The sequence below is a fragment of the Acrocarpospora catenulata genome, assembly GCF_018476525.1.
Classification (GTDB): Bacteria; Actinomycetota; Actinomycetes; order Streptosporangiales; family Streptosporangiaceae; genus Acrocarpospora; species Acrocarpospora catenulata.
The window spans coordinates 1-57,671 of the sequence record NZ_JAHCST010000018.1 but is presented as its reverse complement, the minus strand read 5'-3'; the positions used below and the strand labels follow the sequence as shown (position 1 = coordinate 57,671).

Annotated in this window: 48 protein-coding genes and 1 tRNA gene; 24 read left to right on the top strand and 25 right to left on the bottom strand. The window is 69.5% G+C overall.

The genetic code is table 11. The features are described from left to right. Window positions 1-341: 341 nt before the first annotated feature. Together KIP79_RS20440 and KIP79_RS20435 are read left to right on the top strand one after the other, a co-directional pair. Window positions 342-1,685 (top strand): AAA family ATPase, encoded by a 1,344-nt coding sequence (locus tag KIP79_RS20440; protein WP_214106469.1) that lies wholly within the window; start codon window positions 342-344, stop codon window positions 1,683-1,685. Then, complete coding sequence (locus tag KIP79_RS20435; protein ID WP_214106468.1) at window positions 1,672-2,391, top strand: HNH endonuclease family protein; 720 nt, start codon at window positions 1,672-1,674, stop codon at window positions 2,389-2,391. The genes KIP79_RS20440 and KIP79_RS20435 overlap by 14 nt, the downstream gene beginning before the upstream one ends. Window positions 2,392-2,750: 359 nt before the next feature. Here KIP79_RS20435 and KIP79_RS20430 read toward each other — a convergent pair whose 3' ends face one another. The 5 genes from KIP79_RS20430 to arfA form a co-directional block, all read right to left on the bottom strand. Continuing rightward, the gene (locus tag KIP79_RS20430; protein ID WP_214106467.1) at window positions 2,751-3,974 is read right to left on the bottom strand and encodes a family 1 glycosylhydrolase; all 1,224 of its coding nucleotides are present in this window, start codon (window positions 3,972-3,974) and stop codon (window positions 2,751-2,753) included. A gap of 2 nt (window positions 3,975-3,976) precedes the next feature. Continuing rightward, window positions 3,977-4,813, bottom strand: coding sequence for a carbohydrate ABC transporter permease (locus tag KIP79_RS20425; RefSeq protein WP_214106466.1), 837 nt, complete (start codon window positions 4,811-4,813; stop codon window positions 3,977-3,979). Window positions 4,814-4,856: 43 nt separating this feature from the next. Next, window positions 4,857-5,783 (bottom strand): carbohydrate ABC transporter permease, encoded by a 927-nt coding sequence (locus KIP79_RS47140; protein WP_214106465.1) that lies wholly within the window; start codon window positions 5,781-5,783, stop codon window positions 4,857-4,859. Between the two features lie 17 nt (window positions 5,784-5,800). Then, window positions 5,801-7,120 (bottom strand): ABC transporter substrate-binding protein, encoded by a 1,320-nt coding sequence (locus tag KIP79_RS20415; RefSeq protein ID WP_214106464.1) that lies wholly within the window; start codon window positions 7,118-7,120, stop codon window positions 5,801-5,803. Between the two features lie 83 nt (window positions 7,121-7,203). Beyond that, window positions 7,204-8,706 carry an arabinosylfuranosidase ArfA gene (arfA, locus tag KIP79_RS20410; RefSeq protein WP_214106463.1) on the bottom strand — a complete coding sequence of 501 codons (1,503 nt, stop codon included), beginning with the start codon at window positions 8,704-8,706 and terminating at the stop codon, window positions 7,204-7,206. A gap of 114 nt (window positions 8,707-8,820) precedes the next feature. Here arfA and KIP79_RS20405 point away from each other — a divergent pair, with 114 nt between their 5' ends. After that, the gene (locus KIP79_RS20405; RefSeq protein WP_214106462.1) at window positions 8,821-9,909 is read left to right on the top strand and encodes a LacI family DNA-binding transcriptional regulator; all 1,089 of its coding nucleotides are present in this window, start codon (window positions 8,821-8,823) and stop codon (window positions 9,907-9,909) included. Between the two features lie 148 nt (window positions 9,910-10,057). On the opposite strand, the gene KIP79_RS20400 is transcribed toward KIP79_RS20405, so the two are convergent. The 6 genes from KIP79_RS20400 to KIP79_RS20375 form a co-directional block, all read right to left on the bottom strand. After that, window positions 10,058-10,315, bottom strand: coding sequence for a hypothetical protein (locus tag KIP79_RS20400; RefSeq protein WP_250213536.1), 258 nt, complete (start codon window positions 10,313-10,315; stop codon window positions 10,058-10,060). A gap of 79 nt (window positions 10,316-10,394) precedes the next feature. Further along, entirely contained in the window at window positions 10,395-11,072 is a 678-nt protein-coding gene (locus KIP79_RS20395; protein WP_214106460.1) for a uracil-DNA glycosylase, read from the bottom strand. Window positions 11,073-11,187: 115 nt separating this feature from the next. Next, the gene (locus KIP79_RS20390; RefSeq protein WP_214106459.1) at window positions 11,188-12,057 is read right to left on the bottom strand and encodes a carbohydrate ABC transporter permease; all 870 of its coding nucleotides are present in this window, start codon (window positions 12,055-12,057) and stop codon (window positions 11,188-11,190) included. Beyond that, window positions 12,054-13,355, bottom strand: a complete 1,302-nt coding sequence (locus tag KIP79_RS20385; protein WP_214106458.1) for an ABC transporter permease — start codon at window positions 13,353-13,355, stop codon at window positions 12,054-12,056. Before KIP79_RS20385 ends, KIP79_RS20390 begins: the two co-directional genes overlap by 4 nt. Window positions 13,356-13,357: 2 nt before the next feature. After that, on the bottom strand, window positions 13,358-14,671 hold the full coding sequence (locus KIP79_RS20380) for an ABC transporter substrate-binding protein (protein WP_214106457.1): 1,314 nt from the start codon (window positions 14,669-14,671) through the stop codon (window positions 13,358-13,360). Between the two features lie 2 nt (window positions 14,672-14,673). Next, window positions 14,674-15,915, bottom strand: a complete 1,242-nt coding sequence (locus KIP79_RS20375; RefSeq protein ID WP_308169809.1) for an ABC transporter substrate-binding protein — start codon at window positions 15,913-15,915, stop codon at window positions 14,674-14,676. A 109-nt stretch (window positions 15,916-16,024) separates the two neighbouring features. Between KIP79_RS20375 and KIP79_RS20370 the strand changes: the two genes are divergently transcribed. Genes KIP79_RS20370 through KIP79_RS20360 form a run of 3 tightly spaced genes read left to right on the top strand, consistent with a single transcriptional unit; the run spans window position 16,025 to window position 19,512 of the window. Continuing rightward, on the top strand, window positions 16,025-16,534 hold the full coding sequence (locus KIP79_RS20370) for a PadR family transcriptional regulator (protein WP_214106455.1): 510 nt from the start codon (window positions 16,025-16,027) through the stop codon (window positions 16,532-16,534). After that, a complete protein-coding gene (locus KIP79_RS20365) occupies window positions 16,531-17,265 on the top strand; it encodes an ABC transporter ATP-binding protein (protein WP_214106454.1) in 735 nt (244 codons plus the stop codon). Before KIP79_RS20370 ends, KIP79_RS20365 begins: the two co-directional genes overlap by 4 nt. A 3-nt stretch (window positions 17,266-17,268) precedes the next feature. Then, the gene (locus KIP79_RS20360) at window positions 17,269-19,512 is read left to right on the top strand and encodes an ABC transporter permease (protein WP_214106453.1); all 2,244 of its coding nucleotides are present in this window, start codon (window positions 17,269-17,271) and stop codon (window positions 19,510-19,512) included. Here the strand turns inward: KIP79_RS20360 and treS are convergent. Together treS and KIP79_RS20350 are read right to left on the bottom strand one after the other, a co-directional pair. Next, the gene (gene treS, locus KIP79_RS20355) at window positions 19,509-21,185 is read right to left on the bottom strand and encodes a maltose alpha-D-glucosyltransferase (RefSeq protein ID WP_214106452.1); all 1,677 of its coding nucleotides are present in this window, start codon (window positions 21,183-21,185) and stop codon (window positions 19,509-19,511) included. The genes KIP79_RS20360 and treS overlap by 4 nt on opposite strands. Window positions 21,186-21,337: 152 nt before the next feature. Further along, on the bottom strand, window positions 21,338-22,999 hold the full coding sequence (locus KIP79_RS20350) for an asparagine synthetase B family protein (protein ID WP_214106451.1): 1,662 nt from the start codon (window positions 22,997-22,999) through the stop codon (window positions 21,338-21,340). A gap of 158 nt (window positions 23,000-23,157) precedes the next feature. Between KIP79_RS20350 and KIP79_RS20345 the strand changes: the two genes are divergently transcribed. The 5 genes from KIP79_RS20345 (at window position 23,158) to KIP79_RS20325 (ending at window position 29,874) form a co-directional block, all read left to right on the top strand. Continuing rightward, window positions 23,158-25,152 carry a hypothetical protein gene (locus KIP79_RS20345; RefSeq protein WP_214106450.1) on the top strand — a complete coding sequence of 665 codons (1,995 nt, stop codon included), beginning with the start codon at window positions 23,158-23,160 and terminating at the stop codon, window positions 25,150-25,152. 437 nt (window positions 25,153-25,589) lie between these two features. After that, window positions 25,590-26,453: a methionyl-tRNA formyltransferase gene (locus tag KIP79_RS20340; RefSeq protein WP_214106449.1), complete on the top strand. Its 864-nt coding sequence runs from the start codon at window positions 25,590-25,592 to the stop codon at window positions 26,451-26,453. A gap of 124 nt (window positions 26,454-26,577) precedes the next feature. Then, window positions 26,578-26,847 (top strand): hypothetical protein, encoded by a 270-nt coding sequence (locus KIP79_RS20335; protein WP_214106448.1) that lies wholly within the window; start codon window positions 26,578-26,580, stop codon window positions 26,845-26,847. After that, entirely contained in the window at window positions 26,840-27,448 is a 609-nt protein-coding gene (locus tag KIP79_RS20330; RefSeq protein WP_214106447.1) for a DUF6879 family protein, read from the top strand. Before KIP79_RS20335 ends, KIP79_RS20330 begins: the two co-directional genes overlap by 8 nt. Beyond that, the gene (locus KIP79_RS20325) at window positions 27,448-29,874 is read left to right on the top strand and encodes an ATP-binding protein (RefSeq protein WP_250213534.1); all 2,427 of its coding nucleotides are present in this window, start codon (window positions 27,448-27,450) and stop codon (window positions 29,872-29,874) included. Before KIP79_RS20330 ends, KIP79_RS20325 begins: the two co-directional genes overlap by 1 nt. A 33-nt stretch (window positions 29,875-29,907) precedes the next feature. Here the strand turns inward: KIP79_RS20325 and KIP79_RS20320 are convergent, their stop codons facing one another. Next, on the bottom strand, window positions 29,908-30,471 hold the full coding sequence (locus KIP79_RS20320) for a dihydrofolate reductase family protein (RefSeq protein WP_214106446.1): 564 nt from the start codon (window positions 30,469-30,471) through the stop codon (window positions 29,908-29,910). A 144-nt stretch (window positions 30,472-30,615) separates the two neighbouring features. Here KIP79_RS20320 and KIP79_RS20315 point away from each other — a divergent pair. From KIP79_RS20315 to KIP79_RS20290, 6 genes are all read left to right on the top strand, one after another. Continuing rightward, window positions 30,616-30,688 (top strand) — tRNA-Cys (locus KIP79_RS20315). A 23-nt stretch (window positions 30,689-30,711) separates the two neighbouring features. After that, complete coding sequence (locus KIP79_RS20310) at window positions 30,712-32,088, top strand: SDR family NAD(P)-dependent oxidoreductase (protein ID WP_214106445.1); 1,377 nt, start codon at window positions 30,712-30,714, stop codon at window positions 32,086-32,088. A 2-nt stretch (window positions 32,089-32,090) separates the two neighbouring features. Further along, the gene (locus KIP79_RS20305) at window positions 32,091-33,215 is read left to right on the top strand and encodes a leucine-rich repeat domain-containing protein (protein WP_214106444.1); all 1,125 of its coding nucleotides are present in this window, start codon (window positions 32,091-32,093) and stop codon (window positions 33,213-33,215) included. Next, the gene (locus KIP79_RS20300; protein ID WP_214106443.1) at window positions 33,212-34,783 is read left to right on the top strand and encodes an ankyrin repeat domain-containing protein; all 1,572 of its coding nucleotides are present in this window, start codon (window positions 33,212-33,214) and stop codon (window positions 34,781-34,783) included. The genes KIP79_RS20305 and KIP79_RS20300 overlap by 4 nt, the downstream gene beginning before the upstream one ends. Continuing rightward, on the top strand, window positions 34,771-35,541 hold the full coding sequence (locus KIP79_RS20295) for a hypothetical protein (protein ID WP_214106442.1): 771 nt from the start codon (window positions 34,771-34,773) through the stop codon (window positions 35,539-35,541). Before KIP79_RS20300 ends, KIP79_RS20295 begins: the two co-directional genes overlap by 13 nt. Before the next feature lie 2 nt (window positions 35,542-35,543). After that, window positions 35,544-36,704, top strand: coding sequence for a vWA domain-containing protein (locus KIP79_RS20290; protein ID WP_308169808.1), 1,161 nt, complete (start codon window positions 35,544-35,546; stop codon window positions 36,702-36,704). An 8-nt stretch (window positions 36,705-36,712) separates the two neighbouring features. Here KIP79_RS20290 and KIP79_RS20285 read toward each other — a convergent pair whose 3' ends face one another. Next, window positions 36,713-37,921, bottom strand: a complete 1,209-nt coding sequence (locus KIP79_RS20285; RefSeq protein WP_214106441.1) for a cryptochrome/photolyase family protein — start codon at window positions 37,919-37,921, stop codon at window positions 36,713-36,715. Window positions 37,922-38,135: 214 nt separating this feature from the next. Here KIP79_RS20285 and KIP79_RS20280 point away from each other — a divergent pair, with 214 nt between their 5' ends. From KIP79_RS20280 to KIP79_RS20270, 4 genes are all read left to right on the top strand, one after another. Next, on the top strand, window positions 38,136-39,209 hold the full coding sequence (locus KIP79_RS20280; RefSeq protein WP_214106440.1) for a MerR family transcriptional regulator: 1,074 nt from the start codon (window positions 38,136-38,138) through the stop codon (window positions 39,207-39,209). Window positions 39,210-39,287: 78 nt separating this feature from the next. Then, window positions 39,288-39,800, top strand: coding sequence for an RNA polymerase sigma factor (locus KIP79_RS20275; RefSeq protein ID WP_214106439.1), 513 nt, complete (start codon window positions 39,288-39,290; stop codon window positions 39,798-39,800). Next, window positions 39,797-40,021, top strand: coding sequence for a 2-thiouracil desulfurase family protein (locus KIP79_RS49530; protein WP_308169807.1), 225 nt, complete (start codon window positions 39,797-39,799; stop codon window positions 40,019-40,021). The genes KIP79_RS20275 and KIP79_RS49530 overlap by 4 nt, the downstream gene beginning before the upstream one ends. Then, window positions 39,922-40,281 carry a DUF1722 domain-containing protein gene (locus KIP79_RS20270; RefSeq protein WP_308169817.1) on the top strand — a complete coding sequence of 120 codons (360 nt, stop codon included), beginning with the start codon at window positions 39,922-39,924 and terminating at the stop codon, window positions 40,279-40,281. Before KIP79_RS49530 ends, KIP79_RS20270 begins: the two co-directional genes overlap by 100 nt. Here the strand turns inward: KIP79_RS20270 and KIP79_RS20265 are convergent. The 4 genes from KIP79_RS20265 to glgX all read right to left on the bottom strand — a co-directional run bounded on the left by KIP79_RS20265 (window position 40,246) and on the right by glgX (window position 46,993). After that, window positions 40,246-40,779, bottom strand: a complete 534-nt coding sequence (locus KIP79_RS20265) for a lysoplasmalogenase (protein WP_214106438.1) — start codon at window positions 40,777-40,779, stop codon at window positions 40,246-40,248. The two genes, KIP79_RS20270 and KIP79_RS20265, sit on opposite strands and share 36 nt — an antisense overlap. Before the next feature lie 155 nt (window positions 40,780-40,934). Then, window positions 40,935-42,617, bottom strand: coding sequence for a malto-oligosyltrehalose trehalohydrolase (treZ, locus tag KIP79_RS20260; RefSeq protein WP_214106437.1), 1,683 nt, complete (start codon window positions 42,615-42,617; stop codon window positions 40,935-40,937). Between the two features lie 43 nt (window positions 42,618-42,660). Further along, window positions 42,661-44,856: a malto-oligosyltrehalose synthase gene (gene treY, locus KIP79_RS20255; RefSeq protein ID WP_214106436.1), complete on the bottom strand. Its 2,196-nt coding sequence runs from the start codon at window positions 44,854-44,856 to the stop codon at window positions 42,661-42,663. A 28-nt stretch (window positions 44,857-44,884) separates the two neighbouring features. Continuing rightward, window positions 44,885-46,993 (bottom strand): glycogen debranching protein GlgX, encoded by a 2,109-nt coding sequence (glgX, locus tag KIP79_RS20250; protein ID WP_214106563.1) that lies wholly within the window; start codon window positions 46,991-46,993, stop codon window positions 44,885-44,887. A 255-nt stretch (window positions 46,994-47,248) separates the two neighbouring features. Here glgX and KIP79_RS20245 point away from each other — a divergent pair, with 255 nt between their 5' ends. Further along, window positions 47,249-49,207 (top strand): hypothetical protein, encoded by a 1,959-nt coding sequence (locus tag KIP79_RS20245; protein WP_214106435.1) that lies wholly within the window; start codon window positions 47,249-47,251, stop codon window positions 49,205-49,207. Here KIP79_RS20245 and KIP79_RS20240 read toward each other — a convergent pair. Beyond that, window positions 49,194-49,664, bottom strand: a complete 471-nt coding sequence (locus tag KIP79_RS20240) for a hypothetical protein (protein WP_214106434.1) — start codon at window positions 49,662-49,664, stop codon at window positions 49,194-49,196. The genes KIP79_RS20245 and KIP79_RS20240 overlap by 14 nt on opposite strands. A gap of 89 nt (window positions 49,665-49,753) precedes the next feature. Here KIP79_RS20240 and KIP79_RS20235 point away from each other — a divergent pair, with 89 nt between their 5' ends. Continuing rightward, window positions 49,754-50,044: a hypothetical protein gene (locus tag KIP79_RS20235; RefSeq protein ID WP_214106433.1), complete on the top strand. Its 291-nt coding sequence runs from the start codon at window positions 49,754-49,756 to the stop codon at window positions 50,042-50,044. Window positions 50,045-50,082: 38 nt separating this feature from the next. Here the strand turns inward: KIP79_RS20235 and KIP79_RS48980 are convergent, their stop codons facing one another. The 4 genes from KIP79_RS48980 to KIP79_RS20215 are packed head-to-tail and all read right to left on the bottom strand — an operon-like array spanning window position 50,083 to window position 56,146. Further along, window positions 50,083-50,787: an oxygen-binding di-iron domain-containing protein gene (locus tag KIP79_RS48980; RefSeq protein WP_214106432.1), complete on the bottom strand. Its 705-nt coding sequence runs from the start codon at window positions 50,785-50,787 to the stop codon at window positions 50,083-50,085. Between the two features lie 59 nt (window positions 50,788-50,846). Further along, window positions 50,847-54,149 (bottom strand): ATP-binding protein, encoded by a 3,303-nt coding sequence (locus KIP79_RS20225; protein WP_214106431.1) that lies wholly within the window; start codon window positions 54,147-54,149, stop codon window positions 50,847-50,849. Window positions 54,150-54,169: 20 nt separating this feature from the next. Further along, window positions 54,170-55,462, bottom strand: a complete 1,293-nt coding sequence (locus KIP79_RS20220) for an ATP-binding protein (RefSeq protein ID WP_214106430.1) — start codon at window positions 55,460-55,462, stop codon at window positions 54,170-54,172. Between the two features lie 6 nt (window positions 55,463-55,468). Further along, window positions 55,469-56,146 carry a response regulator transcription factor gene (locus KIP79_RS20215; protein WP_214106429.1) on the bottom strand — a complete coding sequence of 226 codons (678 nt, stop codon included), beginning with the start codon at window positions 56,144-56,146 and terminating at the stop codon, window positions 55,469-55,471. Between the two features lie 50 nt (window positions 56,147-56,196). Here KIP79_RS20215 and KIP79_RS20210 point away from each other — a divergent pair, with 50 nt between their 5' ends. Then, window positions 56,197-56,778: a hypothetical protein gene (locus tag KIP79_RS20210; protein ID WP_214106428.1), complete on the top strand. Its 582-nt coding sequence runs from the start codon at window positions 56,197-56,199 to the stop codon at window positions 56,776-56,778. 11 nt (window positions 56,779-56,789) lie between these two features. On the opposite strand, the gene KIP79_RS20205 is transcribed toward KIP79_RS20210, so the two are convergent. After that, the gene (locus KIP79_RS20205; RefSeq protein ID WP_214106427.1) at window positions 56,790-57,449 is read right to left on the bottom strand and encodes a DUF305 domain-containing protein; all 660 of its coding nucleotides are present in this window, start codon (window positions 57,447-57,449) and stop codon (window positions 56,790-56,792) included. Window positions 57,450-57,671: the final 222 nt, after the last annotated feature.

The following is a 57,671-nucleotide window of genomic DNA, read 5'->3' as shown; positions in this document are numbered from 1 at the left end:
ACTCCTGCGCTGCCTCATCATCCCGGGCCATAATCTTGGCATTCCTGACGCTGGTCGCTGATGCGACCTCACCGCCAATATCTCGCAGTCCGATACCACCGGCGCTGGAAGGGCGTCACCGACGGATCACCGGCCAGTGCGGCCGTGACCTTCAACTGCCGTTATGAAGCCTTGGCATGGCATAGCCACGGCACCTCTTTGCAGCCCAACTGGCAGAGTACCCATGTGGGATGTCACGATGCTGTAGAGAAGTGCCGCCGCAGAGCTGCAACGATAAGGAGTGGATAGCCCTCCACACTGATCATGCGGCCCATAAAGTTATCTGAGAGTCAGGCAGCAAGATGCTGATCAGCGAGCTTGTACTTGAAAACATTAAAGGCTTCGGGGAGAAGGAGTCGGGGGTCTCTCTCAATTTTGTCCGAGAAGACGGAACCCTGCCACGCTGGATTGTGATTGCCGGCCGCAACGGAGCCGGAAAGTCTTCCTTTCTCCAGGCAATTGCCCTTGCGATTGCAGGTCCCTCAGTGGCTCGAACTCTGCGAGAGACCTACTCCGATTGGATTCGGAAAGGCGCAGCCGAAGGCCTGATAAAGGTTCTTCTGAAAGATTCAGATTTTGATTCGTTCGCACCTGAACGGCAGGCCGACTTCGATCCTTGGACAGGTCTGAAGTGGGTTCGTGAAGACGAGGGACCGGAGCCTTCGATCGAGATAGCGAAGGGTGGGGGTAAAGCATGGGATCCATTCCGCGGCCCCTGGTCCGCAAACCCTCAGGGCTGGTTTCTTGCCGGTTATGGACCATTTCGGCGCCTCTCACTTGCTCCCACGGAAGCTCAGCGGCTGATGATGACTCCCGGCAGGCCCGCAAGCCTCGCCAGTCTCTTCAGGGAAGAGGCGTCTCTTTCCGAGTCAGTTCTTTGGCTTCAGCAACTGTATCTGCGCAGACTTGAGGGCGCCGAGGACGCGGCAAAAGTCGAAAGAGCAGTTCTCAGACTACTGGCTGATGGACTTTTGCCGGAAGGCATGGCCGTCGAGCGGGTCACTTCGGATGGACTGTGGGTCAGGACTCCAGACGGCGTCAAACTTCCACTTCGATCGCTAAGTGATGGTTATCGTACGGTCGCAGCCTTGGTACTGGATCTAGTCAAGCAACTGTATTCGGTATATGGGGACCTGAAGGAGACGGGAGGGGACAAAGTAGCCTTCGGACACGAAGGGGTGGTCTTGATTGATGAGATCGACGTGCACCTCCATGTGTCGTGGCAGCAAAGAATAGGGTTCTGGCTCAAGGAGCACTTTCCGAACCTCCAATTCATTGTCAGTACTCACAGCCCTTTTATCTGCCAGGCTGCGGATGATCGAGGACTGGTTCGCCTGTCCGCTCCAGGTGAGGGCGAGGGAGCTCGCATCGTGGAGGGAGAGTTGTTCAATCGGGTGGTCAATGGAACTGCGGACGATGCCGTTCTCAGCGATCTTTTCGGGCTGGATACTCCTTACTCACAGCAGACTGTAGCCCTCCGGAACGAGGTGGCCACGCTGGAAAGGAAAGCGGCGGCTGAGCAGATTTCGCCATCCGAGCGTGACCGCCTGAAAGAGATCAGATCCAAACTGCCGAGAACTCTGTCGGCAGACGTTGCGGATGCCATTCACCAGCTTGCACTCAACATCGACGATGCAGAAGATTAACAGACTTCCGCTCAGCGCCAAGGCGGCGCGGCAACTTGCCGAGTTGACGCTGCGCGTGACGTCGGCCGATAACCCCAAGGCGGAAGCACAGAGGCTTTGGATAGGTCTGGCCAGAGGAATCAGGGGCGAGATCCAAAAGATCTTAGCCCAGATGAGCACCGGACTAGAACGGTGTATGTATTGCGAGGACAGCCAGGGAACAGATATCGAGCATTTTCGACCGAAATCAACCCACCCTGATCAAACCTTTATTTGGGCTAATTATTTGCTTGCCTGCGCTCGCTGCAACAGCAACTATAAACGCACTCGATTTCCCCTGGACATCGAAGGAAATCCATTGTTGATCGATCCGACGATTGACGATCCGGTCGATCATCTACTACTGACCCCCACGACGGGAATCTACATAGCTCTGGACGACAAGGGCACGACCACCATTGAAATATGCGGCCTCAATCGCGACGTATGCGCGCGGGGCAGGGTACATACGTGGACTACCATGGAGTGCCTTATCCCGCTATACTCTACGGCCCTTTCCAAAGGGCGTTTGAAGCAGGCCGAGAAAATCATGGACGTGTTGCGGGAGCATCCGTTCCAGTCGGTTCGCTCCAGGATGTCTCGGATCTTTCAAGAATCAGCTGATCCAGCGCTGTTGCTGTCTGAAGATGTCATCAACGCCTTCAAAGAGCATCCGGATCTCCTGTGAGATTGGCGTAATTCCGAGAACTCCACTGACGTCCTGGACGTCGAGAAAGCACCGCATCCATACACCGTTCTACCCAGCCCTGAGCACCCTCATGGGTTCCGAGAACAGTCAGCGGCAGCGTGACATGCGCGAATGCTCCGCCAACGGGAGGATTCGCCATTAGGAGATGTGCACCAGAGACACGTAATCGCTACATGGCCGGAGGAACTGCCCCGCCTCCCGCTTCCACGACTGCATGTACAAATTCCCACGGCAGCGAGCAACTGGGCTGCCACGTTGGGCAGTGTCGGACCAAACCGGGGGTTCGGCGAGAACCCGACCTATGGCCTCGGCACGTCGCAGCGAGGAGGGGCCGTTGATTAGGTCGAGGCATCACGCCGGGGATGAGCCAGGCGGCGGTACTCCTCGGCTGCTGGGGTGGGGACGCGTTGGAGGATTCCGGCGCCGTCGGGTTCCAGGTTGTAGAGGCCCATTTGGATGAGCCAGTGTTCTGCTGGCTCGGTGGACTGGCGGTAGAGCCAGTCGATCAGGGCGAACAGGGGCCACCAGGTGTAGCCGACGATGGGGAGGCCCTTCTCGCGGAGGCGGTGGATCAGGGCGACGCTGTCTCGGAGCCAGGTGATGCGCTCCTCTGGTGTGCCGGCTCTGCTGGTTTCGGTGAGGAAGAGGGGGCGGCCGTAGCGGGTGGCGAACTCGTGGAGTAGTTCTTCGAGGCCGGATGTGCCTGCTTCTACCGGGAGGGGGGTGGGTGAGCCGGGCTCGTAGCGGGTGGTGGTGAAGGCTGGGTAGTAGTTGACTCCGATTACGTCGGGGGTGACTGCGGAGTCGCGGAAGTGGGCGAGGTCGGTGTCGCTGACGCCGTGGGTGGACAGGTAGGCGCGGAGGGGGTGGGTGTCGTCGACCGCGCCGGTGACCAGGTCCATGATTAGGTAGCGGCGTTCGTTGATCAGGTTGAGGTCGAAGGGGAACCAGTCGCCCGCGTACCGGAAGCTTGCCTCGACGTGGACGAAGGTCGCCTCTGGCTGGATCTGGGCGATGCCGCGTTGGGTGGCCGTGATGCCGCGGGCGATGGTGGTGGCGAGTTTGACGAAGCCGTCGTGGCCGGTGAGGCGGGGTGGCCAGGTGCCCTGTTCGCCGCAGTAGATCGCGTTGATGGTGGGCTCGTTGAGGGGGGTCCAGATGTGCAGGCGGTCCCGGTAGCGGTCGGCGACGCGGGTGGCGTACTCGGCGACTCGGGCCGGATAGTCGGCGTTGAGGAACTGGTTGTCCAGCCAGGTCGGGGTGCCGTAGTGCATCAGGTCGACGACGCAGGTCAGGCCGAGTTCGGCGAGGCGGTCGACGACCTGGTCGAGCCAGTCCCAGCGGAAGGTGCCTGGCTCGGGTTCGACCCGGTACCAGGGGATGCCCCAGCGGATCAGCTCCGCGCCGGTGGCGGCGGCGAGGCCGAGGTCGGCGTGCCACTGGTGGTAGTGCTGGGTCAGCTCGTACTCGTCGAGCCGGCGGGCGCCGGGGTACTCCTGGGGGACGAAGGTGTCCTCGATCCCGACGGCGAACCGGAGCCGGCCGTCCTCGAACCACCGCATGTCTATTTGATTCCCGTCGTCGCGATGCCGGCCACGAACCGGCGCTGGATGATGATGAAGAAGACGACCACCGGCAGCAGGGTCAGCACGCTGGCGGCCATCAGCGGGCCGTACTCGACCACGTGCTGCCCCATGAAGAGGGCGAGCCCGGCGGGCAGCGTCTGCCGGGTGGAGTCCTGGCCGATGATCAGGGGCCAGAGCAGGTCGTTCCAGTTGTACATGAAGTGGAACAGGCCCAGGGTGAGCAGGGCGGGGACCGCGAGCGGCAGCACGATCCGCCAGTAGATCCGCAGCTCGGAGGCACCGTCGACGCGGGCGGCGTCCTCCAGGTCGCGCGGGATCGACAGCAGGAACTGGCGGAGGAAGAAGATGCCGAACGCGTTGGTGAGCCTCGGCACGATGAGCCCCTGGTAGGTGTTGATCCAGCCGAGGCCGGCCAGCAGGTCGTACAGCGGGATCAGGGTGACCTGGAAGGGCACCATGAGCAGGACCAGGATCAGGACGAAGACCACTCCCCTGCCGCGGAAGCGGAGCCGGGCCAGGGCGTAGGCGGTCATCGAGTCGAGCAGCAGCGAGCAGACGGTGACCGTGCCCGCGAAGATCACCGTGTTGACGAAGAGCCGGGTGAACGGCAGGCGCTCCCACACCGCGGCGTAGTTCTCCAGGGTGAAGGTGTCCGGCAGCAGCCGGGGCGGGAAGGAGACGATCTCCGCCTCGGGTTTGACCGAGGTGGCCACCATCCACACCAGCGGGAAGAGCATGGCCAGGCCGATCGCCAGCGCCGTCGCGGTGGACAGCACCCGCCAGGTCAGGCGGAGCCCACGGTTGTCACGGGGCATCAGCGGCTCGCCCCCCGCCACGTCAGGCGGCTGTCTTCCGGCATCAGTACGTCACCGCCCGCTTCCTGAAATATCCGAACTGCAGCATGCTGAGCACGAAGATCAGCGCCACCAGCGCCCAGGACACCGCGGCCGCGTAGCCGAACTGGAACTCCTTGAACCCGACCCGGTAGGTCATCATCACCAGGGTCTCGGTACGGAAGAACGGCCCGCCGCGGGTCATCACGAAGATCTGGTCGAACGCCTGGAGGGTGGCGATGGCCGCCATGATCACGATGAGCATGGTCTGGTTGGACAGCAGCGGCCAGGTGATGCGGCGGAACCGGGGCCAGGTGCCCGCCCCGTCGACCCGGGCCGCCTCGTAGAGCACAGCCGGGATCGACTGCAGTCCCGCCAGGTACATCACCATGTAGAAGCCGACGTTCTTCCAGACTCCCACGGCCATCACCGCGGGCATGGCCAGCGCCGGGTCGCGGAGCCAGCCTTGTTCGGAGACGATGCCGATCTCGGACAGCCAGTGGCTGAGCAGCCCGATGTTGGGGTCGAGCAGGAAGCTCCAGGCGATGGCCACGACGGCGAGCGAGATGACAACCGGGACGAAGACCGCGGTCCGCACGAACCCCCGCAGTGGCATCCGCCGGTTCAGCATGAGCGCGAGCCCGAGGGCCAGCCCCACCGAGACCGGCGTGGTCACCGCCGCGTAGTAGAGCGTGTTGACCAGGGCGTTGCCGAACGCCGGGTCGGACACCAGCCTGCCGTAGTTCTCCAGGCCGATCCAGCGGGCCGGTGAGAACACCTGGTAGTCGGTGAACGACAGGTACAGCGCCTGCAGCATCGGCCAGACCACGAACACCGCGAGCACGGCGAGGGTGGGCAGCATGAACAGCCATGCCGCCCTGGCCTGCCGTCGGCCGGCGAGTCCGGCGCGCCTGCCACGCGGTCGCCTCGCCGTGGGTACGGAGGTCGTCACGGTTGCCCTCTCCCGGTCTACTGGGCGCTGTCGAGTACGGCCTGGATCTCCTTGGCGGCCTGGCCGAAGACCTGTTCGAGGTCGCCCTGGCCGTTCAGCACCCGCTGGAGCGCGGGCTCGAAGATCGTCTCGTTGACCTTCTGGAACTCCTGCACGCCCGCCAGGTAGAACCGCGACTTGTCGGCGTCCTGCCCGAAGACGGCCGAGTAGGGGCTCTCCTTGAGGTCGTCGGCGGTCAGGTCGGTCCGGTTCGGCGGGAAGCCGGAGTTGACCGCCCAGTAGACCTGCGACTCCTTGTTGTTCCAGTAGGCGAAGAAGTCCTGCGCGGCCTGCTTCCTGGCGGCGTCGGCGCGGGCGCTGAGGGTAAAGGCCACGCTGGTGCCGAGGGTCACGTTGGCCTTCGGTCCGGCGGCCGGCATGGCGAGGCCGAAGTCGATGCCGGCCTCCTTGAAGCCGGTCGTCATCCACGGTCCGACGATCTCCATGGCCGCCTTCTTGCTCTGGAAGAGCTTGTCGGCGTCGGCGCCGCCCAGGCCGATCGGTGCGATCTTGTCCTTGGTGACCAGGTCCACCCAGTGCCGGGCGGCCTCGATGGTGGCCGGGTCGGCCAGGGTGGCGGTGCGCCCGTCCGCGGAGACGACGCCGCCGCCGTTCTGCCAGAACAGGATCGGCCACATCGGGACGGTGGCGTGGTCGGCGATGGCCAGGCCGTACTGTTCCGGCTTGCCGTCGCCGTCGGTGTCCTTGGTGAGCTTCTTGGCGTAGTCACCGAACTCCGCCCAGGTGGCCGGGGGCTTCTCCGGGTCGAGGCCGGCCTCGCGGAACATGTCCTTGTTCCAGTAGAGCTTCAGGGTGGTGAAGTTCATCGGGACGCCGTACTTCTTGCCCTTGAAGGAGGTGGCGTCCACGGCCGAGGCGACCAGCACGCCCGGGTCGATGGCCTGCGGGCCGTACATGTCGTCCAGCGGCTGGAAGACCGAGCGGGCCGCGTACTGCGGGATCTGCGCGGTGTCCATCGCGGTGATGTCGGGGCCGGTGCCGGAGCCCAGGCTGGGCAGCAGCTTGTCATAGAACACGTCCCAGGGCATGATCTCCATCTCGATCTTCACCTTGGTCTGCGACGCGTTGAACTTGGACACGATGGCCTCGACCGCGGGCCGGTCAGGACCGGTGAAGCCGTTCCAGAACTTGAGCGTGACCGGGGCGGCGGATCCGCCGGCACCGCCGGTCTCCGCTGGGGTGCCGCCACTGCCCTGTCCCTGGCCCGCGCAGGCCGTCGACATCAGGGCGATCGCGGCAGTCATCGTGACGAGCCGTACCCGGCTGCGCAATCTCATGAGAATCTCCTCTCCCCCCGATCTTCACTGGCCTTCTGGCCAGCCGTTCTTCCAGCCCCCGGTGGGTGCGGCGTCGCTTGAGGTTAGCCTCGGGTGAGCCGCACGACGTTGAACGAGACGGGCGGGAGCAGCGCGGACAGGCGGTCGCCGTGCAGCGCGGTCCCGGGCACCGGGTGCGGGGTGACCCGGTGCGGTGTCTCCTGGGTGTTGCGCGCGCCCGGGTCGGCGTCGGCGACCGCGACATGGCGGACGTCGGCGAACCCGGGCAGGCCGCGCAGGTCGGCATCGAGTGGAAGGGGGCGGTCGCCGCGGTTCACCGCGAAGACCGTCAGTTCGCCCTCGTCGTCGTCGTACGTGGCGGCCGCGGCCAGTACGGGGACCTCGCCGTACTGTTCGGTCGGGAAGCCGGGCGCGGTGACCTCGGTCCGCAGCACCCGGCCGCGCGCGTGGGCGGCGGTGAGCGCGAACGGGTGGAAGATCGTCTGCCGCCAGGCCGGGCCGCCCGGTTCGGTGCGGATGGGGGCGATGACGTTGGTCAGCTGGGCCTGGCAGGCGATGCCGACCCGGTCGGCGTGGTTGAGCAGGGTGATCAGCAGGCTGCCGACCACCGCCGCGGCGGCCACGTCGTACTCCTCCTCGATGAGCCGCGGCGCCTCGGCCCAGTCCAGGCTCGCCTCGCCGCCGAACAGGCTGTTCGACCAGACGTTCCACTCGTCGAAGGCCAGCCGCAGCCGCTTGCGGCTGCCCAGTTTGGCGGCGACGTGGTCGGCGGTGGCCAGCACCGCCGCGATGTGCGCGTCCATCTCGACGGCCGAGGCCAGGTAGCTGGCGCGGTCGCCGCCGGCTGGGTCGTAGTAGGCGTGTGCCGAGATGTAGTCCACGTGCTCCAGGCAGTGTTCCAGGACGGTCGCCTCCCAGGAGGCGAAGGTGGGCATCCGGCTGTTGGAGCTGCCGCAGGCGACCAGCTCCACCCGGGGGTCCACCCGCCGCATCGCCTTGGCCGTCTCGGCGGCCAGCCGGCCGTACTCCTCGGCGGTCTTGCCGCCGATCTGCCACGGTCCGTCCATCTCGTTGCCCAGGCACCACAGGCGGATGTCGTACGGCTCCCGCCTGCCGTGCTTGACGCGCAGGTCCGACCAGCGGCTGCCGACCGGGTGGTTGGCGTACTCCAGCAGGTCACAGGCCTCGCGCAGGCCCCGGGTGCCGAGATTCACGGCGAGCATCGGCTCGGCGGCGACCTCGGCGGACCAGGTCATGAACTCGTCCAGGCCGAACGCGTTGCTCTCGATCTGGCGCCAGGCCAGGTCGAGCCGGGCCGGGCGCTCGTCGGCGGGGCCGACGCCGTCCTCCCAGTGGTAGTTCGAGACGAAGTTGCCCCCCGGGTAGCGGACCACCGTCACGCCCATCTCGCGGACCAGGTCGACCACGTCGCGGCGCAGGCCGGTCTCGTCGGCGGCGGGGTGCCCCGGCTCGAACACGCCCGTGTAGACCGACCGGCCCATGTGCTCGACGAACGATCCGAACAGGCGCCGCTCGACCGGACCGATCGTGAAGGCCGGGTCGAGGGTGAGCTTGGCGGGCTCCACAGGCTGTCCTCCCTGCTGTGTTTCGTGCTGGTTACGAGATATACATCGTTGTATATAACGTTGTAAATGGGTCGTATGATTGATCTCGTGCCACAGTGGAGCGAAGGATCAGGCATGGGGGACCAGACGGGATCGACCTCGGCGACCGGCCCCGAGGAGCGGCACCGGGTCGGGCTGAAGGACGTGGCGCGCCTGGCCGGCGTCTCGGTGAAGACCGTCTCCAACGTGGTCAACGGCTACGTGCACGTCACCCCGCGCACCCGCGCCCGGGTCGAGCAGGCCATCAAGGAGCTCAACTACCGGCCCAACCTGTCCGCCCGCAACCTGCGCAGAGGCCGCTCCGGGATCATCGCCCTGGCCGTCCCCGAACTGGACATCCCCTACTTCGCCGAACTCGCCCGGCTGGTCGTGGACGCCGCGGAGAAACACGGCCTGACCGTGCTCATCGACCAGACCGGCGGCACCAGGGAACGCGAACAGCAGGTCGCCGAGGGCATCCGGGACCACATGATCGACGGCCTGATCTTCAGCCCGCTCGCGCTGACCGCCGACGATCTGAGCGCCCGTACCGACGACACCCCGATGGTCCTGCTCGGCGAGCGCATCCACCACGGCCCCGCCGACCACGTCGTGGTGCACAACGTGGCCGCGGCCAGGGAGGCCACCCTGCACCTGATCGGCCTCGGCCGCCGCAGGATCGCCGCGATCGGCGCCCAGGACTCCCCCGCCGCCGAAACCGCCCGGCTCCGCCTCACCGGCTACCACCAGGCCCTGGCCCAGGCCGGTCTGCCCGCCGACGAGCGTCTCATCGCCTCAGTCGAGGCCTACCACCGCGCCGACGGCGCCAGGGCGATGGCCCGCCTGCTGGACGCGAGTGACGCGGGCGACCCGCCCGACGCGGTCTTCTGCTTCAACGACCTACTCGCCCTCGGCGCCCTCCGCACCCTCCTGGAACGCGGCTACGCCGTGCCGGAGGAGGTCGCCCTGGCCGGCTTCGACGACATCGAGGACGGCCGCTACGGCACCCCCACCCTGACCACCATCTCCCCCGACAAGCAACAGCTCAGCATCCAGGCCGTCGACCTACTGGTGGAACGAATGTCAGGCGCGACCCTCGGCGCCACCCAGGAAATCTTCGTCGACCACCGCCTGGTAATCCGCGAAAGCACCGCCGGCCGAACAGTCCCCCTCCGCCACCGATAGAACCGGTAAAACCGGTTAATGACGCCCGTCGTTACGGCGGCCTCGCACGGCGGTGAGGAGCGCCGTGCGAGGCGCGGTGGAGTGGAGACGTCGGCGCCAGGGTAGGCGAAGCCGTAAAAAATAGAGCCGCTAAAAAATAGAAACGAACTCAGTCGTCGTGGTCGTCGTCTTCGTCTTCGAGCGTGCCGTCGGAGGGCTCGACGCCGAGCATGGCCTCCCGGGGTTCGACCTCTTCGATGTGGTCGACCAGGCTGAGGACATGATCGGGCTCGATGAGCCATTGAAGTGCGGCGGCGCCGGTTTCGTCGCCGTTGACGAGGTCGATTTGTTCCTGACGCTCGGCGGCGTCGAGATCGGCCTCGGGGTGGCTGATCTCCTTGAGCGCGGCCGCCTGGAGGGCGGCCACGTCCGTGACCTCAACTACAAGATCTACCGTCAACCGGAGATAGCGTCCGGTATCCGTTGCATCGCTCATGGTGGTGATCCTAGGGGAGCTTCCAGTCGACCGGAGATGCGCCCTGCTCGGCCAGCAGGGCGTTGGCGCGGCTGAACGGGCGGGAGCCGAAGAAGCCGCTCCGTGCCGACAGCGGGCTCGGGTGGGCGGACTCGATGCAGGGCACCTGGCCCAGCATCGGCCGCAGGTTGCGGGCGTCGCGGCCCCAGAGCACGGCGACCAGCGGGCCGCCGCGTTCGACGAGCGCGTGAATGGCCTGCTCGGTCACCTCCTCCCAGCCCTTGCCCCGGTGCGAGGCGGGCTTGCCGGGCATCACGGTGAGCACCCGGTTGAGCAGCAGCACCCCCTGCTGCGTCCACGGGGTGAGGTCGCCGTTGGACGGCATGGGCAGCCCCAGGTCCGTCGTCAGCTCCTGGTAGATGTTCCGCAGGCTGCCCGGCAGCGGGCGGACGTCGGGCGCCACCGAGAAGCTGAGGCCGACCGGATGCCCGGGTGTCGGATACGGGTCCTGACCCACGATGAGCACCCGTACGTCGGCCAGCGGCTGCTGGAACGCGCGGAGCACGTTCGCCCCGGCGGGCAGGTACTGCCGGCCGTCGGCGATCTCCTGCCGCAGGAAGTCCCCCATCGCGGCTATTCGCCCGGCTACGGGCTCCAGGGCTTTCGCCCAGTCTGCTTCCATGATCTCGTGTAACGGACGTGCGGTCATGGTCGCGGAGCTTATCCGCTTTCCCGCCCTGGTACGGCTCACGCGACCGAATTGACCCAGATGCCCCCGCTAATGAGCTGGGCCAGGGAAGGGCCGCGCGAGCCGTACCAGAGGGTTACTTGACCGAGCCCGCCAGCAGGCCTTGTACGAAGTACCGCTGGAAGGCGAAGAAGAGGATGAGCGGGATGATCAGCGACAGGAACGCCCCGGGGGCGAGGATGTCGACGTTCGTCCCAAACTGCCGCATCTGGGATTGCAGCGCCTTGGTCATCGGCTGGCTGCCCGTGTCAGCGAAGACCAGGGCCACCAGCAGGTCGTTCCAGACCCACAGGAACTGGAAGATGCCCAGCGACGCGATGGCCGGTTTGGCCAGCGGGAACACGATGGTGGCGAAGATCTTCCACTCCGGCGAGCCGTCCATCCTGGCCGCCTCCATCAGCTCCCTGGGGATGCCGGTGAAGAAGTTGCGGAGCAGGAAGATGGCGAACGGCAGGCCGAAGGCGACGTGGAAGAGCACGACGCCGGCGACCGAGCCGAAGATGCCCAGTGCGCCGTAGAGCTTGGCGATGGGGATGAGCGCGATCTGGACCGGCACCACCAGCAGCGCCACCACCACCAGGAACAGCGCGTCCCGACCGGGGAAGTCGATCCAGGCGAACGCGTACGCCGCCATGGCCCCGATCCCGATGACCAGCAGGGTGGCCGGGACCGTGATCAGGATCGTGTTCCAGAAGGAGGAGCTGAACCCGGAGGCCAGCAGGTTGCTGTAGTTGTCGAAGGTGATCTGAGCGGGTTTGCTGAAGAAGGTCCACCAGCCGGAGGAGTTGTTGTCCTGCTCGGCGCGGAGCGAGACCACCAGCAGCCCCAGCGTGGGGATCAGCCAGAACAGCGCCACCAGCACCAGCACCACCTGGAGCAGCCCGCTGCCCACCCGGTCCATCACCCGGACGCGAGGGCGGCCGAAAGAAGCGGCGGAGTGGCTCATCGTTCATCCCTCCGGAACCGGCGGATGTTGAAGGCCATGAACGGCAGCACCAGGACCAGCAGGAAGATGGACAGCGCGCTGCCCAGGCCCTGGTCGCCGCCGCCGCCGAAGGAGACCCGCCACATCTCCAGTGCCACCACGTTGGCGTCGGGCTGCACCGAGCCCGGCGCGATGATGAAGACCAGGTCGAACACCTTCAGCACGTTGATGATCATCGTCACGAAGACCACCAGCAGGACCGGCGCCAGCAGCGGCACCGTGATCTTGCGGAACACCTGCCACTCGGTGCAGCCGTCGATCCGGGCCGCCTCCAGCGCCTCCCTGGGGATGGCCGACAGACCGGCCGCGATGAGCACCATCGCGAACCCGGCCCAGACCCAGATGTAGGCGCCGATGATGGCCGGGGTGATCAGCGTCGGCCCCAGCCAGGTCAGGCCGTTGAAGGCGGCGGTGAAGTTGGACTGCGGGAGCCGTACCTGGTAGTCGCCGGGCGGCAGGCCGGTGAAGGCGAAGGTGCCGTCCGCGGCGGTCTCCGTGGTGGCCTTCACGGCGCCGCCCTGGAGGGCCTCGACGGTCATCCCGGCCAGGCCCTTCTCCTCCGGGTCGATCTGGTTGACGGTGCCGCCGCCCCCGCGCACGGTGTCGATCCAGACCGTGCCGGTCAGGCCGTCACCACTGGCGGGGCGGGCGGGAGCGAAGCCGGCGACCGCGTCCGGGCTGAGGCCGACCAGCGGGATCAGCGCGGGCTGCCCGGTCCGGACGACCTGCTTGGTCACCACCGCGCCGTTCTCGACGGAGGCGGGCGCGGCGTCGTTCTCCCGGGGGCGGGCCCCAGGGTAACCCTGGGAGCCCGCGAAAGCGTCGTGCACCGTGGTGATGATGGCGTTGGCCACGCCCCTGTCCGGCGCCTGCTCGTAGACCAGCCGGAAGATGACCCCGGCGGCCAGCAGCGAGACGGCCATCGGCATGAACAGCACCAGCTTGAACGCGGTCGCCCAGCGGATGCGCTCGGTCAGCACCGCGAAGATCAGCCCGAGTACGGTCACCAGCAGCGGTGCCACCACGACCCAGATGACGTTGTTGCGGATCGTGATGAGCGTGGCCGAGTCGCTGAAGATGGCGCCGTAGTTGGCCAGTCCGACGAAGGTGTTCCCGGTGGCGTCGTGCAGGCTGCGGAACAGCGAGTACACCACCGGATAGATCATCCAGGCGGCCAGCAGCACCAGCGCCGGGGCCAGGAAGAGCCAGGCCAGCGATGGGGACGGCCCCAGCCGCTGCCGTTTGGGTAACGCGGCCATGGTTACTCCTTGAAGGCCTTCGCCGCGTCGGCCTCGAGCTTCTCCTGGGTGCCCTTGATGTCGGACGGGTTGCGCAGGAAGTCCTGGAGGTGCTTCCACTCGCCCTTGCCGTCGGTGCCGCCGAAGGCGCTGGGGGCCAGGTCGGACATGTCGTACCGGACGGCCTCACCGGCCGAGATGATGGTCTGGGCCAGCTGCTTGGTGAGCTCGCTCGGGTAGTTGTCGGGCGAGACGTTCCGGTTCGGGGACAGGTAGCCGGGCTCCTTCGCCCAGATGTCGCCGCCCTCCTTGGAGGCCAGGAACTCCAGCAGCGCCATGGCGCCCGCATTGTCCTTCATCGCCACCCCGACGTCGCCGCCGAGCACCACCGGCGCGGTGTCCCCGGCCTTCGGGAACGGCATGGCCTTGGCGTCCTCACCGATCACGGCGCCGGACTGGGTGGCCGAGGAGGCCACGAAGTCGGCCTCGATCACCATGGCCGCCTTCTTCTCGCCGTAGACCTGGGTGACACAGGTGGGGAAGTCGGTCTGCAGCGCGCCGGAGGCCCCGCCGAGCACGAAGTCGGGCTTGCCGAAGATCTGCGCCATCTTCTCCAGCGCGGTGGTCACCGACGGGTCGGTCCACGGGATCTCGTGCTTGGCCAGCTTGTCGTAGTTCTCCGGGCCCGCGCTGGACAGGTAGACGTTCTCGAACAGGTCGGTGAGGGTCCAGCCGGAGGCGCCGCAGAGCGAGAACGGCGGGGTGCCGGCGTCGGCCAGCGTCTGCGCGGTCTTGCCGATCAGGTCGTCCCAGGTGGTGGCCTCGGCGGCGCCGGCGTCCTCGAAGGCCGGGGCGCGGTACCAGATGAGCGACTTGTGCGCGGCCTTCACCAGCACGCCGTAGACCTGGCCGCCCGCCGAGCCCAGCTCCTTCCAGTACGGGGTGTAGTTCTGGTCGATCTGTGCGAGCACGCCCTGACTGAGCGGCTTGAGGGCGTTCTGGGCGGCGTACTGCTGGACCAGGCCGGGCTGCGGCAGGATGGCCACGTCCGGCGGATTGCCGCCCTCGATCCTGGGGCCGAGGTAGGCGCCGGTGTCCTCGCCGGTGGAGGCGTAGGTGACCTCGGCGCCGGTCTTCGCCTCGAAGGCGGCCAGCACCTTCTCGAAGCTGGCCTGTTCGTCGCCGGTCCACTTGGCGGCGATCTCGATCTTGGTGCCGGCCAGCGGCTTCGCCGCCGGGGCGGGCGCGGAGCCGGAGGGGGTGGGGGCGGCGGCCTCGCCGCCGCAGGCTGCCGTGAGGGCGAGCGCGGCGATCATCAGAACAGCGCTTCTGCGCATGGTTATCCTCCTGAGCGGATGACCTCGCCGAGTTGTTGCCGCAGGTCGGCAACGGTCTCGTCGACGGGGGTGGTACGGGCGAGCGCGCCCGATACAGCACTCGAAATAGCCAGGCTGACCTGGTTGTAGTTGGCGGTCACCGGCCGCGGACGGGCGGTGAGAATGGCCTCCTTGAGCACCGGCAGGTACGGGAACCGCTTGATCAGGGCGGGATCGTCGTACAGTTCGGTCCACACCGGCGGGAAGGAGCCCTGGGTGAGGACCAGCCGCTGGTTCTCCAGGCCGGTGAAGTACCGGATGAAGTCCAGGGCGGACTGCTGGCGCCGGGAGAAGGCGCTGACCGCCAGGTTCACCCCGCCGAGCGTGCTGGACCCGGGACCGTCCAGCCCTGGCAGGCGGGTGACCGCGAACTTGCCGGCCACGGCCGAGTGCGTGGCCGGGCCGTAGGCGTGCGGCCAGTTCCGGGCGAACAGCAGCCGCCCTTCCTGGAACGCCAGCCTTGATTCCTCTTCCTTGTAGGAGAGGGCCTCCTGCGGGATCCAGCCCTCCCGGACGCCCGTGACCAGGTGGTCCAGGGCGGTCCTGGCGATGGCCGGATCCATGGTGACCTGCCGCGCGTCCGGGCTGAGGATCTGCCCGCCGGCGGACTGCACGGCCTCCGCGAAGTTCACGGTCAGTCCCTCGTAGGGGAGGAACTGCCCGGCGTAGCCGCCGATGCCCTGGTCGCGGCCGAGCCGGATGGCCTGGTCGCGCAGCTCGGCCCAGGTCCGCGGCGGCTTCTCCGCACCGAGCAGGTCGGTGCGGTAGTAGAGCAGGCCCGCATTGCTGAAGTACGGCACCGCCCAGAGCTTGTCCCGGTAGACCGCGGTGTCCACCACCGGCGGCAGGAACCTGCCCAGCGGAAACTGGCCGCGGTCCAGCGGGATGATCCACCCGGCGTCGGCGAACTCGGCCGTCCACACCACGTCGAGGCCGAGCACGTCGTACCGGTCGCTGTGCGCCTGAAGGTTGGCCACCATCTGGGCGCGCTGCTCATCCGACGCTTCGGGTAGCTCGAGCAGCGTGACCGGTTCGTTGGGGTGAGCGGCGTTCCACCGGTCGAGCTGGGGGCGAAGGAAGGCGGTGGTGTCCTTGCCGATGGCGAGCGTGATCGGACCGGCCGCAGGAGGCTCCTCGCTGGGGGATCCCAGCGCGGTACACCCCGCCACCAGCGTGACCACCATGGGAAGCAGCCGTCTGAGCACGTCACCTCCCTGTGAACTTCGCATTACATACGTGTTAGGTAAGTGCATGCATGTTATGCATAGCGCTAATGTTGGCGTCAACCCAGCAATTCGGTAACGGAGGTGGGCGGTGCGGCTACCGCTGCTGGCGCTCCTGGCGAAGGAACCCGCCCACGGTTACGAACTCAAACAGGCGCTGGAGCAGACGTTCGGCGGAGCCTACCCTTCGCCCAACATCGGGCAGATCTACGTGACCCTGGGCCGGTTGGAGAAGGACGGCTACGTCCGGGTGGTGGACGTCGAGCAGTCCAACCGGCCGAACAAGAAGGTCTACTTCCTCACCGCCGCCGGGCGGGAGGCGCTGGAGGAATGGGTCGACGAGCCCACCGAGGGGCCCAGGGTCCGGGACGAGTTCTTCATGAAACTGGTGCTCGCCCCGCTCACCGGAATCGCCGACCGGATGGCGCTGATCAACCGGCAACGCCGGCACTATCTCTCGCTCATGCGGGATCTCACCGAACTCGCCGAGCGCACCGACCCGGGGGATCGGGTCGCTCTCCTGCTGATCGAGGGGGCCACGCTGCACCTGCAGGCCGACCTCGACTGGCTGGAACGCTGCCAGGAGGACCTCGTGACATGACCGTTCTCACCACCCACAACCTGGTGCGGATCTACCAGAACGGGGGGGTGCCGGTGCCCGCCGTCCGGGGGGTGGACTTCACGGTGGAGGCCGGGGAGTTCGTCGCGATCATGGGGCCTTCCGGGTCGGGCAAGTCCACGCTGGTGCACATGCTGGGCGGGCTCGACGTCCGTACCAGCGGTGAGATCTGGCTGGACGGCAAGCGCGTGGACACCCTCTCGGAGAGCGCCTGGGCGGTGCTCCGGCGACGGAAGATCGGCTTCGTCTTCCAGTTCTACAACCTCGTCACCAACATGAGCGTGGCCGACAACGTGGAGCTTCCGGCGCTGCTGGCCGGGATGTCCCCCCGGGAGTCGCGGGAGCGGCGGGAGTACCTGCTGGCCGAACTGGGGCTCACCGAGCGCGCGTATGCCGCGCCGGCCGAGCTGTCCGGCGGCGAGCAGCAGCGGGTCGCGCTGGCCCGCGCCCTGGCCAACGGGCCCCGGCTGCTACTGGCCGACGAGCCGACCGGCAACCTGGACAGCCGCAACACCCGGGACGTGCTCCGCCTGCTCGGCGAGGTGCACGGTCAGGGGCAGACCATCGTGGTGGTCACCCATGACGCCAAGGTGGCCAGCAAGGCCGACCGGGTGGTCACCCTCTCCGACGGGATGATCGTGGACGACGCCTCGATGCGGCGCCGCCGTCGCCCGCCGGGTTCCGCCGGTGACGTGGTGGAGCTCAGGGGCTGACGCGTGATCGCTGAATGGCGGTGGATCAGGGCCGATCTGCGCGCCCGCCGCACGCAGGTCGCGCTGACCGTGCTGGCGGTGGCGGGCATCGTGGCCGCGCTGGTGACGGCGGCCACCCTGCTGGAGGAGGGCACCAACCCGTGGCGCGGCCTGTTCACCCGGGGCCACGGCGCGCACGTCTGGATCCACACCAAGGACACCCCCGACACCGCCGCGTTACGCTCGCTCGGCGCGGACCTGGCCGGCCCGTACGGCAGCGCCCCCGCCACCCTCACCGGCAACGGCCGGAAGGTCCCCGTGGCGTTGCAGGAGGCCCCGGCCACCCCGCCGGAGATCGCCACCCCGCTGCTCACCGAGGGCCGCTGGCTGGACCGGAGCGACCCGGACGGGGTGGTGGTGGAACGCTCGTTCGCCCAGGCCCTCGGCCTGCGGCCGGGCAGCCCCTTCACGGTGACCGGGCTCAGCGGCGCCACCCACGCCCTGTTCGTCAAGGGCGTGGCCGAGAGCGGCGACCAGGGCTTCTATCCGGAGTGGACGCCCGGCCTGGCCTGGACCCTGCGGGAGACCCTGACCAGGGTCGAGCCCGCCCCGGGACGGCGGGAGCACGTCACCGGGCTGCGGCTGGCCGACCCCGGGGACACCACACTGGTGGTCCAGCGGGCGGTGACCGTACTGGCCGGGCAGGTGCAGCGGGTCTCCACCTGGCGCGAGGCGCGGGCCTCGATGGAGCTGGACAACCGGCTGCTCGGCCTGCTGCTGGCGCTGTTCGGCGGGGCGGGCCTGGTCGGGGCTGCGCTGGCGCTGGCCAACGCCACCGGCGGCCGGGTGCTCGGCCAGCTCCGCGACCTGGCCACGCTCAAGTCGCTGGGCTTCACCGGACCGCAGATCTCCCGCATGCTGCTGGCCGAACACGGGCTGCTGGGCCTGCTCGGCATCGCCGGGGGCCTGACCGCCGGGCATCTGATCACGATCGCCGCGCTCCGGGTGCCGCCCTCCCCCGCCCAACTGGGCGCGATCGCACTGGGCACCATCCTGACCGTGCTGGTCGCGGTCTGGCTGCCCGCCTGGCGCGGTGGCAGGACCACCCCGATCCCGGCCACCCCCGCCCTCCCGCCGCACGGCCGCCTCTCCCGGCTGGCCCGCCTGGCCCTGCTGGTACGCCTCCCGCCCGCGCTGGTCCTCGGCACCAGGGACGCCTTCACCCGCCGGGTCCCCGCGGCGCTGACCAGCGTCGGCCTGGCCATCCCGATGATGATGATCACCATCGGCCTGGGCTGCTGGGCCACCCTCGACGACTTCACGAAAAATCCGGAAAGAGTGGGGCAGGCGGCGGCGCTGGTGGTCCGGCCAGGGGAGATGACCGCCGGGGAGGCGGAGCGACGGGCGGCGGCCGACCCCGACGTGGCCGCCGTCTACCCCGGGGTCGAACTGGACGCGCTCGTTCCCTGGCAGACCCGGACGGTGCGGACCCGGGCGCTCGGCACCTCCGCCACGCCGTACCCGTTCCACGTCGTCGAAGGGCGCATGTTCCGGGAGCGCTACGAGGCCGTCGCCGGGCAGGGCCTGCTCGACCTGCTCAGCGTCCGGGTCGGCGACCGGGTCCGGCTCACCGTGGGCGGCACCCCGCTGATCGTGCACATCGTCGGCCGGGTGCTGGAGCCCGAGCAGGACGGCGAGGTGCTCTCCCTCGGCCTGGACACCCTGGCCGCCAAGGACGCCGTGCCGCCCCACTTCTACAGCCTGGTGCTCCGGGACGGCGCCGATCCGGGCGAGGTCAGGGCGCGGCTGCTCGCCCGCGACCTGGAGGTCGCGCTGGCCGTCAACCCGGCCGACCGGCTGGCCGTGATCCGGGTCATCATCGTCGCGCTGGTGGTGGTGCTGGCCCTGATCGGCCTGGCCAACCTGCTCACCGCCAGCGCGCTCGGCCTGCGCGACCACGTACGCGACCTGGCGGTGCTCCAGGCCATGGGGCTGACGCCCCGCCAGGTGATGGCCACCCTGGTCACCGGGACCGGGCTGCTCGCCGTGCTCGGTGTGCTGGCCGGGGCCGCCGCCGGGGCCCTGCTGTCCACCGCGCTCATCGACCTGGAGGGGCACGGCAGCGGCATGGGCGCCGGGATCGGCCGCGCCCCGGCCCCGGCCGCCCTCGCCGCCGCCGTGCTGATCGCGGTCGGCGCCGCGCTCCTGGTCGCCCTCATCCCGGCCCGCCGGGCCGCACGGGCCCGGGTGCCGGTGACGGCTGGTTAGTCCTTCAGGGAGAACCAGTAGAACCCGTGACCCGGCAGGGTCAGCAGGTACGGCAGTTCGCCCACGGGCGGGAACTCCACCCGCCCACGGCACTCCACCGGCGTCATCCCCTGGAACCGGCGCAGGTCCAGCTCCACCGGCTGGGCGTGCCGGGACAGGTTGTTCACGCAGAGCACGCGGTCCTCGCCGTCCTCGCGGAGGAAGGCCAGCACGGCCGGGTTGGGCGACCAGAGCTCGATGAACGCGCCGGTGCCGAAGACGGGGTGCTCCCGGCGGATCTGCAGCATGCGCCGGGTGAAGTGGAGCAGCGACGACTCGTTCTTCTGCTGCGCCTCGACGTTGACCGAGGGGAACCCGTAGATCGGGTCCATCACCGCCGGCAGGTAGAGCCGGCCCGGGTCGGCCTTGGAGAAGCCGGCGTTGCGGTCCGGGTTCCACTGCATCGGGGTGCGGACCGAGTCCCGGTCCTCCAGCCAGATGTTGTCGCCCATGCCGATCTCGTCGCCGTAGTACATGACCGGGGAGCCGGGCATGGACAGCAGCAGCGCGGTGAACAGCTCGATCTGGTCCCGGTCGTTGTCGAGCAGGGGCGCGAGACGGCGGCGGATGCCCAGGTAGGCGCGCATCCGGGGGTCCTTGGCGTACTCGGCGTGCATGTAGTCGCGCTCTTCCTCGGTGACCTGCTCCAGGGTGAGCTCGTCGTGGTTGCGGAGGAAGATGCCCCACTGCGCGGTCTCGGGCAGCTTGGGGGTGCGCGACATGATCTCGGAGATGGGTTCCCGGTTCTCCCGCCGTACCGCCATGAAGATGCGGGGCATCAGCGGGAAGTGGAAGGCCATGTGGCACTCGTCGCCGCCGGTGAGCGGGTCGCCGAAGTACTCGACCACGTCCTCGGGCCAGCCGTTGGCCTCGGCCAGCAGCACCCGGTCCGGGTAGTTCTGGTCGATCTCGGCGCGGATGCGCTTGAGGTAGGCGTGCGTCTCCGGCAGGCCGGAGCAGTCGGTGCCCTCCCGCTCGAACAGGTACGGCACGGCGTCCAGCCGGAACCCGTCCACGCCCAGGTCCAGCCAGAACCTGAGCACCTCCAGCATGGTCTCCTGCACGGCAGGGTTGTCATAGTTCAGGTCGGGCTGGTGGTGGAAGAAGCGGTGCCAGTAGTACTGGCCGCGTACGGGGTCGTAGGTCCAGTTGGACTCCTCGGCGCCCACGAAGACGATCGGCACGCCGTCGTACTTGGTGGGGTCGTCGGTCCAGACGTAGAAGTCGCCGAACGGCCCGTCCGGGTCCTGGCGGGAGGCCTGGAACCACGGGTGCCGGTCGCTGGTGTGGTTCATGACCAGGTCGGTGATGACCTTGAGGCCGCGCTGGTGGGCCGCCTCGATCATGGCGGAGAAGTCCTGGATGTCGCCGAACTCCGGAAGGATCTTCAGGTAGTCGGAGATGTCGTACCCGCCGTCGCGCAGCGGCGACTCGTACAGCGGGAGCAGCCAGAGGCAGTCCACCCCGAGCCACTTCACGTAGTCCATCTTCTCGATCAGCCCGCGCAGATCGCCGGTGCCGTCACCGTTGGAGTCGAAGAAACCGCGGACCAGAACCTCATAGAACACGGCCCGCTTGTACCAGCCGGATTCGCTGTCAGGGCGCGGTTCAGGGCATGACGAAAGTGCAGTCATCGGCGATCGCTTTACAGGAGATGGGGTGTCATGTCCGCAGCTCAACGGCTGGCGTTCGGCAGAACGTACCACCTTACGGAGCTTGACAAATAACGGTTACGTAGCCCTTACAACGAGTTTTCGTGCGTTTCCGTGCGGATACCGTGCGTTACCTAACTGGCGCGCCATGGAGGGGTGAGATCGCCCAGAACGTCCTCATAGTCCGACAACCAGGCGCCGAACAGAACCAGGCCGCGGAGCCAGAACCGCGAGTTCCACGACCCGAAGGCGGCCAGCGCGTCGGGGCCCTCGTTGATCACGTCCAGCATCTGAGATGACATGAGTCCCGGAATGCGGGCAGCGCGGCGCAGCATGCCGTGGTTCCACTCCCGCGCGGCCGGGCCGCCCGAGCGCAGCGGCATGCGCCGGTGCGGCAGCGCGCCGTTGGTGGACGGCAGCGCGGCCACCCGGGGGTTGGCAGCGCGCAGAATCTCCCGGTAAAACTTTCCGCCCTCCTTCCGGCCCACCGGCACCGACAGCGCCGCGTCGAAGAAGTCCGGGTGCAGGAACGGGAAGACCGGGGTGGCCTCGGGCCCGACCAGGTTGACCGGGGAGCGGGCGATGCCGCGCGCGGTCCGGGTGTGCAGCACGCTCAGCGGCAGCTCGCTTCGGTGCCCGCGCAGCATCGAGGTGGCCTGGTCGAAGGCCGACTCCACGGTCCCGTCCAGCCACTTCTGGGCGGCCTCGCCGAGCACGGGCAGGTGCGGGTCGCCGGTGGCCAGCGCCGCCAGCAGCGCGGCCCGGCGCTCCTCGCCGGTGCCGGCGTCCACCGCGTCCGCCGTGATCAGGAAGTTCTTCATCAGGGGACCGCCCGCCAGGCCGTCCACCACCGGGCGCCCCTCCCGGTGCACCTCACGGGCGAACGGCGAGTACCAGGCGTGGTGGCTGGTCAGGAACTCCAGCCGGCGTGCCGCCCAGGTCGCCTCGGCCGGGTAGTCCTCGGCCCGCTGCGGCACGATGCGGTGCTCGATGCCCAGTTCGCGGGTGATGTACCGGGCGAAGTCCAGGTCGTTGTCCAGCCCGTCGTCCGGGCTGGTGGTCCAGGACACGATGTCCTTGCGCTGCGCCACCGCCACGCTGGCCAGCAGCCGCGAGTCGTACCCGCCGCTCACCGGCACCAGCACCCGCTCGTACGGCTTGAGCGCCTCGTGCAGCAGGGTCACCATGTCGCCCGCGGTGATCCCCCGGTCGAACGGCTCCTCGCGCACCCAGCGCGGCGCCCGCCGGTCCACCGTCAGCCGCTGCCTGCTCCGCGACCAGCTCAGCGCCGTCGCCCCGGGCAGGCGCTTGACCTGCGCGTACGGGGTGTCCTCCAGCAGCGGGTAGGTCAGCTTGAGTATCGCCGCCCAGGCGTTCCAGTTCACCTCGTACGGCCGGCGCGCCAGCGCCAGCAGCGGCTCGATCAGCCCAGAGAAGTAGACCGCGTCCCCGTCGGCCAGGTAGTAGACGTCGATCAGCCCGAACGCGCCGGTGTGCAGGGTGACCGCGGCCGGCTCGTCGATCAGGCCGGGCGCCTCGAAGGTCTCCGCCACGTGCAGCCAGTCCCCGCCCGGGATGGGCCGCCGGTCCCCCCAGGAGAACGCGGCCATGGTCGGGCCGCTGTCGTACGGGGTCAGCGGGCCGGAGCTGAGCACCGCCGCGTCCCTGGTCACGTACGCGGCCTCCACCGGCGGGCCGGAACGGGCCAGCAGGTCCAGCCGGGCCTGATCGAACGGCCCGAACGCCCCGCACACATACGGCCGGGCCTGGAAGACCGGCCACTCCCCCCTGCGCACGTGGGGACCTCCTTGTTCTGGTCGACTTGGTCGAGTTCTGGTCGACGTTCCGACGAGCTTACGGAGGTTATACGGATGCTTGGTGGTGCATTGACCAGTTCGTGAACTGGATGGTCTGCGAATATTGTGACTCTCGCCCCGTTTCGAGGAGTGACCGAATGAGTGAGCTGGAGAGCGTCAGGCGGGCCCTCGCCCAGGCCGTCGAGCAGGCCGCGGGCGCCGCCGAGCTGGCCCGGCTGCTCGCGGAGTACCAGGCCCGACTGGACGAAGCGGCCCGCTCCGAGGCCGAGGCGCTCACCAAGGCCCGCGCCGCCGAGGCCCGCGCCCGCACCGCCGAACGGCAGGCGACCCAGCTCGCCAAAGGGCTGGCCGAGCAGCGGTACCAGACCGAGGTGGCGCTCTGGAAGCTCGCCTCGGTGCAGAACAGCCGCTGGTCCCAGCTGGGCGACGCGATCCAGACCAAGAAGCCCGGCACGGTGGCGCGTACCCTGAAGTCCCCGGTCAAGAAGACCCCCGCGCCCAAACGCGCCGACTTCCGGCCCGACCCGGTGGCCGTTTCCGAGCCCGTCGAGCCGGTCGCCCCCGATCCCCGGGCTCCTCTCGTGTCGGCGCCGCTGGCGGAGGGTTTCGTGGTGCCCAAGGGGCCGCTGGCCCGGCCGTACCTGACGGTCGCGGCCATCGTGGACCGGCAGACCGAGGCCCTCATGCGGTACGAATGGCGGCAGGTCACCAACTTCGGCCCCGACAACTGGGCCACCATGCTGGACGAGCACCAGCCGCACGTCCTGTTCGTCGAGTCCGTCCAGTCCGGCCCCCGGCAGGGGAACGGCGGGCGGTGGCTGGAGGCGATGGCCGGGCAGTCGCGGGACCTCCGCGATCTGGTGGAAGCCTGCAAGAAGCGGGGGATCCGCGCCGTCTTCTGGCACTCCGGCGGTTCACTCGGCCGGGCGGTCCCGGTCGCCGAACTCTTCGACTACGTGCTGGCCACCAGCGAGGCCCGGGCCCGCGAGTGGCGCGCCGCCCTCCGGCACGACCGGGTCGGCGTGCTCCCGCACACGGTCCAGCCTCGGGTGCACAACCCGCTCCCCGCCTCCTCAGGCCGGACCGACGCCGTCATGACGCTGGGACCGGTCAACCTCCCTGAGGACTCGACCTGGACGCCGCTTCCAGGTCAGGGATCGGACAAGACCACCTACGACGACGTGCTGACGGCCTACCGGGAACCCGCGCTCGTGGTCGCCGGGGCGGACGCGGAACCGCGGGTGATCGCCGAGATCGAAGCCTGCGGCACGCCGGTGCTCCTCCTGGAGGGCACCCCCAAACCCGATCAGACCGTCGCCGCCGCGGCGGCGCTGCTCACCGACACGGCCGCCCGCGCCCGCCAGGCCCACCTGGCCTGGCGCGCCTCCGTCCCGGTGACCCCCCTGCTCGACCCGATCCTGGACACCCTGGGCGTGCCCAGCGTGCGCAACAACGGCACTGTGTCGGCCATCGCCGCCGTGACCACGGCCGCCGAACTCGACCAGCTCCTCACCCAGCTGTCCCGGCAGGTCCGCCGCCCCGAACAGCTGGTCATCGTGGCGGACGGACTGGACGCCGCCGTGGTCGAGAAGTCCGTGCGCCAGGCCCTGGCCTCCGGTGAGGTACCGGCCGGTGTCCTGGAGGACCTGATCGTCCGCGCCACGACCACCCCCCTCACCCGGGGCGCCGCCCTGGACCGCGCCCTCCGCCTGGCCGAAGGCGACCAGGTCGCCGTCTTCGACCCCCGCGACCTCTACGGCGACCACTACCTGGCCGACCTCACCCGCCACTTCGCCGCCACCGACGCCGAAGTCATCGGCAAGGCCGCCTTCTACATCCATGTCACCGGCGCCACCCTCCTCCGCCAGCCCGCCGCGGAACACCGCTACCTGGCCGAGATCACCGGCGGCACCCTCCTGGCCCGCCGCCCCGCCCTCACCGCCCTCGGCTTCTCCGACACCACCGACGACTGGGACGAAACCCTGATGCGCCAGTGCCGCACCGACGGCATCCGCGTCTACTCCGCCGACCGCTACTCCTACCTCTGCCGCCGCGACACCACCGAAGGCCGCCTCTTCAACTCCACCGTCCTGGAGGGCTACATCCCCGCCGAGCCGCTCGCGCTCCTCTGACTTCCTTTTCGTTACGGCTTCGCCTACCCCCGGCCGACCGCCGTGCCTTCTCCTTCATTTGCACCGGCGCTCCTCGCCGCCCAGGCCACCCGCCATCACGGCTAACGTTTGCCCCATTTCCATGCAATATGCCCTTATGTGGGTGTCTGCCGGTAGTTCCCTGGCTTGAAGGTCGTTGAATACGCTGACGCGCCGGCGCTCCGGGCCGAGGGATGTATCTCCTGTGTGGCCATGGCCTGGCGGCGGTATTCGATCTGTTTCGGTTAATCAAATCCAGGTTCGGTGACGCGTTGCCCATATTCAGGTATAAGATCATCGCACACGCGGACCGGGGCTGGTCAAGCGTCACACTATTGATGCTGAGTAGGTGACCGCGTACCACTCGACTCAATCTACCGGCATGCCGTTCGAGTGCCGATGAAAGGGAGTGAACCAGTGTGGCCAACGTATTGCGCTTGGTTCTCATCTCCTTTGCCACCAGTGCCTTCAGGCTGCTGTATGAAACTTGCAAGAATGCCGGACACCTTCCGGTCGCGATGGTCCATGCCCGCTCGCTCCGTCAGAACAGGCCGACCAGTAAGCCTTCTGCCGCGGCCATTGAGGCAATCGCCGAATCGCTTCCCCCTGGCATGGATCTGCTGCTGCCCGGAACGACGGACGGCCTCGCCAGGATGCTGGCCGGCTATCAGGCCGATCTGATCGTGACGTACGGGTTCCCCTGGAAGCTTCCTCCGGAGGTGCGGCGGTCGGTCCGCCTGGGCGCGATTAACGTGCACCCGTCGCTGCTACCCAAGTATCGGGGGCCGATCCCCGTGCACTGGGCCGTGCGCAATGGAGACCCCGAGGTGGGGGTCACCATCCACTGGATGAACGACGACTTCGACTCGGGGAACATCCTGGTACAACGCGGGGGAATCCGGATCGATGAGGACCTCGTCACCGCCACGTTGTGGCGAGACGTTGACGACCTGATCGAGGAGTTGCTCGTTCCAGCGCTGAACCTCGCGGCAGTCGGCGCCCCGGGCGACCCCCAGAGCGATCGCGATGCCAGCTACGCGGGATGGATGGAACCGGACTTCATGTTCGTGAACCCCGCACGCGGTGTCCGGGAGACCCATAACCAGGTGCGCGCATTCCGTTTCAATCTGTTCGGCTTGCGCGGCCCTTATGTCAAGATTGGCAATAAATGGCTCACGGCGTTACGCACCAGTGTGCACCCAGCCAATGGCCTGCGGTTCGACTGCGCAGACGGACCTATCTGGGTCACCGAATCGGTTGATGCGGTTCCACCTGATCGGTGAGCCTTTGATGAGGCCAACACAATATTCGTGATTGTGTATGACCTCATTTGGGCATTCTTGTCTTCCTGTCATGTCGAATGTACGCTCCGATTGGCCGTTCGGCTCCGCGGAGGAGGAACTTATCGTGACTCGCGCATGGGAAGCCGACGCGTCGGCGACACTCAGCAGAAGACTCGGCAAGTCGGCGGTTGAGCTGGGATGCACCGGAAATGATGACGGATGTCCAGACATATGGGAACTCGATAATGGGGACATCGCTGTCATCGGACGGGATCTCACCACCGCCTTCCGCGCCAAACTGCCGACAGGTGTGACAATCGCCGCCGACGAGCAGCTCGTGGTCATCCCCCGCGTCATGCTCATAGCAGCGAAAGCAGATATCCCGGATGCTTGATTTTCTTGAGGCATCGCGTGGGGAAAGACTGACCATCGAGGAATATCGCAACGACTTCGCCGAGCACTTCTGGACGATCGGCGACAACGATTTCTGGAAGCTGGAGCGCCAGCAGACCTTCCAGGAGCCAGGCGACGACAGCTGGGAAGCGTTCCGCCAGGGCGACTGGCACAAGTCACTCCAACTGCTAGAGCAAAGGCGCAAATCTCTCCAGAACTATTACGAACGCATCGCCCGCGCCGGATTCCGCACCTGGCGGGTACGCGTGGTCGAAGAACCCGTCACCCCCTACCTGCGGTGGGAGCTTCATCTGCTCCGGCTCCGGCATGAGTACGGCGGGTGTGTCCGAATCGTCGGCCCCGATGCCATCCGGCACCTGGAAACTGGACGTGGTCTTCCCGAAGTCGTCACCCTGGGCTCCTCGGTGATGTACGAGGTCCTCTATGACGAAACGGGAGTGCTCGCCGGCGGCGTCCGTCACACCGACCCCGGTCTGCTCGCCCGCTGGCGGAACCTGATTTCCGACCTCTACGCGGCAGGTGAGGACATCACCTCCTTCTTCGATCGCCACCGCCGCTGGCTCGAAGCGGGAACCCGTTGATGTGGCCCAGAAGGCCGGACGGTCCAGGCAGCCCGCACGGGGAGAACACGCACTCCGAGCTGTCCGGCAACGCCGGCGACGTCGTCCAGGCGCGGGACGTGAGCGGTGGGGTGCACTTCCACGGCCCCCACCCGCCGGAGCATCACATCCCGCGCCAGCTGCCCGGCGACGTGCGAGGTTTCGTCAACCGGGTGAACGAGCTGGAGCAACTCGGCAGTGCGCTCATCCTCGACGGGGAGTTCTACCGATCCGCGGGAGTCTGCGTCATCGCCGGAACCGCCGGGGTGGGCAAGACCGCACTCGCGCTGCGCTGGGCACACCAGATCGCCCCCCGCTTCCCCGACGGCCAGCTCTACATGAACCTCCGCGGCTACGACCCAGGCGCCCCGATCACCGCAAAGGAGGTCCTGGACCGGTTCCTGCGCGCGCTCGACGTGCCGGTGGGCGCGATCCCGCCGGAACTGGAGGACCGCGCCACGCTCTACCGGTCGCGGCTCGCGGGACGGCGGATGCTGATCGTCCTGGACAACGCGGCGAACGCGGCCCAGGTGCGCCCTCTGCTGCCCGGCACCGACACCTGCCTGGTGATCGTGACCAGCCGGAACCGCCTGTCCGGCCTGGTGGCCAGGGACGGGGCCAACCGTGTTCCGGTCGACTTCCTCGCCGAGGCAGACTCGCTGGACCTGATCAGGAATGTGACCGCCCCCTACCGGAAAGCGGACTCCCCGGCGGAGCTGGCCGAGCTGGCGAGGCTCTGCGCCAGGCTTCCGCTGGCCTTGCGGATCGCCGGAGAAAGGGCCGCCAGCCGACCGTGGATGCCACTTCGCGATCTGATCCGGGACCTACGCGACGAGTCGGCCCTGTGGGACGCGCTCACCGCGGAAGACGGCGACGAGGCCGACGCGGTGCGCACGGTCTTCGCCTGGTCCTATCGGGCACTGCCGGAACCGGCGGCCCGGTCGTTCCGGTTGCTGGGCCTGCACCCCGGCCCCGAGTTCGGCGCACCGGCCGCCGCCGCGACCGTGGGAAGCACACCCGAGCAGGTCAGGCAGATTCTCGACCTGTTGGTGGGGGCGTACCTGCTCGAACAGACCGCACCTGACCGGTATGAGTTCCACGACCTGATGCGCGCCTACGCGATGGACCAGGCCGCGGCCGAGGAGAGCGCGGAGAGCCGCCACGCCGTGCTGCGGCGGGTGATCACCTGGTACCTGCACAGCGCGGCCCGGGCGCAGGAGAGGCTGGCACCGTTCGATCGGCCGATCCGGGTGGACGAGTCCATGGTGACCGGCGCCATGGTGTTTCCCGGTTACCCCGAGGCGCTGCGCTGGTTCCAGGACGAGCTCGCCAATCTGACGGCCGCCGTCCGCACGGCGGCGCGGGTGGGGCTGGACGACCTCGCCTGGCAACTGGCCGCCGTCACCCGGAGCTACTGCGGCCGGTTCAACACCTTCGAGCCATGGTTCGCGATGGCGACGTCCGGTCTGGAAGCCGCTCGCCGCGCCGGGAACCGGCATGGCGAGGCGGAGGTCCTGGACAGCCTGGGAAAGGCGTACGTCCAGTCCCACCAACTCGACATGGGCGCGGAACAGCACGAGCGAGCGCTCGGCCTCTGGCGGGAGCTGGGCGACCGCCTCGGCGAGGCGCTCTCGCTGAACTCCCTCGGGCTGGTGGCCCTTCGCCGCCGCCGGTTGGCGCAGGCCCACGCGCACCTGGAGCAGAGCGTGGCGCTGCTGGCGACACTGAACGCGCCCAACTGGGAGATGACCGTGCGGGCGAACCTGGCCGAGATCAACTTCGAGCTCGGCGACCTCGACGCCGCCGCGGAGTCCGCCGCGCGCGCACTCGACTACTTCCACCGCCTGAACTACGCCGACAGGAAGGGCAACACCCTTCGGATCCTGTCGATGGTCTATCGGGAGTCCGGCCGGAACGCCTTGGCGCGGGAGCACATCGAGCAGGCACTCGCCATCGCGCGTGACCGTGGCAACCCGATGTGGGAGGCGTACTGGCTGCTGGAACACGGCAAGGTGCTGCTCAGCGGCGGCGACGCTGCCGAATCCGCCGAATCCGCCGAATCCCTGGTCTCCTTTCAGCGTTCAGCGAGCATCCACCGGCGCCTGGGCGACCGCAGCCGCGAGGCACGCGCGCTGGACGCCGCGGGCGAGGCCTACCGGAAGCTGGGCCGCCACGCCGAGGCCCTGGAGTTCCACCGCCGCGCGGCCGCCACCCACCGCGAACTGGCCGACCCGTGGCAACTGGCGGTCGCTCTGGAGAACGCTGCCACGGCAGTCGAACAGGCCGGAACCGGCGAGGACACCACCCCCTACCTACGTGAGGCGCTGGCCGCGCTGGACGATTTTGACGACCCCCGCGCCCGCGCCCTGCATGCCCGAATCCTGGAAAGGAATCCGGCACACCAGTGACGGTTGTCCCCAACCATGAAACCTGGCGAGGACTCATTCGACGCGTACGTAGTTCAGGCGGATGACCCCGTTGCCGAAGGTCTGGGTGTCGGTGAGGCGGAGTTGGGTTCTCGCGTCTGTCTCGGGGAACAAGGGCTTGCCTCTGCCGATGGTGACCGGGTGGATGTAGAGGTTGAACTCGTCGATCAGGTTGTGGTGGAGGAAGGGCGCGACGATGTCGGAGCCGCCCAGTGACAGGTCTCCGCCTGGCTGGGCCTTGAGGGCCTGGACCTCCTCGGGGATCACGTCTCGGACGATGGTGGTGTTCCAGTCCGCGGTTTCCAGGGTCCGGGAGTAAACGATCTTTGGCATGTCCCGCCAGATTCCGGCGTATTCGGCGACCGGGCCGGCGTTCGCCGGGTCGGCGTCGGCCGTCGGCCAGAAGTCGGCCATCAGCTCGTAGGTGACGCGGCCGCTCAGGAAGCCGCCCATGTTTCTCAGCCGGTCGTTGAAGTGGCTGTGCAGTTCCTCGTCGACCATGTGCCAGTCGATCTCCCGGTTCGGCCCCTCGATGTAGCCGTCGAGCGAGACGGACATCCACAAAATGATCTTCCGCATCGCGGAATCACCTCACAGTTGCGTGTGTGACCAATGTGACGGTCTCTCGGCCAACATACGTCAATTCGAACAAAAATGGCCGCTTTTTCGAACATGGCCGTACCGCGATGAAGATCCGGAAAGGCGCTACTCTTTCGGGGCGGCACGGCTGTAGCGCAGAGGTCGTCGCGCCTTAGCAGCAAGCTGGAGGACGTCGGTTCGAATCCGACCAGCCGTGCCGCTTCCGCGATGGGGGGATGGATGGCTGTCAGCCCTGGTGGTGTCACGGGCGTCCCTGCCGAGCCGGATGTCGAGGCCTGTCTGCGGGTACTGGCCCAGGCGAGTACGGCGGACCCCGCCGATCCGCGCTGGGCGGCCGTGCACCAGGCCGTCGCCCAGGTCTACCGCGCGGGCAAGAAATCCCGGAAGGCCGCCCGCCACACCGACCGGAGGCAACGTGATCGGCAGGTCACCGCCGCCACCGAGCGCTACCGGCAGCAGGATCCCTCGCCGGACGCGCCCGCGAGCGGCGGCGTGCCAGCGCAGCGGGCTCTGCTCGGTGTCCGGCGGTGCTATGTCTGCAAGGCCGGCTACCGCGAGGTTCACCCCGACTACCACCTGCTCTGCCCCGAGTGCGCGCAGGAGAACCTCATCCGCCGCCACGCCCGATGCGATCTGCGGGGACGCCGGGCGGTGGTCACCGGAGGCCGGGTGAAGATCGGCTTTCAGGTGGCGCTGAAGCTGTTGCGGGACGGCGCCGAGGTGCTGGTCACCACCCGTTTCCCCGGCGATGCCGCCCGCAGGTTCGCGGCCGTGCGGGACTGCCAGGACTGGCTGGCGCGCCTGCACATCCACGGCGTGGACCTGCTCGACCTCGCCGGGGTGGCCGGTCTGCTCGACTCGGTGCACCAGCGCTTCGACCACCTCGACATCCTGGTCAACAACGCGGCCCAGACGATCCGCAGGCCCGCCGCCTACTACCGCGAGGTCCGCTCGGCCGAGAGCGAGCCACTGCGCGGACTCGCCGCGCGGATCGACGTGACGGGCGCCGTCGCGGCGTTACCCCCTGCCCTGCCGGGCAAGCCGGTCGCCGAACTGGAGTCTTTGTTCCCCGCCGGTCGCGCCGACGAGACCGGGCAACCGCTGGACCTGCGGGAACGTAACAGCTGGAGTCTGCGGCTGCACGAAGTGGAGCCCGCGGAGTGGCTGGAAGCGCAGTTGGTGAACGCCTTCGCGCCGTTCCTGCTCACTTCGCGGCTGCGCGGGCTGCTGGCGGCCTCGCCGTACCCCGACAGGTACGTGGTGCAGGTCTCGGCCATGGAGGGCAGCTTCTCGCGGACGCACAAGACCGTACGGCATCCGCACACGAACATGGCGAAGGCCGCCCTGAACATGCTGACCCGCACAGCCGCCGCCGACTACGCCGCAGCCGGGATCCACATGAACAGCGTGGACACCGGATGGGTGACCGACGAACGGCCGTATCCGGAGAAGACCGCGCAGCGCGCGGCGGGGTTCCGCCCGCCGTTGGACGTCATCGACGGGGCCGCGCGGGTGTACGACCCGATCGTGCGGGGTGTCGGCGGCCGGCCGGTATCCGGCCTGTTCCTCAAGGACTACCGACCGGTGGAGTGGTGAGCGTGAAGCAGACCCCCGTGCGCTGCCCGGCGATCGAGCACCCCGACGTGCCGCCCGCCGACCCGGCCGGGCTTGATCCGCTCCTGGCCCGGCTGGCCGACCCGGCCCCGGTCGAGACCGACGAGACCTTCCCCCTGGGCGCCCTGCGACCGGACGGCCGGGTGGACCTGTGCAAGCAGGGGCTCGGCCCGGCGGGGGTGCTCCGGCTGCTGCCCGTCGCCGCCGCCTCGCCGCACGCCCGCCACCTACTGCTGGGCACCAACGCCATCGGGAACTCGGGGGCGCGGGCGCTCGCCGACGTGCTGACGCCCGGGCACCGGGTCCACACGCTCTACCTCGGCTGCAACCGGATCGACGCCGCCGGGGCGCAGGCGCTGGCCGACCGCCTGGCCGAGGACGACACCGTCCGTGCCCTGTGGCTCAAGCGCAACCCGACAGGCGACGCGGGCGTCGCCGCGCTGGCCGCGATGCTGCGCCGCAACACCGCCCTCCGCACCCTCGACCTGGTCAATACCGGACTCACCGCCGAGGGCCTGACTGTCCTGGTCACCGCCCTGATGAACAGGCCATATCCGCTCGAACGCCTTTTCCTCGGCGGAAACGGCCTCAGTAGCGACGCCGCGCCACTGCTGGCCGCGCTGATCCGCGACACGGGCGTCCGCGAGCTCTACCTCCCGGCCAACCACCTGGGCGACGAGGGCGCGGCCACCCTCGCGGCCGCCGTCGATCCCGCCCGGCCGGTACGGCTCGGCCTGGGCGGCAACGGAATCGGCCCGTACGGCGCGCGGGCCCTGGCCGAGGCCCTGGACGGGATCGACTCCCTCGACCTGGGACGGCCCCCGTCGGAACGCGGCCTTGGCGCGCCCGCCAACATCACTGGCGACGCCGGGGCGGAAGCGCTGGCCACCGCCCTGCCCGGCAGCCCGCTCCGCCGCCTGGAACTCCGCCACACCGGGATCACCGGGCGCGGCGCGAAATCCCTGCTGGCGCACGTCCCCGCCGACACCCGCCTGGAGTACGTGGGCCTGGGCCCCGGCGTGCCACGCAAGCTGAAGCGCTCCTTCCGCCTGCGCCCAGCCGCCCCCGCCCATCCCGACCTGCGCGCGATCGGAAGCCTCTACCGTTGACCCTCTCCTGTCCACCCGAAGAGGCGGCGAGCTGGCAGCGGATCCGCCAGTACGCGGTGCCTCGCTCGATGATCGAACAGGCCACCGCTCACCGCCTGGCCGGGGACTGGCAGGGCGCCTGCGCCGCCGCCAACGTGGATGTCACGTTCACCCTGTCCGAGCTGGCCCAGGCGTACGGCCGGGAGTTCGCGGACGCGATCGAGGACGACCTCCACGCGTTCACCCCGGATCTGCTGCGCTGGCACCTCCCCCGGGTCCGGCACGGCTACTCGACCATCGAGCCCGGGCAGGTGATCATTCTCAGCTCGCCCCTGCCGGGCGGGCTGAGTCTTCACCTCACCGCACCCGTGTTTCCCGACGGGCCGCAACGGCTCACCCTGCGGGTCGGCGAGATCAGCCCCAGGCTGCGATCCCCCCACCGGCGCCACAACGTCCAGGACTGGTCCGTGGCGCGGCATCTGTGGGACGCATGGCACTCCGCCGACCTGCTTGAGCGCTGCGGAGGTGGCGACCGACCCCCGTTCTTCAACGCCGACGGCAGCCCGCGCGCGGTGCCGGCCACACCCCCCACCGGCGACGACCCGGCCGCGCACACGGAATGGGTGACCACGCTGCACGAGCGGGGCGAGATCGAGGCGGCCCTGGCCGCGGCGGACATCGAGTTCGAGACCACGGGGCCGGACATGCGGTGCTGGGAGTCCAACCCGTTCCGGGTTCTGGACTGGATCCCGCTGGCCCTCACCCGGCTCGGCCCGGAGACCCAGCGACTCGGCGGCCGCTGCTACCTCCGGTACCGGTACACCTCCCTGATGCTCGAACGTCACGAAGACACGGGACGCCTGCGCGTCAAGCTGATCAGGGACCACGACATCGGGGACCTCCCCCTGCTGGCGACCGCCTGCTGGCGACGTCTGCCCGACCTCGACCTGCTCCACCACGGCCGTACGGTTCCGGAGCGTCTGCACCCGCTGGTCCGCGACGCCCTGTTCCCCCGGCATCCGGCCGGTCCCGCCGGGCCGCCCGATCCCGAACCGCCCGCTCCGGTCCGGGTTCGGTGTCGTGGCGAGTGGCACGAGGTGCGTGCCACCGGCAGTACGCTCCACCTCCCGCACACCGAGGTGGAGCAGCAACGCGAGCGCGCCATGCGGGCGTTCGGCGGCGCGGTGGCCGGGTGCTTCGCCGTACAGCAGGCATGGACGTCCGGAACGGGATGGCTGCCCAAGGCCTTGCGCGCGCAGCGGAACGATTTCTTCCTGCGCGTCCAGCACGGGGACACCCCCGGAGTGCTGCGGCTCCTCGATGCCGGGATGTCCCCCCATCTACAGGACGGCAGGCGGCGGAACCTCCTGCACTCGCTCCACCTGCTCGACCATGAGCGGTTGCTCTCCCGGCTGCTCGCGGCGGGAGTGGACCTGGAGGCTCAGGACCATTTCGGACGTACGCCCCTGCACGTGGCCGTTGGCGACTACGGTTCGACGGCGCTGGTCCGGGCGCTGCTCGACGCCGGGGCGCGCATCGACGTGGTCGACGACGGGGGATGGTCCCTGGGTGACGGGTGGGCAGCCTGACCCTCCCGGAACCGGTGCGGATCGTCGCGGCGGCCAACCCGCCGTCGAGCGCCGCCGACGGCTGGCATCTGAGTCCGCCGCTGGCCAACCGGTTCGTCCACCTGCGCTGGACGCACGACTCTCGCACGGTCGCCCGCGGCCTGGCGGGGACCTGGCCCGCGGTGTCCATCCCCCGCGTCGACCCGGCCAAGGTGTCCGGCGCGGTCGCGCGCGCCCGGGGCGCGATCTCCGGGTTCCTCACCGCCCGGCCCGGCCTGGTGCACCACCTGCCCGCCGACGCCGAGGGCCGCGGCGGGGCCTGGCCGTCGCCGCGCACCTGGGAGATGGCGCTGCGACTGCTCGCGGTCGGCTATGCGACCGAGGCCAGTGGGGAGGCGAGCGGGGAGGCGCTGGCGGCCGCGCTGGTCGGCGCGGTCGGCGACGGCGCCGGCATCGAGCTGGTCGCCTACCTCGACCAGCTCGACCTGCCCGACCCCGACCGGGTGCTCGCCGACCCCGGCGCTTTCGCCCTGCCCACCCGCGGCGACCGGCAGCTCGCCTTCCTCACCGCCGTGGTCGCCGCCGTCCAGGGCGACCTGACGCGGCGCCGTTGGGAGGCGGGGTGGGCGGTGCTGGCCAAGGCCGTCGAGGCGGGCGTGCCCGACGTGGCGGCCAGGGCCGCCACAGACCTGGCGGCGCTGCGCGACACCGACTGGCCGGTGCCGAGCGGCATCGACGGCTTCCTCGACCTGCTCAAGCTCTCCGGCGCGCTGGGCTGACCGTGGACCGGGTCAAGCTGCTCGCCGCCCGCTACCGCGCGGCGACCGACCGGCCCTATCTCGCCACCGCCCTGTACGCGCTGTCGATCGTGCCCAGCGAGCGGGTGCCCACCATGGGCGTGGACCGGCACTGGCGCTGTTACGTGTCGCCCGCGTTCGTGGCCGCCACGCCCGTACCGGAGCTCGCCGCGGTCTGGATCCACGAGGTGGCGCACCTGCTCCGCGACCACCACGGCCGCGCCGACCGGCTCCCCGCCGCCGACCAGCGGGACCGGCTCCGGATCAACATCGCCCAGGACTGCGAGATCAACGACGACCTCCTCGCCGACCACCTGCCCCTGCCACCCGGCCGGATGGAGCCCGGCCTGTTCGGCCTGCCCACGGGAGGGCTGTTCGAGGAGTACGTCCCCCACCTGCCGTCGCAGACCCACCTGCTCGACTGCGGTTCCGGTGCGCACGGCCACGCGGTGCCCTGGGAACTCGGCGAGGGTCCCGCCCGGCTCGGCCCGGTCGAGGCGGACGCCCTCCGCCGCCAGACCGCCGAGGCGATGCGCGCCCACCGGCGGGCGCGGGGGACGCTCCCTGAGGGGTGGAGGCGCTGGGCGGACCAGGTTCTCGAACCTGTCGTGGACTGGCGGCGCATGCTGGCCGGAGCCGTCCGCGAGGCGGTCGCCTGGGCCGGTGGCGCGATCGACTACACCTACCGGCGCCCGTCCCGCCGTACGTCCGCCCTGCGCGGCGTCGTGCTGCCCAGCCTGCGCCGCCCGCTCCCGCGTGTGGCCATCGTCATCGACACCTCGGGCTCCATGGGCGAAGAAGAACTCGCCACGGCCCTGACCGAAGTCACCGGGGTGCTCCGCGAAGTCGGCGTCCGCGGCAACCGCGTCACCGTCCTGGCCTGCGACGCCGACGTCCACGCCGTCTCCCGGGTGACCTCCGTCGACCAGGTCACCCTCGCCGGCGGCGGTGGTACCGACATGCGCGTCGGCATCACCGCGGCCCTCGCCGCGCCCGACCGTCCCCACGTGATCATCACCCTCACCGACGGCCACACCCCCTGGCCTGCCGAACCCTCTTCCTGCCGCCTCATCGCCGTCCTGATCCGCCCCGACTCACTGGAGCCCCCCGCCTGGGTGGAAACCGTCCGCATTCCAGCACCGTGAGGTCGTGCTCACAGGCTGCGGGGTTCGTGGATTTCTCGGGGGGAGAGGTGCTCGAGTTCGGGGACGTATCTGCGGATGTAGTCGCCCTCGGGGTCGAAGCGTTTGGACTGGCGGAGTGGGTTGAGGACGCGGTTGGGGCGGGTGTCGTTGCCGGTGCCGGCGGACCATTGCCAGTTGCCGTAGTTGTTGGGGATGTCGCCGTCGAGGAGGAGGGCGGCGAAGTGGTCGGCGCCGATCTTCCAGTGCAGGCCGAGGGTTTTGGTGAGGTAGGAGGCGACGATCATGCGGGCTCGGTTGTGCATCCAGCCTTCGGCGGCGAGCTGGCGCATTCCGGCGTCGACGATCGGGACGCCGGTCATGCCTTCGCGCCAGGCCTGGGCGAGGTCCTCGTCGTGGCGCCAGTCGCGGTCGCGCGGGCGGTAGTCGCGCCGGGAGATGGCGGGGAAGGCGTGGGCGACCTGGTGGTAGAAGTCGCGCCAGCAGAGTTGGCGGACGAAGTCCTCGTTCCGGCTCGTGCGGCGGGCGAGTTCGAGGGGTGAGAGGCAGCCGAAGCGCAGGTAGGGGCTGAGCCGGGAGGTGCGGTCCCCGGCCAGGTCGTCGTGGCCGTCGGCGTAGTCGTCGAGGCGGTGGAGCCAGTGGTCCAGGCGCTGGCGGGCGGCGGTCTCCCCGCCCGGCAGGTATGGCCTGGGCGCGCCGTCCGGGATTTCGCCTGGTTCGAGGTCCGGTGGCAGCGCGATGCGTTCCTGCGCCGCCACAACCTCCCGCCAGCGGGTGTGCGACCAGACTCGCCAGTACGGCGTGAACACCTTGTAGTGATCCCCGTTGGCGGGCGTGAGCAGGCCAGGGGGAACCACGGTCACCCCTGGGAAGAGCCGGAGTTCCAGCCGTTCGGCGGCCAGGCGGCGTTCGCGTTTCCGGGCATATTCGCTCACGTCCGCCGAGGCGAACACGGCGGTGGCTCCAGTCTCGCGGGCGAGCTTCACCGTCTCCGCCACCGGATCCCCGTTGCGGACGATCAGGTCGCCACCGCGTTCGCGGAGCGAGGTACGCAGGTCGGCCAGGGACTCGGCCAGGAAGCCCACCCTCCCACGCGGGGAAATATCCGGATCGAGCACGAAAAGCGGGACCGCCTGCCGCGCCTGCGCGCAGGCTTCGGCGAGCGCCGGGTGGTCGTGAATCCGCAGGTCGCGGTTGAACAGCACGATGACGGTGTCCATCACGACAACACCCTTCGAGCGTCCTGCCCGGTGGGTTGCATCCACGTCCGGGCGGCGTCCGAAGTAGCCGATATGCGCGTCCAGGCGACACCCGGAGAACTCGGCGTCCCACCCAGCGGTGTCCGAAGGATGCGGTGAGCCTCCGACACGGCATGATTTGTCAGTCACGACCTTGGTCGACCAGGAACGTCCGGGACGGAGGTGAACCACGCTCATGGCGGACGAGGACAGCTCCCCGAGTTACGGGATCGGGGCGGTCGCGCGGCGGCTCGGGGTGCCCGCGCCCACGTTGCGGACCTGGAACCTCCGGTACGGCATCGGGCCGAGTTCCCGGAGTCCCGGCGGCCACCGGCGGTACGGGGCGCTCGATCTGCGCCGGCTGGAGGAGATGAGCCGCCTGATCAAGGCGGGCGTGCCACCGGCGGAGGCCGCGCAGGCGGCCCTGCGCATCCGGTCGCTTCCGGTGGAGCCGCAGGCGGGAACACCAGGGGGGCGCGGGGGCGAGGAGGAATCGGCGGTCCCGGCACCCACCGCGGATCGCGAGGCCGGTGCGGAAACGGCGGCCCAGGCCGGTCGCGAGGCTGGTGCGGAAACGGCTGTCCCGGCGGGTCGCGGGGTCGGCGAGGGGCCTGCGCATCCGGCGTTCCTGGCGGAGATCCCCCCGGCGTCCCGGGAACGTTCGGTCGAGCGGGAGGCCGGGCGGCTGGGGCGGGCCGCGATGGCGCTGGACTCGTGGACGGTGTCGGAGATCGTCGCCTGGGGTCTGAGCAGGTTCGGGGTGGCCGAGACCTGGGACCGGCTGGTCCGGCCGGTGTTCGCGGCGATCAGCCGGCGGCAGGCCGCCACGGGCGTCGGGGTGGATGTGGAGCACCTGTTCACCGAACGGCTGATGACGGCGTTCGGCGCGTTGATCGGGCGGCCCGCGCGGCCGATCCATCCCCGTCCGGTCCTGCTCGCCTGCGCCGAGGACGAGCAGCACAGCCTGCCGATCTTCGCGCTGGCCGCCGCCCTGGCCGCGGAGCACGCGGTGGAGGTCCGGGTGCTGGGCGCGCGCACGCCGTACTCGGCGCTGGCGGACGCGATGCGGCGGCTCGGCCCCGCCCTGGTGGTCGTCTGGTCGCAGCGGGCGGAGACAGGCGACCCCGAGCCGCTGACCCGGCTGCCGGTGCTCCGCCCGCCCAGCCCGCTGCTGACCGGCGGCCCCGGCTGGTACGGCGTCCCGCCCACGATCACCCACCTGACCTCGATGAACGAGGCGATCTCCCGGATTCTCGCGGCGCTGCGCTGATCACTGCTGTTCCTTGCATAATCGGCCACGGGCGACTATGAATAGGTTTTGAGTAAGTTTCCCAGTTGGGAGGTCGTCATGAAGCTGGGCCTCCGCCTCGCGGCAGGCGAGGAAGACGCGGTGACGGAGTGTTTCCGGGAGCACGCCGCGCTCGTCCGGGCCTACCTCCGCCACTTCGTGCCGCCCCAGGACGTCGAGGACGTCTCGCAGGTCGTCTTCGCCGAGGTCTGGCGGTGCCGCGGCCGCTACGACCCGGCCCGCAGCCTGGAAGGGTGGTTGCAGGGCATCGCCCGCAACCGGGCGATCGACTACCTGCGGGCCCGCCCCCCTGCCGCCGTCCCGCTCGACGCGGCGCCGGAGCCGAGCGAGGATCTGGACCTGCCCGCCCGCCTCGACCAGCGGGACGCCGTGCGGCGCGCGCTGGCCGGGCTTCCCGCCGCGCAGCGGCAGGCCATCGAGCTGGCCTACTACGGGCAGCTGACCCAGCGGGAGATCGCCTCCCGGCTGGACGTCCCGCTCGGCACGATCAAGGCGCGGACCGCGCGGGCCCTGCACCGGCTGGCCGCGCTGCTCGACCGGGCGGCGGCGTGATCCGGCCGAAGGTGGCGGTGTCGAGCTGCCTGCTGGGCGAGCTCGTACGGTTCAACGGGGGTCACAGCAGGGACAGGTTCCTGACGGGGGAGCTTGCGGAGTACGTGGACTGGGTCCCGGTCTGCCCGGAGATGGAGGCCGGGGGGTCGTCGCGCGGGCGGGCACGCTGCCGCGGGACGAACTCGCCGACGCCTACGCCGCCGCCTTCCGGTCCGCGATGAGCCGCAGGACCACCGTCGGTCGCCACGTCAACGTGCTCCACCACTGCCTGGGCATGGTGGGCGCGGGCGTCGACCCGGTCCGCCGCGCCGACCTGCTGGCGGTGATCGACGCCTACCGGGCCAGGGAGGTCGCGCTGAGCGTGCCGGTGGCGCTGCTGCTCCACCACGCCAGGGGCGAGGCCGCCGCCTACGTCCGGGATCAGACGTATTTCGCGCCCTATCCGTCAGGTTTGGGGTTGCGCAACCACGTGCCGGGTTGATCCGGCGGCGAGCAGGTACTGGGCCAGGATGTAGGTGGACATCACCAGCAGGTCGCCGTACAGGATCTCGATCTCGGCGAGGCGGAATGCGATCAGCGTGTCGGAGAGCAGGAAGAGGCCGCCGCCGATGCCGGCGGTCGCGTTGCGCCAGAGCGAGGTGACGGCGGTGGCGGTGAGCAGCAGGGAGTACCCGGCGATGGGCACTTGGAGCTCGCCCAGCCGGTGCCAGAGCAGCACGATCAGCACCAGCCAGACGAGGGCGTAGACCCCGGCGACCGCCCAGTCCCTGACGATGTCGCTGCGGAGGAACATCGTCACGTAGCAGAGGTGGGCCAGCCCGAAGCACACCATGCCGGGCAGGAACAGGCCGTCCACCTGCAACCCGATGTCCCCGAGGGTGGACCAGAACAGTGCCGCCACCAGCAGCCGGGACCCGCCCCGCGCGATCACCCACCCGGCCAGGAACGGCATGAGCAGGGCCTTGCTCACCCACTCCACCGGCGCTATCCCTAGCGCCAGGGACCCGAGGTGCACCCCCGCACACCCCCAGAACAAAATCCCGAAATTTCGGGTCATGGTGGCTGACCTGGCGATCGACATGGACGGATCGTAATTAGTTGCCCTCGTACCCCAAAAGGGGTGATAGATCACGATCAGGACAGCTGGATCACGGCGAGGGAGAGCGGCGGCAGGTGGAGGTCGGCGCCGTGCAGGGCGATGCCCTCGTCGGAGGCGAGCAGCAGGTGTCCGGGCGCGAGCCGTACCGGGACGGGGAACTCCCCGACGTTGACCGCGACCCGCACCGAGCCCCGCTCCACCACGATCCAGTGCCGGTCGTCGTCGTACCGTACCCGGACCCGGTCCAGCCGGGGGTCGGTCAGGTCGGGATGGGACTTGCGGAGCGCGATCAGGTCCCGGTACCAGCCCAGCAGCGAGGCCGCGCCGTCCTCCGACATTTCCGACCAGTCCAGCTTGGATCGAAGGAAGGTCTCCTCGTCCTGCGGATCCGGGGCCTTCCAGTCGTAGCCGAAGCCCTCGAACTCGCGCCGCCGCCGCTCCCCCTCCCCCTCGGCCAGCTCGGGCTCGTGGTGATCGGTGAAGAAGTAGAACGGCGTCCCGGCCCCCCACTCCTCCCCCATGAACAACATCGGCGTGAACGGCGAGGTGAGCAGCAGCCCGGCCGCCAGCCAGAGCCGCTCCGGGCGCATGCGGTCCCCCAGCGGCCGGTTGCCGATCTGGTCGTGGTTCTGCACACAGCAGACGAACCGGTACCCGGGCAGGTCCCCGGCGGGGCGGCCGTGCGAGCGCCCGCGGAACGAGGAGTAGCTCCCGTCGTGGAAGTACGCCGAGGTCAGCACCTTGGCGACCGCCCCGAGCGAGTGGAAGTCGGCGTAGTAGGCGTGCGTCTCGCCGGTGACCGCCACGTGCAGGGCGTGGTGCACGTCGTCGTTCCAGGTGGCGTGCAGGCCGTACCGGGTGATCAGCGCGGGGTCGTTCAGGTCGGATTCGGCGATCAGCGTGAGCGGGCGGCCGAGCGTGGTGGCCAGCGCCTCGACCTCCCCGGCCAGTTCCTCCAGGAAGTGCACCGCGCGCTTGTCGTGCAGGGCATGCACCGCGTCCAGCCGGAGGCCGTCGATGTGGTAGTCGCGCAGCCACTGCAGCGCGTTCTCGATGAAGTACCTGCGGACCACGTCCGAGTGCCGTCCGTCGAGGTTGACGGCCGCTCCCCAGTACGAACCCCGGTAGTCATGCAGGTAGGGGCCGAACTTGGCCAGATAGTTCCCGGACGGGCCGAGGTGGTTGTAGACGACGTCCAGGATCACGCCGAGCCCGGCCCGGTGGCAGGCGTCCACCAGCAGCTTCAGCCCGTCGGGACCGCCGTAGTCCTCGCGCACCGCGTAGAGATCGACTCCGTCGTACCCCCAGTTGCGCCGCCCGGGCACAGGGGCCACCGGCATGATCTCGATGAAGTCCACGCCCAGGTCGACCAGGTGGTCCAGCCGCTCGATGGCGCTCTCGAAGGTTCCTTCGGGGGTGAAGGTGCCGATGTGCAACTCGTAGATGACCGAGCCGCGCAGGTCCCTGCCCCGCCAGTCCTGGTCCCCCCAGGTGAACCGGGCGTGGTCGTACACCCGGCTCGGTCCCGTCACCCCGTACGGCTGACGCCGCGTGCGCGGGTCGGGGAACGGGCCCTCGCCGTCCACGTGGAAGGCGTAGTCCGTGCCGTGTTCGTCCCCGGGAGCCCGCCACCACTCCCCTTCGGCGGTCATCACCCGCCGGACGCCGTTGCTCTCCAGTTCCACGCGGGTCGCGTGCGGCGCCCAGACCTCGTACATGCCGCTCCCGGAAATCGACTATCCCACCTATTTCCCATCGGGCTCAGCGGGTATTCCGTTCCAGAATTGCAACGGGGTAACGGGCGAGCAGGTGCGCCATCGGGATGAGCCCGGTGTGCTCCACGTCGGTCAGCAGGTCCACCCAGTTCCCCGGTGGCAGCCGGAGCGTCTGGCTCCCCCAGCCGCCCGCCCGCTCCAGCTTCATCGGCAGCCGGGTCGCCACCGCCACCGCCCGGTCCCCGCGCGCGAACGCGATCGCGTGCTCGTCCGCCTCGATCGGCTGGTACGGCAGGCCGGGCTCCAGCCGTTTCCGCAGGTGGAGCGCGGCGCGGGTGACCCTGAGCTTCTGCCCGTCCCAGCTGTCGTCGGGAGCCGCCAGCAGGGCCCGCCGTGCCGCGTAGTCGACCGGGCGGCGGTTGTCGGGGTCGACCAGGGAGAAGTCGGTGATCTCGTTGCCCTGGTAGACGTCCGGAATGCCGGGCATCAGCAGCTGGACCACCTTCTGCCCGAGCGAGTTGACCCGCGCGTACTTGTCCACCACGGCGGTGAAGGCGGCCACCGAGTACCCGCAGAGCTCGATCGCCTTGGCGGCGAACTCCCGCAGCGCCGTCTCGTACCCCTGATCCCGGTTCTGCCAGGAGATCGAGGTCTTCGCCTCCCGCGCCGCCTTGAGCAGATATTTCGTGAAACGGTGGGTGCTGATGGGCCAGGCCGCCATCAGCGTCTGCCAGGCCAGATAGTCCAGCTTCGGATCGAACCGCACCGCCGCCGTCCAAGAATCCACCGCATCAGCCCATATATCCGGCATTTCGGAAATGACGGATAGGCGGGCCCGGACGTCCTCCGACCGTTTCGTGTCATGCGTGGAGAGCGTGGTCATCGTGGTCGGCCGCAGCTCCGCGCAGAACGCGTGGAACTCCTCCGGCGCCACCCCGAACCGGTCCGGCTCCCCGCCCACCTCGTTCAGGCAGGCCAGCGGGAACCACCGGTAGAGCGCGGTGTCCTCCACCCCCTTGGCCATCACCGGACCGCAGGTCTGCTGGAACCTGGTGACCGCCGTGGCGGGCCCGTTCAGCACCAACTGCGCCACCCGCGCCACCGCCGCCGGGTCGGCGTGCCCCGCCGCCTCCCAGGCCGCCGCCTGGATCACCCGGCCCGCCTCGGCGTCCGGCGGCTCCCCCGGGTTCACGTACGCCCGGTAGACGGGCATCGCCACCAGCAGCTCCACCAGCGCCTCCCGCAGCCCCGGCTCCCCGAGGTCGAGCGCCAGCCGGTCCACCTCGCCGCGGAAGAACAGCTCGATCACGTGCTTCTTGCCCTGGTACTTGACCAGCTCGTAGTCGTCGGGCATCCCCGTGTGCCGGGTGAAGGTCGCCACCAGCGCGTCCCGCGCGGCCGGGTCCACGAACAGCCGGGTCACCATGTTGAGCGCGTCGTAGCCGGTGGTGCCATCGCAGTCCCAGTCGGCCGGCAGCCGCTCGCCGTCCATCAGGATCTTCTCCACCCAGACCGGCCCCGGCACCCGCTCGCGCAGCCGCCGCAGGTACCCACGCGGGTCGGCGAGCCCGTCCGGATGGTCCACCCGGAGCCCGTCGATCACCCCGTCCGCGACCAGGCCCAGCATCACCTCGTGGGTGGCCTCGAACACCGCCGGATCCTCGGCCCGGAGCCCGATCAGCGACGAGACGTCGAAGAACCGCCGGTAGCCGGGCGAGTCCCGCCAGGAGACCAGCCGGTAGTGCTGCGCGGTGATCAGCTCGTCCAGCGGCAGCTCCTCGGTCCCGGCCCGGAGCGGGAACACGTGGTCGTGGTAGTGCAGCAACCCGCCAGACACGCTGAACGTGGCGTCGTCCCCCAGCACCGGCAGGTCCACCGGCCAGGTCAGGTCGAACCAGTTCGCGTACGGGGAGTCCGGCCCCTCCTTCAGCACCGACCAGAGCGGGGCGTTCTCCGACTCGGGCACCGGCACGGTCATGTGGTTGGGCACGATGTCGGCGATCAGCCCGATCCCGCGGCCCGCCAGCGCGAGCAGCCCCGGCCGGCCGCCGAACTCCGCCCTGATCCTGGAGTGGTCGGTGACGTCGTACCCGTGCTGCGAGTCCCGCACCGACTGCAGGACCGGCGACAGGTAGACGTGCCCGACCCCGAGTTCCCGCAGGTAGTCGAGGAGGCCGGCGAGCTCGCGGAAGCCGGACTCCGGCGTCAGCTGCACCCGGTAGGTCGACGTGACAGCGTCCATACCGTCCCTTCTGTCCTTTCCGGCCGGGCTAATGCGTGGATTCCCTGCGGAGCACCCGGACCGACCGCCCCGCCACCTGCACGCCCTCACCGGCCCGGCAGTACCGGGTGTCGGTGCTGATCGGCACGGCGGTGTCCAGTTCGGTCCGCCACATCTCGCCGTAGTCCTTCGGGACGGTGAAGGTGATCACGTCGTGGTGGGCGTTGAAGAGCAGCAGGAACGAGTCGTCGGTGATGCGCCGCCCGCGCCGGTCCGGCTCGGTGATCGCGTCCCCGTTCAGGAACACGGCCAGCGCCCGCGCGTACCCGTTGTGCCAGTCGGTGTCGGTCATCTCGGTCCCGGACGGAGTCAGCCACGCGATGTCGCTCAGCTGGTCGCCCGAGCCGCGGGCCGGACGCCCGTAGAAGAACCGGCGCCGCCGGAAGACCGGATGCTCCCGGCGCAACCGGGACAACCGCCGGGTGAAGTCGAGCAGTAACCAGTTCTCGTGCTGCCAGTCCACCCAGCTGGTTTCGTTGTCCTGGCAGTAGGCGTTGTTGTTGCCCTGCTGGGTGCGCCCGAGCTCGTCCCCGTGGGAGAGCATCGGCACGCCCTGCGACAGGAACAGCGTGGCCAGGAAGTTCCGCTTCTGCTGCTCCCGCAGCTGCGCCACCGGACCGGTGGCCGGGCCCTCCACCCCGCAGTTCCAGGACCGGTTGTCGTTGGCGCCGTCCCGGTTGTCCTCGCCGTTGGCCTCGTTGTGCTTGTCGTTGTACGAGACGAGATCCTCAAGCGTGAACCCGTCGTGGCAGGTCACGAAGTTGATGGAGGCGGCCGGGCGGCGGCTGTCATCCTGGTAGAGGTCGCTGGAGCCGGTCAGCCGCGACGCGAACTCCGGCAGCCGGGCCGGCTCCCCCCGCCACAGGTCCCGGATGGTGTCCCGGTACTGCCCGTTCCACTCCGTCCACCGGGCCGGGAAGTTGCCCACCTGGTAGCCGCCCGGCCCGACGTCCCAGGGTTCGGCGATCAGCTTCACCTGGGAGAGCACCGGATCCTGCTGGACCAGGTCGAAGAAGGCGCTCAGCCGGTCCACGTCGTGCAGTTCCCGGGCGAGCGAGGCGGCCAGGTCGAAGCGGAAGCCGTCCACGTGCATCTCCGTCACCCAGTACCGCAGCGAGTCCATGATCAGCTGGAGCGCGTGCGGGGAGCGCATGAGCAGGCTGTTGCCGGTTCCGGTGGTGTCCATGTAGTGCCGCCGGTCGGACTCCACCAGCCGGTAGTAGTTGGCGTTGTCGATGCCGCGCATGCTCAGCGTCGGGCCCAGGTGGTTGCCCTCGGCCGTGTGGTTGTAGACCACGTCGAGGATGACCTCGATGTTCGCCTCGTGCAGCGCTTTGACCATGGCCTTGAACTCCAGCACCTGGCCACCCCGCTCCCCCGAACTGGAGTAGGCGTTGTGCGGCGCGAAGAACCCGACCGTGTTGTAGCCCCAGTAGTTGGTCAGGCCGCGCCGCTCCAGCACGTGGTCGGTGACGAACTGGTGGATCGGCATCAACTCGATCGCCGTCACCCCGAGGCTGGTCAGATGGTCGATGATCTCCGGGTGCCCGAGGGCCGCGTAACTTCCCCTGATGCGCTCGGGAATCCGCGGATGGTTGATCGTCAGCCCCTTGACGTGCGCTTCGTAGATCACCGTGTCGTGGTAGGGCGTCTGCGGGGGCCGGTCGTGGCCCCACCCGAAGAACGGGTTGATCACTACCGAGCGCGGCACGTAGGGCGCGGAATCCTCGTCATTGCGGCTGTCCTGCGCGCCGAAGGTGTACCCGTACACGGCCTGGTCCCAGCGCACACCGCCCTCGATGGCCTTCGCGTACGGGTCGATCAGCAGCTTGTTCGGGTTGCACCGCGCCCCCTGCTCCGGCTGGTACGGCCCGCGCACCCGGTACCCGTACCGTTGCCCCGGCTGCACCCCCGGCAGGTAACAGTGCCAGACGAACGCCTCCACCTCGCTCAGCGGAACCCGTTCCTCCGCCCCGTCCTCATCGAACAGACAGAGCTCCACCCCGTCCGCCACCTCGCTGAACAACGCGAAGTTGGTCCCCGCCCCGTCGTAGGTGGCACCCAACGGGTACGGATCCCCTGGCCAGATCTCTCGCATACTCTCCATGCTCCACGCCATCGCCACTGTTTGCCCAGTGATCCCGTGTTACACCCAGATGTCCAGCACGGCGGCGAGGTTCACGGAGATCTTTCCCCTTCGGCTTGTGAGGATTGACAGCCCAGGCCAATGTGTTGGTTAACCTTCACGCCCCCATCGCGGTCGCCGATGATTGGGGGCATGGCAGAGAGACCCTCTGTACAACCGGGGACCGGACCGCTCGCGCCGGAGTTCTCCGGGATCGATCCGGCTCTGATGAACGACTTCATCACCGAAATGGAGCGGGCCGGACAGGCCATCGCCGAGCAGGCCGAGCACATCCGCCGAGAACTGGCCGCCGTCGATCTGCCTGCCGCCGGGCTTGCGCCCATCCGGGAGATCGGCGGCTGGGCCGAACAGCAGGTGCCCCAACTGCGACAGCGAGTGGCTGCCATCGCCGCTCCCGTGCCCGGAATTCTCGGCCTTTTCGATGGAGGACTGCGACCGTATCGGGAGGCCTCACTACTCACCCCCGCCGAAGCCCAGCGCCAGGGCACCGAACTGGGCAAACGACTGCTGGCCATCGATCCAGACGAGTTCCGCCTGATAGGGCCGTACGCCCCCGACCGCATAGCCACCCTGCTTGAGGAGTTGGCGGCACATCAGCACGACGCCGTCTTCACCGCCGCGTTCTTCGGAGCTCTTGGCCCCGCCGGGATCCGTCAAGTGACCCCCACTCTGAAACGTCTGTCCAAGGACGGGCGGCCGGATGCTCTCCTCACCCTCGGTACGGCTTTCGCCACCGCGATCACCGGCGAGGCGAAGGTTCCCGGCTTCGCCGCGGTGCGAAAAGCGGTGGAGAACATGAAGCCCGAGAACGCGAAAGACATGGAGGCCTTCGCCACCCTGCTGAGCCACGGCAACTACCCGGACGTCTGGCTGGCCCAACTCGCTCTGCCCGTGTTGCGGCCCGAGAGCGGAGCCAGTAGCTCAATCCTGTCCGGGATGCTCAACGCGTTGGGCAACAACCCAGCTGCCGCCCGCCTGGTGATCGGCTCAATGGCCAAGCTCAGTCCCCTCCCCGCCCTGCCAACCCTTGGCCTGCCATTCGGTCAGCTTCCACAGTCCCCGGAGAAGTGGGATAAGCGGCCCGAGTTGGTGGCTTTTCTCAAGGGGTTCAACGAGCGGGCGATGAGTTCGCCGGAAATGTCGGACGCCTTCGGCAGACTCCTGGCCGCGGCCTCCGGTGCCTATGACGAGCGGGACGGCAAACACAGCCAGGAAGCGGCGTTCTTCGCCTACACCGTGATGACCACGGTGGACGAATGGCGGTTGAACGATGCGATCAAGATTCATCTGGGGGAGATCGCGGGAGCGTACGCGACCGAGATCACCCTGGGCGCGAACCTCAACGACGCCGATATGGCCAAGGAAAGCGCACTGCAGGTTGCCCCCGGTCTGTTCGAGTGGATGTCCATTCCGGGGCTGCGTGGTGCTTTCCGGTTGAGTCCCGAGGACACCTTCCGCTTCATGACCACATTCGCCGACGGCGAGGAGGCGCGGCTTCGGCTGGACGAGGGCATGGGAAGAATGCTCTTCAGAGTTCTTCCCATCGTGTCCAATGCCGTGAAAAGCAGCGGAAATATCCAGCCGATGGACAGCTTTTTCAAGGCAATCGGCAATGTCCGGGGCACCGAACTGGCGGCTGCGGTCCGGGTGCCCGAACTCAAGGACAAGCAGATCGAGGACGCCGAAAAAGCCGAGAGTCTCCTCGCGGGGATTGCCATGGCGGCTCTTGGGCTGGTTCACCCCTTGTCCGCCATCCCGCTGACCTGGACCGTGTTGTCCACTGGGGTCTCCGTCTACTACACCTACGGCCGGGATCCCAAAAAGGAGGCGGAGCAGCTCCTGAAGTCGGACGATGCGGAGATGTTGGGGCGTCGCCAAGCTACGGCCCAGCTTCTCATGAAGCAAGGATTCGCCCCCCAGGTGCCCCCCGCGGGTGTCATCGCCGACTCAAATGGCGAATTTCTCCCGTTCGCAGATATTTTGAAACAAGGCATGGCTGGACAGAAGGCCTTCGACCAATGGATGGTCGACAATGGTATGGGAAAAGGCAACCCGCTGGCCCTGGGAGAGCTGTCCGCACAGATTTCGGATTCCTTCAGCGGCGGAAAGGATGTCGGGTTCAGGCGTTGGAAGAATTATGCAAACGCGGATCTCATGACCGACTGAGGCACTCAGTCTCGCCCTGCACCGAATAAGTTCCGTCAGTGGACTTCAGCAGGATGGCTGTTTTCGTGGATTCGTTTTCCATGCGAATCGGCTCGTCCAGGACGTCGGTGAGGGCGTAGTCGGCGACCCGATCCATAGCGCCTATCATGATGTAGTTCAGAGTGCTGGGTTCCCGCTCCGGCGCGGAATCCAGACCAGTGGCAGCAAAGGTGCGTTTAACCTCGTCGTTCCCGCAGGGAACATCCTTACCTCCAGGATCGGTGACCTGGATGTTTCGAGCACGTACCTCTTCGAGCAGTTTAAGGATGTCTTTCTTCAGGGTTTCGCCCGCCTCGGCGGCCGTTGGTTCCTGTTCACGGGGGGAGCCAATCATGTACAGCGCGGTCACCACAACCAGAGCGGCCACCGCAAGTATCGCGCCGATCCGTACGAGAAGGCGTCGGTTGGAACGGGGCATTGGGTATCCTCCGAAGAGTCGGCCGTCTGAGCGCACCATCTCATATCGCCGGGGACAGCGCGCAGCTGTTTCAGGGAGAGAGGGAAACATTGGCCCCCGAACCACAGGACATGGTGCCCAATCCCCGTAGGGAGGAATTGCTGCGGGCGCTGACGAAGGTGCGGGCACACGCGGCACAGCTGGAGACGGCCCTGGATCCGGCCCATGCGGCGTTCACCGGCCAGGCGGTGTGGGTGGGCCCGGCGGCGCGGGATTTCACCGAGGAGCTGGCCGGGCGCAGGGCTCGCCTGCGGGTGCTCACCCAGCGAATTGTCGAAGACCTGGAGAGTGAGCTGCGGACTGCGCCCGAGAAGGTGACACGGTCCTCAGCCACGCGGTGAGGGCCGCCGGGCACGTTCACCATTCCGCTGCGCCGGGCTTATGAGGCGGTCTGTCGGATGGTCTCGAAGGTGCGGGAGATGCGGTGGCCCGTGATGGTGGGGCCGTGGGCGGTGGTGATGGCGGTTAGTTCCATGGTGGCGATGTGGTCGAGGTAGTGGCCGAAGCGTGCCTGGTCCAGCCAGGCGTGCCAGGGGCTGAGGGTGGTGGCGAAGTGGTGGATGGCGTCCAGGTGGTCGTCGGCGGGGAGGTCGGTGGCGTTGGTGGTGGGGGTCTGGGTCACGGCGCCGAAGCAGTCGGCTGACCAGTAGACGCCGCTGCGGTCGTCGTACAGGCCGTAGGTGGTGGGGGCGTCGTAGAGCGGGGGGCGGACGGCGGTGAGGACGCGGTCGCCGGCCTGGAAGGACTCGCCGTCGGTGATCGGGCGGGAGCGCTGGTGGGTGGGCGCGTGGCGGGAGGGGGCGGTCACCAGGGTGGCTTGGGGGCAGAGGTTCAGGGCGACGAGGAGGTTGCCGATGTGGTCGGGGTCGGGGTGGCTGATGAAGATCCAGCGTACGTCGGGTGGGTCGACTACGGAGAAGACGTCTTCCAGCCAGGTATCGCGGTGCTCGGCCGCGCCCGTGTCCACCAGCACCGGTTCGCGGCCCGTGATCACCATCGAGTTCACGTAGCCGAATCCGCCCGGCTGCGGGACGAGGCGGGGAATGAGCACGGTGTCGGGTGCGACGCGGTGTGGTCCTAGCATGCCGACACCTTCGCGGAGCGGGCTTGAGGGCGGCTTGGCTGCCACTTGCCGGCGGCGTCTCAGGGCTGGGGCAAGCCGGCTCGGTTGATGAAATCCAGGGCCGCTGCGCGGTGCCTGGCGGCGTCGGCTGGGCGGTTGAGGGTTTCGGCGAGGCGGGACAGGCAGAGGTCGGTGATCGACCAGCCGAGGAGGCGGCCCGTGTTGGGGAGGAGGCGGGTGTAGAGGGCCTCGGCGGCGGTGCGATCGGCGAGGGTGTGGCAGATCTGGGTAAGGGTGTCGGGGATGAAGCGGTAGGTGAGGTCTCCGTCGATACCCGCGAAGCCGTCTTCGGAGAAGGTGGCGAAGAGCTTTCTGGCCTGGTCGATGTGACCGAGGTCGAGGAGGACGTGACAGCGGAGGATGGTCCACGCCGGCTGGTCGGCAAGGGCGGCCATCGCACCGTCGGCAAGGGTGGTCGTCGCGCCGCCGACAAGGGCGGCCGTCACACCGTGGGCGGTCGTCGCACCGTCGGTAAGGGTGGTCGTCGCACCGTCGGCAAGGGTGGTCGTCGCGCCGTGGGCGGTTGTCGTCTTGTCGGTGGGGTCGGTGGTCGCCTGGGTGATGAGGGTGAGGGCTTCGGCGGGGGCGCCGTGTAGGCGGGCGGACAAGGCGCGCATGAGGAGGGCGCGGAGGCGAGGGCCGTTCTGGCCGAGGGCGCCGTCGGGGTGGATGCGGGCGGCCTGGTCGGCTTCGGCGATGGCGGTGTCCAGGTCGCCGGCGAGGTAGGCGCGGATGGCCGCCTGCCAGGTCGCCAGGCCGATCAGTGCGGGTTGGCGGAGTTCGGTGGCGGTTTCGCGGAGCCAGGACAGTATCGGGTCGGCCTCGGTGAGACGGCCTTCTGCCACCAGTTCGACGTAGGCGGCTTCGCGGGCCAGCCAGTCGTCCACCAGGTCGCCGGTGGCGCGGGCGGCTTCCGCCATGCGGGCGATGATGGCCTGCCGTTCGGTGGTGGAGGCCAGCCCTCGGGAGAGGATCTCGGTGGCGCTCAGCGCGCGGAGCAACGCGCGGTCGTCGGTCGCCTCGGTGACGGCGCGGGCGGCCAGTTCGCGACTCTCCGCGAGCGGGCGGGTGAAGGCGCCCATGATGGCGGAGGCGGCCAGCAACGGCGAGCGCCAGCGGTCCCCGGCGTCGTCCCGGAGGGCCAGGTCGATGCGGGCGACCAAGGCCTCCGAGGCGGTCCACTCCTCGTACATGGCCCACAGCAGCGGGTCGGCGAAGCCGAGCGCGGCCCGGGCCAGGCGTTCGCCGTCGCCGAGGGTGTCGGCGAGGGCGGCGGCCTCGTCCAGTACGGCGTGCACACGCGAGTTGAGCCCGGCAGCCGCGAGCGCCTCGGCCAGCTCGATGAGCAGGTCGCAGCGGAGGGCCAGGTCGGTCACCGGGAGCTGGCCGGTCAGCTCTGCCGCCGAGGCCAGATGGGCGGCCGCGTCCTCGTACGCGAACTGGTCGCAGGCGTGCCGGGCGGCCTGGCGGGCGTAGTCGATGGCCTTGGCCGCCATGCCGGAGATGACCAGCCCCTCCCGGTAGTGGTAGGCGAGCTCGGCCAGATGTGTGCCCCGCCGTTCCAGCACGGCCGCCACCTGGGCGTGCATGCGGCGGCGGCGCAGCGGGGCCAGCCCGTCGCGGAGCACCTCGCGCACGATGTCGTGGCTGAAGGCGTAGGAAAGCGAACGTTCGGTCAGCAGCCGGGCCCGTACCGCCGCGTCCAGCACGTCGAGCACCTGGTCGCGGGGCAGGCCGAGCACGTCCAGCACGTCGAGCAGCACGCCGAGCTCGGTCTCCCTGCCGATCAGCGCGGCCGTGCTGAGCACGTCGTGGGCGCCGGGCGGCAGCGCGGCCAGCCGCCCCCTGAGCACGTCGGCCACCGCGCCGGGCGTCTGTTCGCCGGAGCCGAGCAGGCCGAGGTAGAAGGGGTTCCCGCCGGTCTGGCGGTGCTCACGCGCGGCCAGGGCGGGGTCGGCGCCGGACCGGGCCAGGTATTCGGCCACCGCCTCCTCCGAGAGCCCGCCGAGCGTCACCCGCTCCACGTGCGGCAGCCGGGAGAGCGCGGCCAGGGCCCGGGCCAGCGGCTCGCCCACCTCGGTGTCCCGGTAGGTGGCCAGCACGGTCAGGTCGGGGCAGGCCCGGGTGGCGGCCAGGAACTCCAGCAGCCGGAGCGAGGAGGCGTCCGCCCACTGGAGGTCGTCCAGCACCACCAGCACGGGCCCGCCACCGTTGAGCAGCCGGGCCACCGCCTCGTACATCGGGAACTCGCCGGTGGCGCCGGTGATCTCGGTCAACTCGCCGTCCCGGCCGGTCAGCTCGCGCAGCGCCTGCACCCAGGGCCAGAACGGCGGCGCGCCGCCCCCGTCCCAGCAGCGCCCGAAGGCCACCCGCTGGTCGGGGACGCTCCAGGCCACCTCCTCGACCAGGCTGGTCTTGCCGATGCCGGGCTCCCCCGCGACCAGCGCCACCCGGTGCCCTGGCCGCTCGACGGCCCGCCGCAGCTGCGCGGTCTCGGCGTCCCGCCCGATCACTCCGCCCGGCCCCGCAGGTTCGGGCACCGGGCTGGCCGGGGTGGGTATGAGCCCGGGGTCCTGGGCGAGGATGCGGGACTCCAACTCCCGGGAGCGCGGATCGGGGTCCAGGCCCAGCTCGCCGACCAGCAGCCGCCGCCCCTCGGCCAGCAGGGCCAGCGCGTCGGCCTGCCGTCCTCCCTGGTAGAGGGCGTGCGCGCCGAGCCGCCGCAGCCGCTCCCTGGTCGGGTACGCGGCGACCAGCCGGGCCAGCTCGGACACCAGTTCGGCGCCACGGCCGAGGGCGAGTTCGGCCTCGGCGGCGTCCTCGACGATGGCCAACCGGAGTTCGGCCAGCGCCGGCTGCTCCTCCTCGGCCCAGGGCTGGCCCTCGAATCCGGTCAGTGGGTCGCCCCGCCACTCGCTGAGGGCCAGTCGCAGTTGCCTGGCCGCCCGTGTGGGGTCGCCCTCGGCCAGCAGCCGCCGCCCCTCGGCCGCCCGCGCCGCCGCCCGCCGCCGGTCCACCTGTTCGGCCGGCACGTCCACCGCGTACCCGCCCGGCCCGCTGACCAGGATGGACGCCGCGCCGCGCCGGACCCTGTCGGGTTCCAGCACACGGCGGAGCTTGGAGACGTACGACTGCACGGTGTTGAGCGCGCTGGGCGGCGGGTCCTCGCCCCAGAGGGCGTCGATGATCCGGGACGCGCTGACCGGCCGGGGCGCGGCGAGCAGGCAGAGCGCCAGTACGGCACGCTGCTGGGAAGTCCCGAGGTCCAGCGTCACACCATCCGCGCCGATCACGGTGATCGGGCCGAGCACCCGGAATTCCACGTGGCGACTCTACCGAAGTGTCATGAAATGCCCGATCGGCGGAGCAGCCGCCGGGAGCGTGGCCTGGGTGGGTCGGTGCGCAGCCAGAGCTGGACTCCCGCGCCGCCCAGGGCCGAGCGTTCCACCCGGACGTTGCCGCCGGTGGACTCGGCCAGGCGGCGGGCGATGTCCAGCCCGAGGCCGGTCGAACCGGCGCCGCTGTGGCCGCGCTTCAGCGCGCCCTCCGGGTCGGCGATGCCCGGGCCCGCGTCGGCCACCAGGATGCCGACCATGCCGCTGCCCTGGTGCAGGGTGACCGTGAAGCGGGTGCGCTCGGGGGTGTGCCGGAACACGTTGCCGAGGGTGGCGTCGATGACCGCGCTCAGCTCGGCGGCGGCCACCGGCACGGGGGCCGGGGCGTCGGCGCCGAACAGGGCCCACGGGCGGCCCTGGTCCTCGGCCAGCGCCGACCAGAAGGCCAGCCGCTCGCGGAGCACCTCGGCCGCGTCGCACCGGTCGGCCACCGGGCGGGCCGGGCGGCGGGCCGCCTCGATGATGGCGTCCACCTCGCGTTCCAGCCGGTCCACCTGGGCCGCGGCCGGGCCGTGGTCGCCGAGCTGGAGGCGGAGCGCGGTGAGCGGGGTGCGCAGCCGGTGCGACAGGTCGGCGGCCAGCTCGCGTTCGGCCGCCAGCAGCCCGGCTACCTGGTCGGCCATGGTGTTGAAGGCCTGCCCGGCGGCGACCAGCTCGGGCGGCCCGTCCGGCTGGATGCGGACCGACAGGTCGCCGGAGCCGAGCGCGGTGGCCGCATCGCCGAGCCGCCGGGTGGCCCGCACCACCCGGGCCCCGAGCCGGTCGGCCACCAGCACGGACCCGGCCACCAGGGCCACCGCGACCCCGGTGAGCACCGCCCAGGAGGTGGCCACCCCCCGGGTGAGGTCGGCGTCCGGCGCGTACACCTCGATCAGGGCGGTCCTGCCCCGGTCCAGCGCGACCGGGCGGAGCAGCACGTAGCCGTCGGCGACCCGCAGGGTTTGCGCCCTGGCTCTGGCGACGTCGGCGGCCGAGGCCCGGGCATGGCCGACGGTGGTGTCCGGCAGGTGCACGGCCAGCCGCCCGGCGGCCCCGGCCGCCGTGCTGGCCAGCGCGCGTTCCAGGCGCTTGGCGTCCCCGGTCACCACCAGCGCGGGCACCAGCGCGGTGGCCTGGCGTTCCGCCTCGGCCAGCGCCCGGGTCTCGGCGATCTCCTTGACCACGGCGGCCAGCGGAATGAGGAAGGCCAGGGCCACCATGCCGGTGACCGCGAGCGCGACCAGCGCCAGGCTCCGCCGCACCGCGGCCTACCTGGGGGCGCTGATCCGGACGCCGACCCCGCGCACGGTATGCAGGTAGCGGGGCTGCGAGGCGGTCTCGCCGAGCTTCCGGCGTAACCAGGACAGATGCACGTCGATGGTCTGGTCGTCGCCGTAGGACTGCTGCCAGACCTCGGCCAGCAACTCCTTGCGGGAGACCACCACCCCGGGCCGCCCGCACAGGTAGGCGAGCAGGTCGAACTCGCGCCGGGTGAGCTCCAGCGGCGCGCCCTCCAGGTACGCCTCCCGCCGCTCCGGGTCGAGGCTGATGCCGCCCACCCTGATGACCTTGGCGGCGGGGGCCGACCTGGCCCGGCGGAGCAGCGCCTCCAGGCGGGCGTTCAGGTGCTCACCGGAGAACGGCTTGATCAGGTAGTCGTCGGCGCCGGCCCGGAGCATGCGCACGATCTCCCGTTCGTCGTCCCGCGCGGTGGCCACGATCACCGGCACGTCGGAGATGGCGCGGAGCATCTTGAGCGCCTCGGAACCGTCCAGGTCGGGAAGGCCGAGGTCGAGGATGACCACGTCCGGTGGGAAGTGGGCGATGTCACGCAGCGCGTCCAGGGCCCGCCCGGCGCTGCGCACCGCGTGGTTGCGCCCGACCAGGTCGCGGATGATCGCCGAGCGGACGAACTCGTCGTCCTCCACCACAAGAACGGTCGCCATGGCCCGATACGGTACGGCAATCCGGGTTATCTAGGTCATAATCGGTGCTTATGCACCTGCCCAGGGCAATCGGCTACACCCTCGCCTGGTGCGGGGCCACCGCGCTCGCGGTGGGGGTCGCCTGGCTGGGCGTCGGTGAGGTACTGCACGCGACCGTGCTGGCCGAGGATCCGCCCGCTCCGATGGTGGTGGCGGCGCCGACCGGGGTCTCGGGGGTGGCCCGGGCAGAGACCACCCCGACCGCCCGGCCCACGCGCACCCCACGCCCCCGGGAAACTCCCAGGGCAAGCCCACGGGAGACGCGCCCCACGCCCCGGCCGACCCGGTCGGTCAGGGTGACCGCCCCGGCCAAGCAGGACCCGGCCCCCCGGCCCTCCCCGCCGCCGAGCACGCCCTCGGCGGGGACGGGCGAGGTGCTGCACACCTTCACGTTGAAGGGCGGGCGGGCCGTCGTGGCCGTCCGGGCCGGGGACTGCCGCATGGTCTCGGCCACCCCGGCGGACGGCTACGAGCTGAAGGTCTGGGACGAGCCGTACTGGCTGCGGATCACCTTCCTCGCCCCCGGGCACGAGTCCTCGGCCTTCTGCACCTGGAACGCGCTGCCCCCACGGCTGGACACCTACGAGACCTAGGGGCCCAGCGGCTACTTCAGCCGGGCCAGGTACTTCTTCATCTCCTTGATCTCGGCCTCCTGGCTGGTCACGATGCCGCCGGCCATGGCCTTGGCGGCGGCGGAGGCGCCCTCGGCCTGCTCGGCCTTGGCCAGGGTCAGCGCCCCCTCGTGATGATCGATCATCAGCGTGAGGAAGCGCCGGTCGAAGGCGGGCCCGGAGGTGGCGGCCAACTTCTCCAGGTCGGCCCGGCTCACCCCACCGGGCAGCTTGTGGTCCCGCGGCAGCGGCTCGGCGCCCCATTCGTCCAGCCAGTTCTTGAGCGTACGGACCTCGGGGTCGAGCTGGCCGTAGATGCGGGAAGCCAGGTCACGCACCCACTGGTCCCCGGCCCGGGTGGCGGCCAGCTGGGTCAGGTCGAAAGCCTGGAGGTGGTGCGGAATCATCGAGGCCGCGAATTGGATGTCGGCTTCGTTGTAGCCCTTTTCGGGCGTGATCACGGCATCCGGCGTGGGGCTTTCCGGTACGGGCGACGGAGTCGGCGAGGGAGCGTCCGGCGTCGGAGTGGGGGCGGCGGAGCTCACGGCTGGCGCGGAGGTCGTCGGCGACGCTTCCGGGGTCGCTTCGCTGCACGCGGCGAGCAGCGCCATCGCCGCCAGCGCGGGCACGGCCATCCGGCTGAATGAGGTCATGATGCTGGACCCTACCGAAAGCCGGATAAGCCGGAGCTCAGACCGAAAAGGTGGCCGCAATACGTCCGGAATTATCCCCGGCAATCAACTTCCCATAGTCGTATGTGGGGTTTGCCCGGCCGCGCCGGTGTCTGGACTGAACGTAGGGAGCGCAGCGACCGGAGAGAGGGAAGACGCCGGCTGAGAGCGGCCGGGCCGCCGTGCCGGAGGCGCGGCCAATGT

Bases quoted from the DNA above. Each gene is read 5' to 3' on its own strand.
- KIP79_RS20440 (WP_214106469.1), top strand. From the start codon at position 342: ATGCTGATCAGCGAGCTTGTACTTGAAAACATTAAAGGCTTCGGGGAG.
- KIP79_RS20435 (WP_214106468.1), top strand. From the start codon at position 1,672: ATGCAGAAGATTAACAGACTTCCGCTCAGCGCCAAGGCGGCGCGGCAA.
- KIP79_RS20430 (WP_214106467.1), bottom strand. From the start codon at position 3,974: ATGCGGTGGTTCGAGGACGGCCGGCTCCGGTTCGCCGTCGGGATCGAG.
- KIP79_RS20425 (WP_214106466.1), bottom strand. From the start codon at position 4,813: ATGCCCCGTGACAACCGTGGGCTCCGCCTGACCTGGCGGGTGCTGTCC.
- KIP79_RS20415 (WP_214106464.1), bottom strand. From the start codon at position 7,120: ATGAGATTGCGCAGCCGGGTACGGCTCGTCACGATGACTGCCGCGATC.
- KIP79_RS20405 (WP_214106462.1), top strand. From the start codon at position 8,821: ATGGGGGACCAGACGGGATCGACCTCGGCGACCGGCCCCGAGGAGCGG.
- KIP79_RS20395 (WP_214106460.1), bottom strand. From the start codon at position 11,072: ATGACCGCACGTCCGTTACACGAGATCATGGAAGCAGACTGGGCGAAA.
- KIP79_RS20390 (WP_214106459.1), bottom strand. From the start codon at position 12,057: ATGAGCCACTCCGCCGCTTCTTTCGGCCGCCCTCGCGTCCGGGTGATG.
- KIP79_RS20385 (WP_214106458.1), bottom strand. From the start codon at position 13,355: ATGGCCGCGTTACCCAAACGGCAGCGGCTGGGGCCGTCCCCATCGCTG.
- KIP79_RS20380 (WP_214106457.1), bottom strand. From the start codon at position 14,671: ATGCGCAGAAGCGCTGTTCTGATGATCGCCGCGCTCGCCCTCACGGCA.
- KIP79_RS20365 (WP_214106454.1), top strand. From the start codon at position 16,531: ATGACCGTTCTCACCACCCACAACCTGGTGCGGATCTACCAGAACGGG.
- treS (WP_214106452.1), bottom strand. From the start codon at position 21,185: ATGACTGCACTTTCGTCATGCCCTGAACCGCGCCCTGACAGCGAATCC.
- KIP79_RS20345 (WP_214106450.1), top strand. From the start codon at position 23,158: ATGAGTGAGCTGGAGAGCGTCAGGCGGGCCCTCGCCCAGGCCGTCGAG.
- KIP79_RS20330 (WP_214106447.1), top strand. From the start codon at position 26,840: ATGCTTGATTTTCTTGAGGCATCGCGTGGGGAAAGACTGACCATCGAG.
- KIP79_RS20325 (WP_250213534.1), top strand. From the start codon at position 27,448: ATGTGGCCCAGAAGGCCGGACGGTCCAGGCAGCCCGCACGGGGAGAAC.
- KIP79_RS20320 (WP_214106446.1), bottom strand. From the start codon at position 30,471: ATGCGGAAGATCATTTTGTGGATGTCCGTCTCGCTCGACGGCTACATC.
- KIP79_RS20310 (WP_214106445.1), top strand. From the start codon at position 30,712: ATGGCTGTCAGCCCTGGTGGTGTCACGGGCGTCCCTGCCGAGCCGGAT.
- KIP79_RS20285 (WP_214106441.1), bottom strand. From the start codon at position 37,921: ATGGACACCGTCATCGTGCTGTTCAACCGCGACCTGCGGATTCACGAC.
- KIP79_RS20280 (WP_214106440.1), top strand. From the start codon at position 38,136: ATGGCGGACGAGGACAGCTCCCCGAGTTACGGGATCGGGGCGGTCGCG.
- KIP79_RS20275 (WP_214106439.1), top strand. From the start codon at position 39,288: ATGAAGCTGGGCCTCCGCCTCGCGGCAGGCGAGGAAGACGCGGTGACG.
- treZ (WP_214106437.1), bottom strand. From the start codon at position 42,617: ATGTACGAGGTCTGGGCGCCGCACGCGACCCGCGTGGAACTGGAGAGC.
- treY (WP_214106436.1), bottom strand. From the start codon at position 44,856: ATGGACGCTGTCACGTCGACCTACCGGGTGCAGCTGACGCCGGAGTCC.
- glgX (WP_214106563.1), bottom strand. From the start codon at position 46,993: ATGCGAGAGATCTGGCCAGGGGATCCGTACCCGTTGGGTGCCACCTAC.
- KIP79_RS20245 (WP_214106435.1), top strand. From the start codon at position 47,249: ATGAACGACTTCATCACCGAAATGGAGCGGGCCGGACAGGCCATCGCC.
- KIP79_RS20240 (WP_214106434.1), bottom strand. From the start codon at position 49,664: ATGCCCCGTTCCAACCGACGCCTTCTCGTACGGATCGGCGCGATACTT.
- KIP79_RS48980 (WP_214106432.1), bottom strand. From the start codon at position 50,787: ATGCTAGGACCACACCGCGTCGCACCCGACACCGTGCTCATTCCCCGC.
- KIP79_RS20215 (WP_214106429.1), bottom strand. From the start codon at position 56,146: ATGGCGACCGTTCTTGTGGTGGAGGACGACGAGTTCGTCCGCTCGGCG.
- KIP79_RS20210 (WP_214106428.1), top strand. From the start codon at position 56,197: ATGCACCTGCCCAGGGCAATCGGCTACACCCTCGCCTGGTGCGGGGCC.
- KIP79_RS20205 (WP_214106427.1), bottom strand. From the start codon at position 57,449: ATGACCTCATTCAGCCGGATGGCCGTGCCCGCGCTGGCGGCGATGGCG.